General features: G+C 67.1%; 55 protein-coding genes, 1 tRNA gene and 1 pseudogene (2 of these 57 only partly in view). 27 read left to right on the forward strand and 30 right to left on the reverse strand.

The genetic code is table 11. The annotated features are described in order from the left end of the window. The 3 genes in view from lspA to H0523_RS06280 are tightly spaced (at most 2 nt apart) and all read right to left on the reverse strand, a layout consistent with a single transcriptional unit that may run on beyond the window. Positions 1-283, reverse strand: the 5' portion of a protein-coding gene (gene lspA / locus H0523_RS06270) for a signal peptidase II (RefSeq protein ID WP_054430031.1). The gene continues 242 nt to the left of window position 1, outside the view; 283 of the gene's 525 nt are visible here — the first part of the coding sequence; it begins with the start codon at positions 281-283; its stop codon lies off the left edge, out of view. Between the two features lie 2 nt (positions 284-285). Then, a complete protein-coding gene (gene ileS / locus H0523_RS06275) occupies positions 286-3147 on the reverse strand; it encodes an isoleucine--tRNA ligase (RefSeq protein ID WP_054430030.1) in 2862 nt (953 codons plus the stop codon). Then, positions 3137-4102 (reverse strand): bifunctional riboflavin kinase/FAD synthetase, encoded by a 966-nt coding sequence (locus tag H0523_RS06280; protein WP_054430028.1) that lies wholly within the window; start codon positions 4100-4102, stop codon positions 3137-3139. Before H0523_RS06280 ends, ileS begins: the two co-directional genes overlap by 11 nt. A gap of 63 nt (positions 4103-4165) precedes the next feature. Here H0523_RS06280 and purN point away from each other — a divergent pair, with 63 nt between their 5' ends. Both purN and H0523_RS32390 read left to right on the forward strand, forming a co-directional pair. Continuing rightward, entirely contained in the window at positions 4166-4831 is a 666-nt protein-coding gene (purN, locus tag H0523_RS06285) for a phosphoribosylglycinamide formyltransferase (protein WP_054430027.1), read from the forward strand. A 1052-nt stretch (positions 4832-5883) separates the two neighbouring features. Continuing rightward, a complete protein-coding gene (locus H0523_RS32390) occupies positions 5884-7305 on the forward strand; it encodes an RsmB/NOP family class I SAM-dependent RNA methyltransferase (RefSeq protein WP_054430337.1) in 1422 nt (473 codons plus the stop codon). 22 nt (positions 7306-7327) lie between these two features. Here the strand turns inward: H0523_RS32390 and H0523_RS06295 are convergent, their stop codons facing one another. Then, on the reverse strand, positions 7328-7723 hold the full coding sequence (locus tag H0523_RS06295; RefSeq protein WP_054430025.1) for a hypothetical protein: 396 nt from the start codon (positions 7721-7723) through the stop codon (positions 7328-7330). Positions 7724-8051: 328 nt separating this feature from the next. On the opposite strand from H0523_RS06295, the gene H0523_RS06300 reads away from it, so the two are divergent. Genes H0523_RS06300 through H0523_RS06310 form a run of 3 tightly spaced genes read left to right on the forward strand, consistent with a single transcriptional unit; the run spans position 8052 to position 11859 of the window. Next, positions 8052-9260 carry a DesA family fatty acid desaturase gene (locus tag H0523_RS06300; protein ID WP_006395975.1) on the forward strand — a complete coding sequence of 403 codons (1209 nt, stop codon included), beginning with the start codon at positions 8052-8054 and terminating at the stop codon, positions 9258-9260. Next, entirely contained in the window at positions 9257-11548 is a 2292-nt protein-coding gene (locus H0523_RS06305; RefSeq protein ID WP_054430023.1) for a UvrD-helicase domain-containing protein, read from the forward strand. The genes H0523_RS06300 and H0523_RS06305 overlap by 4 nt, the downstream gene beginning before the upstream one ends. Before the next feature lie 5 nt (positions 11549-11553). After that, positions 11554-11859, forward strand: a complete 306-nt coding sequence (locus tag H0523_RS06310) for a chorismate mutase (RefSeq protein ID WP_054430021.1) — start codon at positions 11554-11556, stop codon at positions 11857-11859. A gap of 107 nt (positions 11860-11966) precedes the next feature. On the opposite strand, the gene H0523_RS06315 is transcribed toward H0523_RS06310, so the two are convergent. From H0523_RS06315 to dapC, 12 genes are all read right to left on the reverse strand, one after another. Beyond that, positions 11967-13055: a cytochrome-c peroxidase gene (locus tag H0523_RS06315; protein WP_231689759.1), complete on the reverse strand. Its 1089-nt coding sequence runs from the start codon at positions 13053-13055 to the stop codon at positions 11967-11969. Between the two features lie 458 nt (positions 13056-13513). Further along, the gene (locus tag H0523_RS06320; RefSeq protein ID WP_054430019.1) at positions 13514-14176 is read right to left on the reverse strand and encodes a hypothetical protein; all 663 of its coding nucleotides are present in this window, start codon (positions 14174-14176) and stop codon (positions 13514-13516) included. A gap of 131 nt (positions 14177-14307) precedes the next feature. Next, a complete protein-coding gene (locus H0523_RS06325) occupies positions 14308-16926 on the reverse strand; it encodes a TonB-dependent receptor (RefSeq protein WP_054430017.1) in 2619 nt (872 codons plus the stop codon). 106 nt (positions 16927-17032) lie between these two features. Continuing rightward, positions 17033-19672 carry a TonB-dependent receptor plug domain-containing protein gene (locus H0523_RS06330; protein WP_054430016.1) on the reverse strand — a complete coding sequence of 880 codons (2640 nt, stop codon included), beginning with the start codon at positions 19670-19672 and terminating at the stop codon, positions 17033-17035. Positions 19673-19799: 127 nt separating this feature from the next. Continuing rightward, a complete protein-coding gene (locus H0523_RS06335; RefSeq protein ID WP_054430014.1) occupies positions 19800-22430 on the reverse strand; it encodes a TonB-dependent receptor plug domain-containing protein in 2631 nt (876 codons plus the stop codon). A gap of 263 nt (positions 22431-22693) precedes the next feature. Continuing rightward, the gene (locus tag H0523_RS06340) at positions 22694-23626 is read right to left on the reverse strand and encodes a FecR family protein (protein WP_054430011.1); all 933 of its coding nucleotides are present in this window, start codon (positions 23624-23626) and stop codon (positions 22694-22696) included. After that, complete coding sequence (locus H0523_RS06345) at positions 23623-24111, reverse strand: RNA polymerase sigma factor (protein ID WP_054430009.1); 489 nt, start codon at positions 24109-24111, stop codon at positions 23623-23625. Before H0523_RS06345 ends, H0523_RS06340 begins: the two co-directional genes overlap by 4 nt. A gap of 124 nt (positions 24112-24235) precedes the next feature. Then, positions 24236-26170, reverse strand: coding sequence for an ABC-F family ATP-binding cassette domain-containing protein (locus H0523_RS06350; protein ID WP_156349997.1), 1935 nt, complete (start codon positions 26168-26170; stop codon positions 24236-24238). Continuing rightward, entirely contained in the window at positions 26167-27063 is an 897-nt protein-coding gene (gene prmB / locus H0523_RS06355; protein WP_054430006.1) for a 50S ribosomal protein L3 N(5)-glutamine methyltransferase, read from the reverse strand. The genes H0523_RS06350 and prmB overlap by 4 nt, the downstream gene beginning before the upstream one ends. 10 nt (positions 27064-27073) lie before the next feature. Then, the gene (gene dapE, locus H0523_RS06360) at positions 27074-28213 is read right to left on the reverse strand and encodes a succinyl-diaminopimelate desuccinylase (RefSeq protein ID WP_054430003.1); all 1140 of its coding nucleotides are present in this window, start codon (positions 28211-28213) and stop codon (positions 27074-27076) included. Further along, on the reverse strand, positions 28213-29034 hold the full coding sequence (gene dapD, locus H0523_RS06365; RefSeq protein WP_054430001.1) for a 2,3,4,5-tetrahydropyridine-2,6-dicarboxylate N-succinyltransferase: 822 nt from the start codon (positions 29032-29034) through the stop codon (positions 28213-28215). Before dapD ends, dapE begins: the two co-directional genes overlap by 1 nt. A gap of 28 nt (positions 29035-29062) precedes the next feature. After that, entirely contained in the window at positions 29063-30259 is a 1197-nt protein-coding gene (dapC, locus tag H0523_RS06370) for a succinyldiaminopimelate transaminase (protein ID WP_054429999.1), read from the reverse strand. Positions 30260-30306: 47 nt separating this feature from the next. Here dapC and H0523_RS06375 point away from each other — a divergent pair. Then, a tRNA-Leu gene (locus tag H0523_RS06375) sits at positions 30307-30393 on the forward strand. A 464-nt stretch (positions 30394-30857) separates the two neighbouring features. Further along, positions 30858-30983: a hypothetical protein gene (locus H0523_RS32445; protein ID WP_006395902.1), complete on the forward strand. Its 126-nt coding sequence runs from the start codon at positions 30858-30860 to the stop codon at positions 30981-30983. A gap of 23 nt (positions 30984-31006) precedes the next feature. Here the strand turns inward: H0523_RS32445 and H0523_RS06385 are convergent, their stop codons facing one another. The 5 genes from H0523_RS06385 to H0523_RS06405 form a co-directional block, all read right to left on the reverse strand. Beyond that, on the reverse strand, positions 31007-31588 hold the full coding sequence (locus tag H0523_RS06385) for a hypothetical protein (RefSeq protein WP_054429997.1): 582 nt from the start codon (positions 31586-31588) through the stop codon (positions 31007-31009). Positions 31589-31593: 5 nt separating this feature from the next. Further along, positions 31594-32175 carry a hypothetical protein gene (locus H0523_RS06390; protein ID WP_054429995.1) on the reverse strand — a complete coding sequence of 194 codons (582 nt, stop codon included), beginning with the start codon at positions 32173-32175 and terminating at the stop codon, positions 31594-31596. A gap of 47 nt (positions 32176-32222) precedes the next feature. After that, positions 32223-32735 (reverse strand): hypothetical protein, encoded by a 513-nt coding sequence (locus H0523_RS06395; RefSeq protein WP_054429994.1) that lies wholly within the window; start codon positions 32733-32735, stop codon positions 32223-32225. Between the two features lie 11 nt (positions 32736-32746). Then, positions 32747-33106 carry a hypothetical protein gene (locus tag H0523_RS06400; protein ID WP_054429992.1) on the reverse strand — a complete coding sequence of 120 codons (360 nt, stop codon included), beginning with the start codon at positions 33104-33106 and terminating at the stop codon, positions 32747-32749. Positions 33107-33206: 100 nt separating this feature from the next. Further along, complete coding sequence (locus H0523_RS06405) at positions 33207-33596, reverse strand: lysozyme inhibitor LprI family protein (RefSeq protein ID WP_054429990.1); 390 nt, start codon at positions 33594-33596, stop codon at positions 33207-33209. Between the two features lie 277 nt (positions 33597-33873). Between H0523_RS06405 and aqpZ the strand changes: the two genes are divergently transcribed. Beyond that, the gene (aqpZ, locus tag H0523_RS06410) at positions 33874-34584 is read left to right on the forward strand and encodes an aquaporin Z (RefSeq protein WP_054429988.1); all 711 of its coding nucleotides are present in this window, start codon (positions 33874-33876) and stop codon (positions 34582-34584) included. A 23-nt stretch (positions 34585-34607) separates the two neighbouring features. On the opposite strand, the gene H0523_RS06415 is transcribed toward aqpZ, so the two are convergent. The 3 genes and pseudogenes from H0523_RS06415 to H0523_RS32215 all read right to left on the reverse strand — a co-directional run. Further along, positions 34608-35825 carry a DUF1444 domain-containing protein gene (locus H0523_RS06415; protein WP_054429986.1) on the reverse strand — a complete coding sequence of 406 codons (1218 nt, stop codon included), beginning with the start codon at positions 35823-35825 and terminating at the stop codon, positions 34608-34610. 26 nt (positions 35826-35851) lie between these two features. Continuing rightward, positions 35852-36235, reverse strand: a complete 384-nt coding sequence (locus tag H0523_RS32210; RefSeq protein WP_257225042.1) for a nuclear transport factor 2 family protein — start codon at positions 36233-36235, stop codon at positions 35852-35854. A 15-nt stretch (positions 36236-36250) separates the two neighbouring features. After that, positions 36251-36808: pseudogene (locus H0523_RS32215) on the reverse strand (HD domain-containing protein); the annotation flags it as partial. Between the two features lie 69 nt (positions 36809-36877). Between H0523_RS32215 and H0523_RS06425 the strand changes: the two are divergent. The 4 genes from H0523_RS06425 to H0523_RS06440 all read left to right on the forward strand — a co-directional run bounded on the left by H0523_RS06425 (position 36878) and on the right by H0523_RS06440 (position 39229). Further along, positions 36878-37441, forward strand: a complete 564-nt coding sequence (locus tag H0523_RS06425) for a cytochrome b (RefSeq protein WP_231689758.1) — start codon at positions 36878-36880, stop codon at positions 37439-37441. A gap of 98 nt (positions 37442-37539) precedes the next feature. Then, entirely contained in the window at positions 37540-38397 is an 858-nt protein-coding gene (gene kdsA, locus H0523_RS06430) for a 3-deoxy-8-phosphooctulonate synthase (RefSeq protein WP_054429979.1), read from the forward strand. A 68-nt stretch (positions 38398-38465) separates the two neighbouring features. After that, positions 38466-38774, forward strand: a complete 309-nt coding sequence (locus tag H0523_RS06435; RefSeq protein ID WP_054429978.1) for a hypothetical protein — start codon at positions 38466-38468, stop codon at positions 38772-38774. A gap of 194 nt (positions 38775-38968) precedes the next feature. Continuing rightward, positions 38969-39229: a hypothetical protein gene (locus H0523_RS06440; RefSeq protein ID WP_231689757.1), complete on the forward strand. Its 261-nt coding sequence runs from the start codon at positions 38969-38971 to the stop codon at positions 39227-39229. 19 nt (positions 39230-39248) lie between these two features. Here H0523_RS06440 and H0523_RS06445 read toward each other — a convergent pair whose 3' ends face one another. The 3 genes from H0523_RS06445 to H0523_RS06455 form a co-directional block, all read right to left on the reverse strand. Further along, on the reverse strand, positions 39249-39554 hold the full coding sequence (locus tag H0523_RS06445; RefSeq protein WP_054430334.1) for a hypothetical protein: 306 nt from the start codon (positions 39552-39554) through the stop codon (positions 39249-39251). Between the two features lie 102 nt (positions 39555-39656). Then, the gene (locus tag H0523_RS06450; protein WP_054429976.1) at positions 39657-40148 is read right to left on the reverse strand and encodes a hypothetical protein; all 492 of its coding nucleotides are present in this window, start codon (positions 40146-40148) and stop codon (positions 39657-39659) included. 132 nt (positions 40149-40280) lie between these two features. Then, complete coding sequence (locus tag H0523_RS06455) at positions 40281-40862, reverse strand: TetR/AcrR family transcriptional regulator (RefSeq protein ID WP_054429974.1); 582 nt, start codon at positions 40860-40862, stop codon at positions 40281-40283. A 135-nt stretch (positions 40863-40997) separates the two neighbouring features. On the opposite strand from H0523_RS06455, the gene H0523_RS06460 reads away from it, so the two are divergent. After that, positions 40998-42188 carry an MFS transporter gene (locus H0523_RS06460; protein WP_054429973.1) on the forward strand — a complete coding sequence of 397 codons (1191 nt, stop codon included), beginning with the start codon at positions 40998-41000 and terminating at the stop codon, positions 42186-42188. A gap of 74 nt (positions 42189-42262) precedes the next feature. After that, positions 42263-42661, forward strand: coding sequence for a RidA family protein (locus H0523_RS06465; protein WP_006395884.1), 399 nt, complete (start codon positions 42263-42265; stop codon positions 42659-42661). A 31-nt stretch (positions 42662-42692) separates the two neighbouring features. Here H0523_RS06465 and H0523_RS06470 read toward each other — a convergent pair whose 3' ends face one another. Continuing rightward, positions 42693-43610, reverse strand: a complete 918-nt coding sequence (locus H0523_RS06470; RefSeq protein ID WP_054429971.1) for a LysR family transcriptional regulator — start codon at positions 43608-43610, stop codon at positions 42693-42695. Positions 43611-43753: 143 nt separating this feature from the next. On the opposite strand from H0523_RS06470, the gene H0523_RS06475 reads away from it, so the two are divergent. The 3 genes from H0523_RS06475 to H0523_RS06485 all read left to right on the forward strand — a co-directional run bounded on the left by H0523_RS06475 (position 43754) and on the right by H0523_RS06485 (position 45712). Next, a complete protein-coding gene (locus H0523_RS06475; RefSeq protein ID WP_054429969.1) occupies positions 43754-44902 on the forward strand; it encodes a DSD1 family PLP-dependent enzyme in 1149 nt (382 codons plus the stop codon). A 28-nt stretch (positions 44903-44930) separates the two neighbouring features. Then, complete coding sequence (locus H0523_RS06480) at positions 44931-45326, forward strand: RidA family protein (protein ID WP_054429968.1); 396 nt, start codon at positions 44931-44933, stop codon at positions 45324-45326. 113 nt (positions 45327-45439) lie between these two features. Beyond that, positions 45440-45712 carry a hypothetical protein gene (locus H0523_RS06485; RefSeq protein ID WP_054429966.1) on the forward strand — a complete coding sequence of 91 codons (273 nt, stop codon included), beginning with the start codon at positions 45440-45442 and terminating at the stop codon, positions 45710-45712. A 4-nt stretch (positions 45713-45716) separates the two neighbouring features. Here the strand turns inward: H0523_RS06485 and H0523_RS06490 are convergent, their stop codons facing one another. Then, positions 45717-46016 (reverse strand): DUF2513 domain-containing protein, encoded by a 300-nt coding sequence (locus H0523_RS06490; RefSeq protein WP_054429965.1) that lies wholly within the window; start codon positions 46014-46016, stop codon positions 45717-45719. A gap of 122 nt (positions 46017-46138) precedes the next feature. Here H0523_RS06490 and H0523_RS06495 point away from each other — a divergent pair, with 122 nt between their 5' ends. From H0523_RS06495 to H0523_RS06515, 5 genes are all read left to right on the forward strand, one after another. Continuing rightward, on the forward strand, positions 46139-46537 hold the full coding sequence (locus H0523_RS06495) for a hypothetical protein (protein ID WP_054429962.1): 399 nt from the start codon (positions 46139-46141) through the stop codon (positions 46535-46537). A gap of 90 nt (positions 46538-46627) precedes the next feature. Then, positions 46628-46948, forward strand: a complete 321-nt coding sequence (locus H0523_RS06500) for a hypothetical protein (protein ID WP_006395877.1) — start codon at positions 46628-46630, stop codon at positions 46946-46948. 370 nt (positions 46949-47318) lie between these two features. Further along, on the forward strand, positions 47319-47522 hold the full coding sequence (locus H0523_RS06505) for a cold-shock protein (protein WP_006220190.1): 204 nt from the start codon (positions 47319-47321) through the stop codon (positions 47520-47522). A gap of 124 nt (positions 47523-47646) precedes the next feature. After that, positions 47647-48210 (forward strand): DUF924 family protein, encoded by a 564-nt coding sequence (locus H0523_RS06510; RefSeq protein ID WP_054429960.1) that lies wholly within the window; start codon positions 47647-47649, stop codon positions 48208-48210. A gap of 288 nt (positions 48211-48498) precedes the next feature. Further along, complete coding sequence (locus tag H0523_RS06515) at positions 48499-48705, forward strand: cold-shock protein (RefSeq protein WP_006225311.1); 207 nt, start codon at positions 48499-48501, stop codon at positions 48703-48705. A gap of 96 nt (positions 48706-48801) precedes the next feature. Here H0523_RS06515 and H0523_RS06520 read toward each other — a convergent pair whose 3' ends face one another. Then, a complete protein-coding gene (locus tag H0523_RS06520) occupies positions 48802-49347 on the reverse strand; it encodes a TIGR00645 family protein (RefSeq protein WP_006395875.1) in 546 nt (181 codons plus the stop codon). A 258-nt stretch (positions 49348-49605) separates the two neighbouring features. Between H0523_RS06520 and loiP the strand changes: the two genes are divergently transcribed. The 5 genes from loiP to lon form a co-directional block, all read left to right on the forward strand. Continuing rightward, positions 49606-50361, forward strand: a complete 756-nt coding sequence (loiP, locus tag H0523_RS06525) for a metalloprotease LoiP (RefSeq protein ID WP_054429958.1) — start codon at positions 49606-49608, stop codon at positions 50359-50361. 168 nt (positions 50362-50529) lie between these two features. Beyond that, positions 50530-51840, forward strand: a complete 1311-nt coding sequence (tig, locus tag H0523_RS06530) for a trigger factor (RefSeq protein ID WP_054429956.1) — start codon at positions 50530-50532, stop codon at positions 51838-51840. A 4-nt stretch (positions 51841-51844) separates the two neighbouring features. Next, positions 51845-52498, forward strand: a complete 654-nt coding sequence (gene clpP / locus H0523_RS06535) for an ATP-dependent Clp endopeptidase proteolytic subunit ClpP (RefSeq protein WP_006395872.1) — start codon at positions 51845-51847, stop codon at positions 52496-52498. A 95-nt stretch (positions 52499-52593) separates the two neighbouring features. Further along, the gene (gene clpX / locus H0523_RS06540; protein WP_006395871.1) at positions 52594-53892 is read left to right on the forward strand and encodes an ATP-dependent Clp protease ATP-binding subunit ClpX; all 1299 of its coding nucleotides are present in this window, start codon (positions 52594-52596) and stop codon (positions 53890-53892) included. A gap of 250 nt (positions 53893-54142) precedes the next feature. Beyond that, positions 54143-56236, forward strand: the 5' portion of a protein-coding gene (gene lon, locus H0523_RS06545; protein WP_006395870.1) for an endopeptidase La. 357 nt of this gene lie beyond the right edge of the window; 2094 of the gene's 2451 nt are visible here — the first part of the coding sequence; it begins with the start codon at positions 54143-54145; its stop codon lies off the right edge, out of view.

Consider the following 56236-nt stretch of genomic DNA (forward strand, 5'->3'; position numbering starts at 1 on the left):
TGATGACCACGGCGGCGACGATGCCCAGGCCGGTGAACAGCCAGCGCTGCCAGCCTTCCTCGGACGCCAGGAAGCTGAATGCCGCGCCGCGGTTGTACAGCAGCGTGAAGTCGAAGAACGGCAGCAGGTTCAGGCGTTCGCCGTACTGGTACGAGGTGTTGAAGTACACCTTGGTCAGCTGGTCCAGGACGATGATGGCGAGGGCCAGCGCCAGCCAGCGTCCCACCCGTGCGGGCGGGGCGCTGGCGGGCGCCGCGGCGGCGTTGCCGTGGGGGCCCGCCATGCTCAGGCCTTGTCGCGGGCTTCGCCCGAGCCGAACAGGTTGGACACGCAGCGGCCGCAGATCTCGGGGTGATCCGGATCCTGGCCCACGTCCAGGCGCCAGTGCCAGCAGCGCTCGCACTTCTTGTGCTTGGACGGTGTCACCTCGATGCGGGTCTCGCCTTCGCCGGCGTGCACGGTGGCGCGCGAGACGATCAGCACGAAGCGCAGGTCGTCGCCCAGGCTGGCCAGCAGCTGCTGGTCTTCGCCGCTGGCGTACAGGTCGACCTCGGCCTGCAGCGACGAACCGATGTCGCCGGCCGTGCGCACTTCCTCCAGCTTGCGCTGGACCTCGGCGCGGATGGCGCGCAGGCGCGTCCACTTGGCCGACAGGGCCTCGGCGTCCGCGAACGGCGGCAGCGCGTGGTAGACCTCGGTGAAGATGGTGACGCGGGCGGCGTCGGCCTGGTGCTTCAGGGCCGAGCCCACCAGTTCCTTCCAGGCCTCTTCGGCCGTGAACGACAGGATCGGCGCCATCAGCTTGAGCAGCGTCTGGGTGATGTCCAGCAGCGCGGTCTGGGCCGAGCGGCGGGCCACGCTGTCGACCTTCGAGGTGTACAGGCGGTCCTTCAGGATGTCGAGGTAGAACGCGCCCAGGTCTTCCGAGCAGAACGTCTGCAGGCGCGAGACCGCCGGATGGAAGTCGTAGCGTTCGTAGTGGCCCTGCACCTCGGCCTGCATCTGCGCCGTCATGGCCAGCGCATAGCGGTCGATCTCGAACAGCTCGCCGTAGGGCACGGACTGCGACACGGCGTCGAAGTCGGCCAGGTTGGCCAGCAGGAAGCGCAGCGTGTTGCGGATGCGGCGGTAGCCTTCGACCACGCGCTTGAGGATCTCGTCGGAGATCGACAGCTCGCCCGAGTAGTCGGTGGAGGCGACCCACAGGCGCAGGATTTCGGCGCCCAGCGAATCGGACACCTTCTGCGGCGCGATCACGTTGCCGACCGACTTGCTCATCTTGCGGCCCTGGCCGTCCACCACGAAGCCGTGCGTCAGCAGGGCCTTGTAGGGCGGCTGGCCGTACAGCATGCAGCCGGTCAGCAGCGACGAATGGAACCAGCCGCGGTGCTGGTCGGAGCCTTCCAGGTAGAGGTCGGCGGGCCAGCCCAGTTCGGCGCCGTGCGAGCCGGCGAAATCGCCGTCCTTGCCGCCCAGCACGGTGGCGTGGGTGCTGCCCGAGTCGAACCACACGTCCAGCGTGTCGCGGTTCTTTTCGTATTGGTCGGCTTCGTCGCCCAGCAGCTCGCGCGGGTCCAGCGTCTGCCAGGCCTCGATGCCGCCTTGCTCGACGCGTTGCGCGACCTGTTCCAGCAGCTCGGCCGTGCGCGGGTGCAGCGCGCCGGTTTCCTTGTGCACGAAGAAGGCCATCGGCGTGCCCCACTGGCGCTGGCGCGACAGGGTCCAGTCCGGACGGTTGGCGATCATCGCGTGCAGGCGGGCGCGGCCCCAGGCCGGGTAGAAGGCCGTGGCGTCGATGCCGGCCAGCGCCGATTCGCGCAGGGTCGGGCCGCCGTCCTTGGGCTGCACGTCCATGCCGGCGAACCACTGGCTGGTGGCGCGGTAGATGATCGGCGTCTTGTGGCGCCAGCAGTGCATGTAGCTGTGCTTGTGCTTTTCGACGTGCATCAGCGCGCCGGCTTCCTTCAGGGCCTCGACGATCTTGGGGTTGGCGTCCCAGATCGACAGGCCGCCGAACAGCGCCAGGCTGTCGACGTACTTGCCGTCGCCCATGACCGGGCTGATGAAGTCGGTGTCCTTCATGCCGTGCTCTTTGCACGAGATGAAGTCTTCGATACCGTAGGCGGGGGCCGAGTGCACTACGCCGGTGCCCGAGTCGGCCGTGACGTAGTCGCCCAGGTAGACGGGGGCCTTGCGGTCGTAGGCGGCTTCGAACTGCGCCAGCGGATGGCGGAACTCGATACCCGACAGCGCCGCGCCCGGCGCGGTGGCGATGACTTCGCCTTCCAGGTTCCAGGCCTTCAGGCAGGCCTCGACGCGGTCGCGCGCGATCAGCAGCAGCGGGCCGAACTTGGGCGCGGGCGACACGCGCACCAGCGCGTATTCGATTTCGGGGTGCAGGTTCAGCGCCTGGTTGGACGGGATGGTCCAGGGCGTGGTGGTCCAGATGACGATGGCGCCGTCGTCGACCTTGTCCAGGCCGAAGGCCTTGGCCAGCTTGTCGTGCTCGGCGAACGGGAAGGCCACGTCCACCGCCGGGTCGACGCGGTCGGCGTACTCGACCTCGGCCTCGGCCAGCGCCGAACCACAGTCGAAACACCAGTTCACGGGCTTGAGGCCGCGGAACACGTAACCCTTGTCCAGGATGCGGCCCAGCACGCGGATCTCGTCGGCTTCATTGCTGAAGTTCATCGTCATGTAGGGACGATCCCACTCGCCCAGCACGCCCAGGCGCTTGAAGTCCTTGCGCTGGCGGTCGATCTGCTCGAGCGCGTAGGCGCGTGCCTTGGACTGCACTTCGGCCACGGGCAGGTGCTTGCCGTATTTCTTCTCGATCTGGATCTCGATCGGCATGCCGTGGCAATCCCAGCCCGGCACGTAGTGCGCGTCATAGCCGGCCATGTTGCGGCTCTTGACGATGATGTCCTTCAGGATCTTGTTGACCGCGTGGCCGATGTGGATGTCACCGTTGGCGTAGGGCGGACCGTCGTGCAGCACGAAGCGCGGACGGCTGCGGCTGGCGGCGCGGATCGCCTGGTAGACGTGGTTTTCCTCCCACTGCGCAATCCAGGCGGGCTCGCGCTTGGCGAGGTCGCCCCGCATGGGGAAGGGGGTATCGGGCAGGTTGAGGGTCTTTTTATAGTCCATGAACGGCAAAATAGGCGCGCGCGTTTCGCGCGTCTTCGGCGATGGCGGCAGTCAGGGAAGGGAGGTCAGGAAATTTTTCTTCGTCCCGCAGCTTTTGCAGGAATTCGATACGCACGAGTTTACCGTATGCGTTGACGGTCTCGTCGAGCAGGTGTGCTTCCAGCAGCACGCGTCCGCGGTCCTCGACCGTCGGGCGCACGCCCAGGCTGGCCACCGCCGGCAGGGCGCGCTCGGCCAGGCCATAGACCTGCACCACGTAGATGCCGGAACGGGCCGCGCAGCGCTCGGCCACCCGCAGGTTCATGGTCGGAAAGCCCAGGGTGCGGCCCAGCTTCTGGCCGTGGATCACGTGGCCGCTGATATGGAAGGGGTGGCCCAGCAGGTGGCGGGCCCGGTCCAGGTCGCCCACCGCCAGGGCGGTGCGCACCTCGGAACTGGAAATGCGGTGGCCGTGGCGGTCGGTGACGTCGGCCAGGGTCTGCACCTCGAAGCCGTGGCGCAGGCCGGCTTCGCGCAGCAGGTCGATGTCGCCGCTGCGCTTGTGGCCGAAGCGGAAGTCCTCGCCCACCAGCAGCCATTTGGTGTCCAGGCCGTGAACCAGCAGGTTCTCGATGAAGGCGTTGGCCGACATTTCGGCCAGGCGGGCGTTGAAGCGCTCGACCACCACCTGGGACACGCCGTAGCGCGCCAGCGCCGCCAGCTTGTCGCGCAGCCCGGAAATGCGGGTCGGCGCCAGCTCGGGGCGCTGGTTCAGCGTGGCGAAGTACTCGCGCGGGTGCGGCTCGAAGGTCATCACGGCCGGGGTCAGGCCCCGGTCGCGCGCGACCTGGCAGACCCGCGCCAGCATGGCCTGGTGTCCGCGGTGGACGCCGTCGAAATTGCCGATGGTCAGCGCGCTGGGAGCGCGCTGGGCGGGCGGCGGAAGGGATCGGTAGATGCGCAGCGGTGGTTTCACGAGCGAGAGTTTACAATTTTGGATTACGGGATTGTTCGTCATCCCCAATTTGGATCGCTCATCTTGCCGGAAACCTCTACTACAACGCGCCGCATCGTCATCCTGATCTCGGGACGCGGCAGCAACATGCAGGCCCTGGTCGAGGCCTGTCGCCAACAGGGCTGGCCGGCCAGCATCGCCGCCGTGATCGCCAGCCGCCCGGACGCCGCCGGCCTGGAATGGGCCGCCGCCCAGGGCATCGCCACCGCGGCGCTGTACCACAAGGACTATGCCAGCCGCGAAGCCTTCGACGCCGCGCTGGCCGCTGAAATCGACCTGCACGCGCCGGATTACGTCATCCTGGCCGGCTTCATGCGGGTGCTGACCCCCGGCTTCGTCAACCGCTACAGCGGCCGCCTGGTCAACATCCACCCGTCGCTGCTGCCGGCGTTCCCCGGCCTGCACACGCACGCCCAGGCGCTGGCCACCGGCGTGCGGGTGCATGGTTGCACCGTGCATTTCGTGACGCCGGTGCTGGACCACGGTCCCATCATCGCCCAGGGCTGCGTGCCGGTCCTGGCCGGCGACACGCCCGAAATGCTGGCCGAGCGCGTGCTGGAAGTCGAACACCAGGCTTTTCCGACCGCCGTGCGCTGGCTGGCCGAAGGCCGGGTTACCCTGACGAATGACCACCGGGTGGACGTGCAGGGCGATCCTGACCGCCTGTTCACCTGGTCCGCGGCGGCTTGAGCGCCGCCGTTGCGCACCGCGGGCCGCCTGACGGTCCCTGAATCGCTTTTATCGGGCGGCGCCTGGCCGCCCCACTGGAATACACCATGAGCAAACCCCAATCTCCGCGTTCCCGTCCGGCTGCCGAAGGCCGCGACGGCCGGTCCTTCTTCTCGCGCCCCAAGGGCGAGGCCCGCGGCGCGCAGGAACGCGCGCCCCGTGCCGAGCGCGCCGCCGGTGACCGCGAAGGCCGTCCGGACGAACGCCGCGACAGCCGTCCGACCCCGCGCCCGTCCTATGACGCGCCGCGCGGCGAAGGCCGCGGCGAACGCGCTTCCTTCGGCGACCGTCGCGAAGGCTCGGGGCGCCCGACGCCTCGTCCCGCCTACGAGGGCGGCCGCGGCGAGGGCCGTGGCGAGCGTGGCTCGTATGGTTCGGAGCGTCGTGAAGGCCAGGGCCGGGGCGGCGAACGCGGTTCCTTCAATTCGGACCGCCGCGAAGGCCAGGGCCGCCCGGATTCGCGTCAGTCCTACGGCTCCCAGCGCGGCGAAGGCCGTGGCGGTGAACGCGGTTCCTTCAATTCGGACCGCCGTGAAGGTTACGGCCGCCCGGATTCGCGTCCGTCCTCCGGCTCCCAACGCGGCGAAGGCCGTGGCGGTGAACGCGGCTCCTTCGGTTCGGACCGCCGTGAAGGCTACGGCCGCCCGGATTCGCGCCCGTCCTACGACTCCCAACGCGGCGAAGGCCGTGGCGGTGAACGCGGCTCCTTCGGTTCGGACCGCCGTGAAGGCTACGGCCGTCCGGATTCGCGCCCGTCCTACGGCTCCCAGCGCGGCGAAGGCCGTGGCGGCGAGCGTGGCTCCTTCGGTTCGGACCGCCGTGAAGGCTACGGCCGCCCGGACTCGCGTCCGTCCCACGGCGCTCCGCGCGGCGAAGGCCGCGATGGTGAGCGCGGCGCCTACGGTTCCGACCGTCGCGAAGGCCACGGCCAGCGCGACGCCGCGCCGCAAAAACCGCAATTCAACCGTCCGCGCCTGTCCTACGCCGCCAGCCGCATCGACCAGGTGCAGCGCGTGCTGGGCGAGATCCTGCAATGGACCTACCCGGCCGACGCCGCCCTGTCGCACTGGCTGCGCGGCCACCCCGGCCTGGGCGCGCGCGACCGTTCCGAGGTTGCCGAAGCCGTCTACGACGTGCTGCGCCACCTGCGCCGCTACCGCCAGTTCGGCGAAAGCGGCGTCGGCCCGGCTTCGCGCCGCCTGGCCATCCTCGGCCTGGCCGCCACCCTGGGCGCGGAAGCGCTGCAGGAAGGCCTGGACGCGGCCGAAGCCGAATGGCTGCAACGCGTGCTCCAGATCGACCTGGCGACGCTGCCCCGCGCCGTGCGCGGCAGCATCCCCGACTGGCTCGATGAGCGCCTGGGCGCCATGGAGAGCCCCGAAACCCTGATCGAGGCGCTCAACCGCCAGGCCAGCCTGGACCTGCGCGTCAATCCGCTCAAGGTCGAGCGCGACGCCATGCTGACCGAACTGCAACAGAGCGCCGGCCGCTACGAACCCGTGGCCATGCCGTACTCGCCCTGGGGCATCCGCATGGAAGGCCGTCCGGCCATCAACCGCTGGCCGCAGTTCGAGAACGGCAGCATCGAGGTGCAGGACGAGGGCAGCCAGTTGCTGGCCCTGCTGGTGGCCCCGCGCCGCGGCGAAATGATCATCGATTTCTGCGCCGGCGCCGGCGGCAAGACCCTGCTGCTGGGCGCGCTGATGCGTTCGACCGGCCGCCTCTATGCCTTCGACGTCTCGGCCGCCCGCCTGGCGCGCGCCAAGCCGCGCTTTGCCCGCAGCGGCCTGTCGAACGTGGTGCCGGTGGCGATCGACAGCGAGAACGACGCCCGCGTCAAGCGCCTGGCCGGCAAGGCCCAGCGCGTGCTGGTCGACGCGCCTTGCAGCGGCATCGGCACCTTGCGCCGCAACCCCGACCTGAAGTGGCGCCAGCACCCCGAGTCGCTGGCCGAACTGGGCCAGCTGCAGGAACGCATCCTCAACAGCGCCGCGCGCTGCGTGGCGCCCGGCGGCCGGCTGGTGTACGCCACCTGCAGCCTGCTGGCCGAGGAAAACGAGGTGCAGGCCGATCGCTTCCTGGCCAGCCACCCGGATTTCGAGCGCGTGGATGCGGCCGAGATCCTGGCGGCCCGCTGCGACAACCTGAAGCTGGAAGGACCCTACGTCCAGCTGCGTCCCGACGTGCATGGCACCGACGGGTTCTTCGCGGCCGTCTTCGAGCGCCGCAAGAAGGGCGAGGCCGCCGCGGAAGGCGAAGCCCAGGCCGAAGCGCCGGCGGCAGCGGCCGAGCTGACGGAAGCGGGCGCCGAAGCGCCGGAGGAAGTCGCCGCGCTGGCGCAAGCGGACGCCGAGACGCCCGCGGCGCAGGAAGCGGGGGAGCCGGTGACGGCCGATGCCCCGGCCGAGGCTGCTCAGGACAAGCCCGCCGCCTGAGCGGGCCGGTCCTCGCGCCGGCTCAGGGAGCCGGCGTGATGCCCAGCGTGGCGCTGTAGCGGCGGGTTCCGATGGTCTTGTTCTGGTACTTCACCTCCCAGGCCAGCGAATCCGACCCGGGTTGGTTGGCCTGGTAGACCAGTTGCGCGATCGGCACTGTCTTATATGCGCAACGGCCCGAGTCGCCGGACTGGCCCCGCGTCTGGACGATGCTGGCGACGCCCAGGCGCGGCTGCAGCGTGATGGTGACGCGTGGCGCGCGCAGCGCCAGGCAATCCGAGCCGCGGATCTCGTAATAGGACGCCAGCACAGCTACGTCCCCGGTTTTCAGCGACTGGGCGCTGGCGGGCGCCATGGCGGCCAGGCCGGTGATGGTCAGAAGGGCGACAAAATGGGGACGGATTTTTTCGAGGAACATCGCGGGAGGGGAACGGCGGTGACGGTGATGGCGGACCGAAGTGTGCGCCAGACGCGTGGCGCCCGCAAGACAGCGCCCCAGCCTGACAGGAACTTTAATCACGGAATGTAGCCAAAACGAAGTGCCCGACGTGGGCGCTTCCCGGCCCGGGACACGCCGTCATCGTCGCCAAGGGTCGCCGACTCGGTCGCGCGCCTGCCGCAGTGTGGTCAAAAGTAGGGCTTAGTCCTTGATTTCCCTCAAAAACTATTTTGAAACTCCATTGTCATAACGCGGCAAAGGTAAGCTAAACTTCAGGCACTCTTCAAGCGAGGCTCATTACAGCTTTATGGATTACATCCTCTCCTTCATTGCCGGCGGTCTGACCCAAGCGACTTGGTGGCAGGTCGTCGTTTTCACCCTGGTCGTGACGCACATCACGATCGTGTCCGTTACCGTCTTCCTGCACCGCAGCCAGGCGCACCGGGGCCTGGATCTGCATCCGGCCGTGATGCACTTCTTCCGGTTCTGGCTCTGGATGACGACCGGCATGGTCACCAAGGAATGGGTTGCCATCCACCGCAAGCACCACGCCAAGTGCGAAAAGGAAGGCGATCCCCATTCGCCCATCCTGTTCGGCATCTGGAAGGTGTTGTTCCGCGGCGCCGAGCTCTACCGCGAAGAATCCAACAACAAGGAAACCATGGCCAAGTTCGGCCACGGCACGCCTGACGACTGGCTCGAACGCAACGTCTACAGCAAGCACAGCCTGTGGGGCGTGCTGACCATGCTCGCCATCGACATCGCCCTGTTCGGCGCGATCGGCGTCACGGTGTGGGCGGTGCAGATGGCCTGGATTCCCTTCTGGGCGGCCGGCGTCGTCAACGGCATCGGCCACTACTGGGGTTACCGCAACTACAACAGCCCGGACACCAGCACCAACGTGTTCCCCTGGGGCATCGTGATCGGCGGCGAAGAGCTGCACAACAACCATCACGCCCACGGCACGTCGGCCAAGTTCTCGGCCAAGTGGTACGAATTCGACATCGGCTGGTGCTACATCAACATCCTGAAGTTCCTGGGCCTGGCCAAGATCAAGAAGGTCGCGCCCAAGCTCAAGCTGGATGATTCCAAGACCGGCATCGACCTGCGCACGCTGCAGGGCGTGATCACGCACCGCTACGAAGTCATGGCCCGCTACGCGGACGTGATCAAGAGCGCCGCCCGCGAAGAACTCGCCAAGCTGAAGGCCTCGCGCCAGGACGGCAACGCCGATTGCGGCTGGAACAAGCTGCACAAGGTGCGCCGCGCCATCCACCGCAACGAGGACATCCTCCAGCCGGAACAGCTCGAAGCCGTGGACAAGGCCATCGCCCAGAACCAGTCGCTGTCGACGCTGGTGCAGATGCGCCGCGAACTCGGCCGTATCTGGGAAAGCTCCAGCGCCAGCAGCGAACAGCTCCTCCATGACCTGCAGGCCTGGTGCCAGCGCGCCCAGCAAAGCGGCATCGCCGGGCTCGAGCAATTCGCTCAACGTCTGCGCCGCTACGCGGCATGATGCTAGAGAAGCTCAATCCTGAACAACGCGCCGCAGTAACGTTAGAACCGCAGCACGCCCTGGTCCTGGCCGGGGCGGGCAGCGGCAAGACCCGGGTGCTCACCACCCGCATGGCCTGGCTGATTCAAACCGGCCAGGCCTCGCCTTTTGGGCTGCTGGCCGTCACGTTCACCAACAAGGCCGCCCGCGAGATGCTGGCGCGCATGTCGGCCATCCTGCCGATCGATACGCGCGGCCTCTGGATCGGCACCTTCCACGGCCTGTGCAACCGCATGCTGCGCGCGCACCATCGCGACGCCGGCCTGCCGCAGACCTTCCAGATCCTCGACGTCACCGACCAGCTCGCCGCCATCAAGCGGCTGATGAAGGCCAACGGCGTCGACGACGAGAAGTATCCGCCGCGCGACGTGCAACGCTTCATCAACGGCGCCAAGGAAGAGGGCCTGCGCCCCGCCGACGTCGAAGCCTATGACGCGCACCGCCGCCGCCTGATCGAGATCTACCAGCTCTACGAAGCCCAGTGCCAACGCGAAGGCGTGGTCGACTTCGCCGAGCTGCTGCTGCGCGCCTACGAACTGCTGTCGCGCAACGCGCCGGTGCGCGAGCACTACCAGCGCCGCTTCCGCCACATCCTGGTCGACGAGTTCCAGGACACCAACACGCTGCAGTACAAGTGGCTGCGGCTGCTGGCCGGCGGCGGCGCGGCGATCTTCGCCGTGGGCGATGACGACCAGTCCATCTACGCGTTCCGCGGCGCCAACGTCGGCAACATGTCCGACTTCGAGCGCGACTACGCGCACGGCACCGTCATCCGCCTGGAGCAGAACTACCGCTCGTACGGCCACATCCTGGATTCCGCCAATGCGCTCATCGGCCACAACAGCGGCCGCCTGGGCAAGAACCTCTGGACCGACCAGGGCGAGGGCGAGCCGGTGCGCGTCATCGAGCAGCCCTCGGACGGCATGGAAGCGCAATGGATCGTCGACGAGATCCGCTCGCTGATCCACGAAGGCAGCCTGCGCCGCGAGATCGCCGTGCTCTACCGCAGCAACGCGCAGTCGCGCGTGATCGAGCACGCCATCTTCTCGGCCGGCATTCCGTACAAGGTCTACGGCGGCCTGCGCTTCTTCGAGCGCCAGGAAATCAAGCACGCGCTGGCCTACCTGCGCCTGATGTCCAATCCGCACGACGACACCTCGTGGATGCGGGTGGTCAACTTCCCGACGCGCGGCATCGGCGCGCGCACGCTGGAGCAGCTGGCCGACGCGGCTCGCGCGCATGATTCCAGCCTGTATGCGGCCGTGGCGCTGGTGGCGGGCAAGGGCGGCTCCAACCTGGCCCAGTTCGCCCAGCTGATCCATCGCCTGATCGAGGAAACGCGCGACCTGCCGCTGCCCGAAATGGTCGAGCACATGCTCGAGGCCAGCGGCCTGAACGCGCACTACAAGGCCGAGCGCGAAGGCGCCGAGCGCCTCGAAAACCTGAACGAACTGATCACCGCCGCGGCGGTGTTCGCGTCCGAGGAAAACTACGACGGCATGCCCGCCGGCGTGGTGCCCGACCAGGACACCTCCAGCACGCTGATGCCCGGCGTGGTCGATGCGCCGCCGGTGGTTTCCGATGGCCTGACGCCGCTGGCCGCCTTCCTGTCGCATGCCGCGCTCGAAGCCGGCGACAACCAGGCGCAGCAGGGCCAGGACGCCGTGCAGCTCATGACCGTGCACGCGGCCAAGGGCCTGGAGTTCGACGCCGTCTTCATCACCGGCCTCGAGGAAGGCCTGTTCCCGCACGAGAACAGCATCCTGGAACAGTCCGGCCTGGAGGAAGAGCGCCGCCTCATGTACGTGGCGATCACCCGCGCGCGCCAGCGCCTGTACATCAGCCTGGCGCAAAGCCGCATGCTGCATGGCCAGACGCGCTACGCCATGCGGTCGCGCTTCCTCGACGAAATCCCCGAGCAGCACCTGAAGTGGCTGTCGCCCAAGGCCGGCCTGGCGCCCGCCCTGAGCGCCGGCGGCGGCTGGAACGGCAACCGCGGCGACGCGTTTGGCCGCAAGCCGACCAACACCATTGCGCCGCGTCAACCGCGCGGCACGGCCTCCGGCGTCACGGTGGGCGACAAGCAGTATCGTGTGGGACAGGGTGTGCACCACGCGCGTTTCGGCGACGGCACCATCGTCAGCCTGAGCGGCGCGGGACAGGATGCCCAGGCGGAAATCCATTTCCGCGATGTCGGCGCCAAGACGCTGGCGCTGGGCATCGCCAAGCTGGATATCGTTCAAGGTTGAAAGACATGGCCAATCAAGACTCCCCGAAAGCCGAACTGGCATCGCTGCGCGCCGAAATCGACGAGATCGACCAGCAGATCATCCTGCTGCTCGGCGTGCGCTTCCGCTGCACGGACATGATCGGTGAACTCAAGCAGGCCAACGACATGGACTTGGTGGATCCGGTGCGCGAAGACCAGCAGGTCCAGCGCATCCGGCGCCTGGCCGAAGAGGCCGGCGTGCCGCCGGCCTTGGCCGAAACCATCCTGCGCGAAGTGATCGACACGGTGGTCGATCATCACACCCGGTTGCGCGAGCGTCCCTACTCGTGACGCGCGCCTGACGACCGCCGTCCGCGAGGGCGCGGCCGTCCGCGCAGCGAAAGGCCCATGGCCGCGGCATTGCCGCGGCCATTCTTTTTTCAGCCCGGCGCGGCGCGCTACAAGGTCTTGAGGAACGCCAGCAGGGCGTCGATCTCGGCCGGGCTCAGGTCGAGCGGCTTGATGTGCTCCGACTTGCGTGGCGCATACGGGTCCGGGGGATCGGCCGGCGGCGCTTCGCGGCCCATGCCGGCGTTGTACATCCGCAGCAGCCCCCGCAGGTCCGGAAACAGGCCGTTGTGCATCCACGGGCCGGCCTGCGCCACGTTGCGCAGGCTGGGCGTGCGGAATTTACCCAGGTCGGCGGGGTCGCGCGTGGCCTCATAGCGCCCCAGGTCCTGGTTGCGGCGGCCGTAGAACGACAGGCCGATGTTGTGGAACTGGTGGTCGCTCAGCAGCGGGCCGTTGTGGCAATTCATGCAGCGCGCCTGGGTGCGGAACAGGTGCAGGCCCAGCAGCTCGGTGTCGTCCAGCGCATCGGCGCGGCCCGACAGGAAATCGTCGAAGCGTGTTTTCTCCGGCCGCAGCGAGGCCACGTAGGCGGCCAGCGCGCGCGCCAGGCGGTCGGCGTCGACTGCGGATGTCGGTGTCGATGCCGCTGGCGCCTGAGCCACCGGTGTCGTAGCTGCCGTTGCCGATACTGTCGAGGCGGCCGCTGATGAAGCCGATGCAACCGTTGAAGAAGACGCTGCCGGCGCGCCGCCGAACGCCTCGAGGAAGCGCGCGGGATACATGTCGTTCTCCCGCAACCGAGTCACCGCCCCGACAGCGTCATGGTTCATTTCCCGCGGGTCGTGCAGCGGTCCTATCACCTGTTCCTTGAGGCTGGCCGCTCGGCCGTCCCAGAACAGGCGCGGCGCGAAGGGCGCGGCATACAGCGGCGTGGAGCGGCGTCGCCCCATCAGCTTGTCCTCTCCCACCGCCAGCGGCAGGCCGTCGGTGAAGGCGCGTTGCGGCTGGTGACAGGAGGCGCAGGAGACCTGGCCCTTGCGCGACAGGCGGGTGTCGAAGAACAGCATCTGTCCGAGCGTCACGACCGCCGGCCTGGCCACGTCGGCGGCCAGTTGCGTTTGGCCGGCATTCGCGGCGGTCCATTGCAGCGGCGGGCTGGAAGCCGGCGGGACGGCTGCCCATTCGATCCAGTGCACGCCGGCGTCGATCGTGGGTGCGGGCCATCCGGCGGCGGGGCCGGCATAGCGCGCACGCAGACAGGCGAGGTCCCAGCCCGCCTGCGCGTGGCAGGCGGGCGCATCGGCGACGGCGGGGGGATCGGCCTGGCCGGCGGCGGTGGCTGTATCGGCCAGCGCCAGGACGGCGCTAGAAGGGGCGGCACCGGGATCGGCGGCGCAAAGAAGCGGGGCGCAAAGAAAGGAGGCGCAAAGGAAAGAGGCGCGAAGATAGGAGGCGCCAAGACGGGAGGCGCCAAGAGGGACGGCCAGGGCGCCCGTCCGGGGCCTGGCGCTGCCACGCAGGGGCATGGATACGTTCCGGGTTGCGTTGATGTCAGACGTAGGACGCAACGACGGTGGCGATACCTCAGTGCCCAAGCGATGAATAATCTATATGGCTTTCGGCCTGTCGATTGGGCGCTGAGGCGCGAGCGGCCTCAGGCATCGAGAATATGGAATGCGCCGTCCGGATCGCGTGCGACGATGGCCCGTTTTTCTTCCTGGGAGAGCAGCGGTTCCAGGATGTAGTCGATGTAGGCCACGCCATCGGGCGCCAGCTTGATGCAGCCCGCGCTGTCCGCCTCGACGCGGTAGCCGGTGTAGGCGTTGGCGTTGATCACCAGCGCGCCGGGGTAGGGATCGGGGTGGGTGGCGGTCAATGCCCGCGTCTTGTCGTTGACCTCTTTGCGGTAGCGTTCCAGGGCCACGTCCTTGGGCAATGGGATGCTGCCGCGGCCGCCGTGGTGCATGATGAAGACGAATTCCCCCAGCGACATGTCGTCGGGGATATGGCGATTGGTGGCGGGGCTGGTGTACCAGGACACGTAGCGCGCCAAGTCGTTGTAGAAGGCGGCGGTCTGGTTGGACGGATCGTCCTTGCTGCCCAGCGTGTAGTGATGCTCGCGCCAGGCCTCGTTGGTGTACTGGAACAGTCCGGATGCGGTCGAACTGGGACTGGCGCTGTGCGAGGCGGCGCCGAACGATGATTCGAGGTAAGCGACGTCCGCCGCGATCTGGATGGTCGGGGCGTTGACGCCATGCCGCCTGCCGTGGGCCACGATGGCGGCTTTGATTCTGGTTTGGGCTCGGTTCAATGCCATGCGCGTGCTCCTGCGTGGTGGCGCGGCCCGCGGGTTCCAGCGGCGAGGCTGATACGCCATGGCCGGGATGGCCACGAAGCATGGTAGGGACAAGGCCGCCGGCGCTCCATGGTGTCTGGTCTGATTTGCGGTCAGAAGCGGTAGCCGACCTGGAGCCAGAGTTCGCGGCCGGATTGATAGGTGGCGTTGTTGCTTGCCAGCGTGGGATTACCGGCCACGATCGCGGGCATGCGGTTGAGCAGATTGAGGATGTCGATGGTCAGTTCGAGCCTGGGCATGACGGGGGGCTGCCACGAGAGCCGGGTGTCCCAGGTCCAGTACGAGGGCAGGCCGCCGGATTGATAGCGATCGAGGAAGGACGGGCCCGGGCCTCTGCCGACATAGATGATGTCGTCGCGCCTGCCGCGCCAGTTCAGCGTATGGGTCCAGGTCAGTCCGGCGCGTGGATAGACGCCGGTCAGCGTGAGCGCGGCCAATTGGGGCTGGTGGAAACTTCGCGGCGGCAGGTCGATGGTGCGGATGGGTGCGCCGTTGTAGATCACCCTGTCGTTGGGGCCGCGCGCGTTGTCGTCATAACCCTTGGCCAGGTCGGTGTTGGTCTTGCGCTTCTGCCAGCTCCATGAGACCTGCAGGTGCCAACGGGTCGGACCGGCTCGCCAGGGTTCCAGCGTGCGTAGCGTCAGGCTGACGGCGTCGGTCGTGGAGTTGCCGCCGTTGCGGTAGGTGAAACCGGTGTTGATCTTGCCGCTCTTGATCCACTGCCGCCGGCCGTCGCGGCGGACATAGCCCAGCAGGCCTTCCAGGCCCGCCATGCGTTGGCGCAGCGAGAATGCCCATTCGTCGTCATAGGGCATGCGCAGCCCGCTGTAGTCCACGGCAAAATCCTGTTTGCCGGCGGGCACGGGATTGCCGCGGAAGTCGGTCAACTGTTGCAGCAGGCGCAGGCGCCGGGCTTCCAGGGCGGTTTCCAGCACGGCGCCGCCGAAGTAGCGGGACCATCCTCCGCTCAGCACGGTGGCGCCTGATCCGAGCACATCCCAATCCAGGCGCGTGCGCGGCGCGACACTGTGGCTGCCGAACAGGCTCTCGTGGTCATAGCGCAGCCCGGCATCCAGCGCCAGGCGCCGCCACTCGACGCGATCAGAGAGATACAGCGCCGCCGTCTGGCTGCGCGCCCGCACCGTTCCCGGCCGCCACAGGTACCTATTGCTGTCTGTGTAGCCGCCCGTGCTGCCGTAGGTGCGCGTGTAGGCGGTCGATAGCTTCGGCCGCTTGAAGGCCGCGTCGATCCGCTGCGCGTCGATGCCCGCGTAGACGTTGTGCGTGAATGCCCGGGCGCGTAGCGGATCCAGATCGATCCGCCCCTTGAGCAGCACGGTGTCCTGCTGTTTTTGTTCCCGGCCGAAGCCGCCCTTGAAGTACACGGGCAGCCTGTAGGGGCGTGTCGTCACCCATTCGCGGCTCGTCGAACGGCGGTTGCTCATGGCATGGTCCCAGCCGGCCTGCAGGGTCAGGCGCGCCGCCGGCAATCGGTGTTCCAGGCGGGCGGCCAGGCCATACGCGCCATGGTTGTTGGCGTATTGCGTGTCGCGGGCCGTGTTGCTGGTCAGCGCTTCGCTGCGATCGCTGTATTTCAGCGTCAGATCGACCAGGGTGTCGGCGTCGGGGCGCACGCTGAACTTGCCCAGGAAGTTGTCGATGCGGTCGCGATAGTTGTTCGGCGTGCGCAGCGACTTGCCTGCGTCATCCGCGCTCAGGCCCCAGCGCGCTATCCGGGATTGCCGATGCGACATGGCCAGCACCATGCCCGCCTTGTCGTTGACGGCAATGTCCGCCACCACCGAGTAGAAGCGCTTTTGCCATCGAGGCGTGAAGCCCGGCTCGCCTTGGGTCCATTTGTTCTCCTGGCCCGGCGAGACGCGCTGGCGAGTCATGTTCGAGGTGTTCCACCGATAGTCGAACTTCAGGTGGTTCTCGCCGGAAAAGCGGCGCAGGCGTGCGTCCACCACGCCGCCATTGAATCGTCCGTATTCCACCGGCACGAAACTGTCGTGCACGTGCACGGCTTCCAGCAGGCTGGCGTCGATGAAATACGACTGTGGATTGCTGGGGACATTGCCGCCTACCTGGGCCAGGTTCTTGTTGGCCGGATCGACGCGGTTGGTGGCATCGATGCCATCGATCTGGAACAGGTTCTGGTAGGGACTGGCGCCGTAGAAGGAAATGTCCTCGACATCGAGCGAACCGCGATTCTGCGCGCCGTGGGCGCCGGGGTTGGTGCGCACCGCGGGATGCGTCGCTACCAAGGTGCTCAGATCTCGGTTGGACGAGGGTGTCGTGGCGATCTCCTGGCGGCTGTAGACGCGTTCGCCAAGCTGTTCGCCATAGACCCGCACGGGATCGAGCCGCGAGGTGTGGGTCGGGTCTGGCTGGTCGACGTAGATGAGGTAGCGGTTCGCGCCCTCCGCGCGCAATGCCAGGCCGGAGCCTTCCAGCATCTGGTCGAGCGCCAACCGGGCGGGAAACCTGCCGCGCACGACGGGAGAGACTTTGCCCGCAACCGCTGCGGGCGGGAACGATATCTCCAGGCCGGATTGACGGCCCAGCTCGATCAGCGCGTCGCCCAGGGGGAGAGCGGGGATGCATAGACGGACGGCATCGTTCAACGGCTGGCTGGCCGCGGGAGCGGCCAAGGCCAGCAGGAAGCAAAGCAGCAGCGTCGATGCTCGGGGGAGGGAATGGCGGGGCATGAGGGCGTCCTTGAGGCCGTTGTCGTCAGCAGTGGGACGCGGGGGGCGGGGGGATGCCTCAGTGTGGAAAGGGGGGATGCATGCGTCATGCCGTCTTATTCCCGCATCAGAAGCGGTAGCCGACCTGGAGCCAGAGTTCGCGGCCGGATTGGAAAGTATTGGGCGTGGTCTTTCCTCTTGGGTTGGTCGCGGTGAGCGCGGGCATGCGGTTCAGCAGGTTCAGCACCTCGATCGCGAATTCCATGCTGGGCACGGCAGTGGGCTGCCAGGTGAGCTTGGTATCCCAGGTCCAGTACGAGGGCAGGCCGCCGGATTTGAAGCGGTCGAGGTATTCCGGCTTGGGTCCCCGGCCTTCATAGATCGTGGCATCGCGCCTGCCGCGCCAGTTCAGCATGTTGCTCCAGGTGAGGCCCATGCGCGGATAGGCGCCGATCAGGGTGAGCGCGGCGACCTGGGGTTGGTAGAAACTGGTGGGCGGCAGGTCGATCGCGCGGATCTCGGCGCCGTTGTAGATCACGCGGTCGTCGGGATCGCGCGCATCGCCGTCATAGCCCTTGAGCAGGTCGTTGTTGGTCTTGCGCTTTTGCCATCCCCAGGTGGCCAGCAGGTTCCAGCGGGTCTTGCCGACGCGCCACGGCTCCAGCGTGCTGAGTGCCAGGGTGACGCTGTCAGTGGTGGATCGGCCGTCATTGGTGTACCGGTAACTGCCAATGCCGGTGCTGCGCTTGGTCCACTGGTCCCGGCCGTTGCGGTGCACATAGCTCAGCTGGCCTTCCAGCCCGGCCAGACGCTGGCGCAGCGAAACCGCCCATTCGTCGTCATGGGGCAGCCGCAATCCGTCGTAATCCACCCTATAGGGCTTGGCGCCATCGTCAACGGGATTGCCCTTGCCGTCGATCTCCAGGCGGCTCAGGCGATGGCGTTCGGCTTCCAGGGCGGTTTCAAGCACCTCGGCGCCGTAGTAACGCGACCATCCCGCGCTCAGGAGGGTGCCGCCGGCGCCGAACAGGTCCCAATCCAGGCGGGTGCGCGGCGACACGTTGTGGGTGCCGAGGAAGCTCTCCTGGTCATATCGCAGGCCAGCATCCAGGGCCAACCTGCGCCATTCGATGCGATCGGACAGGTACAGGCTTGCCATGTGGTACCTGACATTGACGGTGCCGGGCAGGTTGTGGCTCTTGTTGCTGTCCCGGTAGGCGCCGGCGCCGTTGTAGGTGCGCTTGTAGGAATAGGAATCCCGCAAGCGCTCGAACCCGGCGGTTATCTGGTTCAGATCGACGCCGGCATAGGAGGTATGCGTGAACGCGCCGGTGTTCCACGGATCCAGGTCGATGCGGCCTTTGAGGGTATAGCTGTCCTGCCGCGTCTGTTCCTTGCCGAAGCCGCCCGTGGTGTATTTCGGCAGCTTGTACACCACGTGGGTGACGAATTCGTTGTCGACCGATTGGCGGTTGCTGCTGGCACGGTCCCAGCCTGCCTGCAACGTCAATCGTCCGCCTTGCAATTGCCGCTCCAGATTGCCGTTGAGGCCATAGGCGCTATGGTTGTTGTCCCAGTGCGTGTCGCGGAAGGTATTGCTGGCCAGCCTTTCGCTGCGGTCGCTGTACTTCAACGTCAGGTCGGCCGTGGTATCAGCGCTGGCCAGCACGCTGAATTTGCCCAGGAAATTGTCGATGCGGTCACGATAGGTGTTCTGGGTAGCCAGGGGCTGCTCGCCCTTGTCGTCCGCGCCCATGATCCAGCGAGTGATGTCGGATTGCCGATGCGACAGGGCGAGCACCACACCAGACTTGTCGTTGAAAGCGATATCGCCCACGGCCGAGTAAAAGCGTTTCGTCCACGCTGGCGAGTATCCAGGGCTGCCTTGCGCCCATTTGGTTTCTTCTCCTTGAGCGACCTGCTGTCGGGTCATGTTCGAGGTGTTCCAGCGGTAATCGAATTGCAGGTGGTTCTGGCCGGAGAAGCGGCGCAGGCGCGCATCGACCACGCCGCCCGTGAAGCGGCCGTACTCGACCGGCACGAAGCTGTCGTACACCCGGACCTGGTCGATCAGGTGGGTGTCGATGAAGTACGACTGCGGATTGCTGGGCACGTTGCCAATCTGCAGGTTCAGGTTGCGGCTGGCCGGGTCCACCCGGTTGGTGGCGTCCGTGCCGTCGATCTGGAACAGATTCTGGTAGGGGCTGGCGCCATGAAATGAAATTCTTTCCACGTCGAGCGAGCCTCGGTTTTGTGAACTGGCCGCGCCCGGATCGGTACGCACCGCCGGATGCGTCGCCACCAGCGTGCTCAGATCGCGATTGGACGAGGGCGTCGCGGCGATTTCCTCGCGGCTATAGATGCGTTCGCCGGTCTGCTCGCCGTAGACCCGGACCGGCTCCAGCCGCGACGCCGAGAATGGCGTGGCCTTGTCGGCGAAGACGATGTAGCGCCGCGGCCCATCGGCGTGCAGCGCCAGGCCGGAGCCGGCCAGCAGGCGGTTCAACGCCAGCAGCGCCGAATACTCGCCTTGCAGGGCGGGCGAGACCTTGCCGGCGACGGCGGCCGGCGGGAAGGAGATTTCCAGGCCGGCCTGGCGGCCGAGCGCCAGCAGCGCGTCACCGAGCGCTTGGGCGGGAATGTCGTAGACGTGGGCGAGCGGGGCGCGCTGGGCCGCTGACGGCGCGGCCCAGGTCAGCGCCGTGCAGACGGCTGTGGCCCAGGCGCCGTAGCGGCGCCGGGACGAAGGAGTAAAGGAGAAAAGCATGGGGCGCCTCTGGCTGTTTTGAATTCAGCCAGAGGACGCGCCGGGCGGCGGCAGACCTCAGCGCCCGGACGGCGAAAACCCTGCATGCACCTGCAAGTTCAGACCAAGGGAAGGGGCGGGCGCCGCTTCAGAACCGATACCCCACCTGCAACCACAGCTCGCGTCCCGACTGGAACGTGCTGCGGTTGGTCTTCAGGTTGGGATTGCTGGCCGTGACCGCCGGCATGCGGTTCAGCAGGTTCAGCACTTCCACCGTGAATTCCAGGTTGCGCGCGAAGGTCGGCTGCCACGCCAGCTTGGTGTCCCAGGTCCAGTACGACGGCAGCTCGCCGGATTCGTAGCGGTCCAGGTAATCCGGCCGCGGACCGACGCCGACGTGGATGGTGGCGTCGCGCTTGCTGCGCCAGTTCAGTTTGTTGCTCCAGGTCAGGCCGGCGCGCGGGTAGGCGCCGATCAGCGTGAGCGTAGCGACCTGGGGCTGGTAGAAGGTGCTGGGCGGCAGGTCGATGGCGCGGATCTCCGAGCCGTTGTAGATCACCCGGTCATCCGGATCGCGCGCATCGGCCGTGTAGCCGGTGACCAGGTCGCCGTTGGTCTTACGCTTCTGCCAGCTCCACGATGCCTGCATGTTCCAGCGCGTCGGACCCAGGCGCCAGGGTTCCAGCGTGCGCAGCGTCAGGCTGACGCCGTCGGTGGTGGAAAAGCCGTCGTTGTTGTAGGTGTAGCCCGTGGCCTGCGTGCCGCTCTTGGTCCATTGGTCGCGGCCATTGCGGTGCACGTAGCTCAGCAGGCCCTCGATGCCCGCCATGCGCTGGCGCAGCGAGACCGCCCATTCGTCGTCGTAGGGCATGCGCAGGCCGCGGTAGTCCACGAAGTATTCCTTGCCGCCGTCGGTCACGGGCCTTCCCTTGCTGTCGAGCACCTGCCGGCGCAGGCGGCTGCGCTCGGCTTCCAGCGCGGTTTCCAGCACCTCGCTGCCGTAGTAGCGCGACCAGCCCGCGCTCAGCAGCGTGTCGCCCGAGCCCAGCACGTCCCATTCCAGGCGCGTGCGCGGCGACAGGTTGGTGTTGCCCAGGAAGGTCTCGCGGTCGTAGCGCACGCCCGCATCCAGCGCCAGCCGTTGCCATTCGATGCGGTCGGACAGGTACACGCTGGCCATGTTGTATTTCACGTTGACCGTGCCGGGCAGGTAGTGGACCTTGCTGAAGTCCTGGTAGGTGCCCTTGTTGTTGTAGGCGCGGCGGAACGAATACGAATCCTGGAAGCGCTTGAAGCCGGCGTCGATCTGCTGCAGGTCGGCGCCCGCGTACAGGCTGTGGGTGAAGATGCCGGTGCGCACGGGATCGAGATCGATGCGGCCCTTGAGGGTCCAGGTGTCCTGCCGCGTCTGCTCCTTGCCGAAGCCGCCCGCGGTGTATTGCGGCAGCCTGTAGGGTTGATAGGTCACCAGTTCATCGCCGACCGACTGGCGATCGCTGGTGGCATGGTCCCAGCCGGCCTGCAGCGAGACGCGGCCGCCCTGGAACAGGTGGTCCAGGTTGCCGCTCAGGCCGTAGGCGCCGTGGTTGTTGTCCCAGTGCGTGTCGCGGAACAGGTAGCTCGACAAGGTCTCGCTGCGGTCGCTGTACTTGAGCGTCAGGTCGGCGGTGGTGTCGGCGCTGGCGCGCACGCTGAACTTGCCCAGGAAGTTGTCGACGCGGTCGCGGTAGGTGTCCTGGCCCTGTTGCGGCTGGCCCTTGTCGTCCACCCCCATGTTCCAGCGCGTGATGTCGGATTCGCGGCGCGACATGGCCAGCACCACGCCGGATTTGTCGTTGAAGGCGAAATCGCCCACGGCCGAATAGAAGCGCTTCTTCCATTCGGGCGAATAGCCGGGCTGGCCCTGCGCCCAGCTGTTCTCCTCGCCCTCGGACACCTGCTGTTGCGTCATCTTCGAGGTGTTCCAGCGGTAGTCGAACTTCAGGTGGTTCTCGCCGGAGAAGCGACGCAGGCGCGCATCGACCACGCCGCCGGTGAAGCGGCCGTATTCGACCGGCACGAAGCTGTCGTACACGCGCACCGCCTCCAGCAGGCTGGTGTCGACGAAGTACGACTGCGGGTTGCTGGGGACGTTGCCGACCTGCAGGTTGAGGTTCTTGCTGGCCGGGTCGACGCGGTTGGTGGCGTCGATGCCGTCGATCTGGAACAGGTTCTGGTAGGGGCTGGAGCCGTGGAAGGAGATGTCTTCGACGTTGAGCGAGCCGCGGTTCTGCGAGCCGCTGACGCCCGGGTTGGTGCGCACCGCCGGGTGGCTGGCCACGAGCGTGCTCAGGTCGCGGTTGGACGACGGCGTTTCGGCGATCTCTTCCTGGCTGTAGATGCGTTCGCCGGCCTGCTCGCCGTAGACCCGCACCGGCTCCAGCCGAGAGGTGGAGAAGGGATGGGTCTTGTCGACGAAGACGATGTAGCGGCCCGGGCCGTCGGCGCGCAGGGCCAGGCCGGAACCGGCCAGCAGGCGGTCCAGCGCCAGCAGGGCGGAATACTCGCCTTGCAGGGCGGGCGATACCTTGCCGGCCACGGCGGCTGGCGGGAACGAGATCTCCAGGCCCGATTGGCGGCCGAGCGCGAGCAGGGCGTCGCCCAGCGCCTGCGACGGAATGTCATACACAATGGTGCGCGCGGGCGGCTGGGCGATGACGGGCGCGGCAATGGCCAGCATGACGCAAAGAAGGGCGGCCGAGGCGCTGGGCCGGCGTTTGCGGTCAAGAGGGAAAGGCATGAAAACGTCCTACGCTGTGTTGATGTCAGCCGTAGGACGCGGCGTAGGACGCAACCCCTCATTGCAAAGTTGATGAATAATTTATATTGATTCTTATTTACTGATTGAGAATCCCAGCGGAAGACGGCGAGCGCAGTCCGGGATATCGCGAGTAGCGGGGAGCGTGAAAGGGCGGCGTCGCGGGAAGCTGATGCGCCTGAGGTGCAGGCGATGCCCGGCCATGCGGATCGCGCCGAACCCGCCAGCCCTGCAAGAGAAATCCCTCAGCGCAGGATCAGCAGGCCGGGCAGATCGGTGATGCCGACCTTGGTCTGCGCCAGCAGCAGGTCGAGCGCGCGCTTGGGATCGGCGATGCTCGCCGTGCCGGACACGCGGGTGCCGCGCGCCAGTGCGCCCAGCACCAGGATGCGCTTGCCGGTGTAGCGCGCCAGCTGCGCGGCGGCGTCGGGCAGCGCGGTGTCGTTGAAGGCCAGCAGTCCCTGGCTCCAGGCGGGGGCGGTTTCGCGCGGCGCCGGGTCGCGGATCATGCCGCCGGCCGAGACCGTGATGCGTTGCCCCGGTTCGAGGATCTGTGGCTGCCCGTCGGCGCAGGCCTGGCATTGCACCGCCACCTGATGCTGGTAGACGGTGACGCGGGTCGCATCGGCATCGCGGGCGACCGCGTAGCGCGTGCCCAGCGCCGTGGCGTTGGCGTCCGCGGTGACGACCGTGAAGGCGGGGCCATCGGCGCCGCGGGGCGTCGCCTCGAACAGGGCCTGGCCGGCCAGCAGGCGCACTTCGCGCTTGCCCGCTCCGAAGTCCACGGCGATGGCCGAATGCGCGTCGAGGATAGCGCGCGAGCCGTCGGGCAGGGCGACGCGCAGCGGCTGCGTGCCGCTGGCGTAGTCGGCGCCCGGCTGGAAGTCGCGCAGGGTATAGGCGGCCATGCCCGCCGCCGTGACCAGCGCCAGGGTCAGTAGCGCGCGGCGTTTGCGCGGCGCACGGACGGCCAGCTTGCCGCGGTCGATCTCGCCCATGCGGCGCCAGACGCGCGCCAGGCGGTCGTAGGCGGCGGCATGGCGGGGATCGGCGTGGTACCAGGTGTCGAATTCGGCCTGTGTCTGCGCGTCCAGCGGCTGGCCGCCGTGGCGGATGACCCAGCGCGAGGCCTGTTCGTCGGCGGCCGTGGCGTTGCCGTGGGCGGCGGCCTTGTTCACGCGGTCAGGGCCTGGTCGCAGGCCAGCAGGATGCGCATCATGTGCTTTTCGACCGCGCTGACCGAGATGGCGAAGCGTTCGGCGATGGCGCGGTAGGTCAGGCCTTCGTGGCGATGCAGGACGAATACGTCGAGGCTGCGGCGCGGCTGGCGCAGCAGGGCGGCTTCGAGCCGGCGCAGCAACTGGTTGGCCGAGGCGACCTCCAGCGTGTCGGCCTCGAAGGCCGGCGGCTGCGCGGCGGCGTAGTCGGCGACCGCGCCCATTTCACGGCCGCGCCGGCGATGCCAGTCGGTGGCGATGTTGGCCGCCACCCGGAAGACATAGGCGCGGTCGTTGTCCGGAAGGGTCCTGTCCTTGAACTCGGCCAGCTTGATCCACGTGTCCTGGGCGCAGTCCTGGGCCACGTCGCGCGAGCCGGTGCGCATGGCCAGGAAGCCCAGCACTTCGCGGTAGTGCCGGAGAAATACATCGGTAAGCGAAGACATGTCGCTGACGGCGGGCGCCAGATAGAGTCAGATTCGCTGAATATTATAAATGATAATTATTATTGTTAATGCGTGTTTCACTGTCGCGGGAAAGCGCGGACGGCGCGCGCCGTCCGCACGTCGATCAGGCTTCGCCCTGTTCGATTTCTTCCAGCGAGCCCTGCAGTTCGAGCCACTGCTCTTCCAGCGTTTCCAGGCGCTTGCCGTGTTCGCCGTGCTCGGCCATGACCTTCTGGCGTTCAGCGCGGCGGGCGTCGGAATACAAGTCCGGGTCGGCGATGACGCCGTCCAGCGCCTGCAGCTTGACGCGCAGCTTCTCCATCTCGGTCTCGACCTTGGCCAGCTTGGCTTCCAGCGGCTTGCGCAGCGCCGACAGGCGTTGGCGCTGCTCGGCCTCGGCGCGGCGTTGCGCCTTGCGGTCGACCACGGCCTCGCCGTTCTCGGCGCTTTCGCGGGCGGCCTCGGCGCGTTCGCCGGCGTTGCGGGCGGCGAGCCAGTCGCGATAGTCCTCCAGGTCGCCGTCGAATTCGCGCACGGCGCCGTCGGCCACGATCCAGAAGCTGTCCACGGTGGTGCGCAGCAGGTGGCGATCGTGCGAGACCAGCAGCATGCTGCCGCCGAACTCGGCCAGCGCGGCGGCCAGGGCCTCGCGCGTCTCGACGTCCAGGTGGTTGCTGGGTTCGTCCAGCAGCAGCAGGTTGGGCTTCTGCCAGACGATCAGCGACAGCGCCAGGCGAGCCTTTTCGCCGCCGGACATCGGGCCGACCTTGCTGTTGACCGTGTCGCCCGAGAAGCCGAAGCCGCCCAGGTAATTGCGCAGCTCCTGCTCGCGGGTTTCCGGCGACAGCCGCGCCAGGTGGGCCAGCGGCGTGCTGTCCACGTCCAGCATGTCGAGCTGGTGCTGGTGGAAGTAGCCGATCGCCAGCCCGCGCGAGGCGCGGCGTTCGCCGGCCTGCACCGGCAGTTCCTCGGCCAGGGTCTTGATCAGCGTGCTCTTGCCGGCGCCGTTGGCGCCCAGCACGCCGACGCGGCTGCCGGCGCGCACCATCAGCGTCACGTCGCGCAGGATCGGCACATCGTTGCCGGCCGCGTCGGTATAGCCGGCCGACAGGTGTTCCAGCGTCAGCAGCGGATCCGGCACCTGCTCGGGCGAGGGGATGCGGATGTCGATGCCGGCCTCGGCCTGAAGCGGCGCCAGCACCTGCATGCGCGCCAGGGCCTTGACCCGGCTCTGGGCCTGCTTGGCCTTGGAGGCCTTGGCCTTGAAGCGGTCGATGAAGCCTTGCAGGCGCGCGGTTTCGCGGGTCTGGCGCTCGTAGGCGATGTTGGTCTGGCGCAGGCGCTCGGCGCGCTGCGTCAGGAAGTCGCCGTAGCCGCCGCGGTAGCGCACCAGCTTGGCGTGATCGAAATGCAGGATGGACTTGGCCACCGCGTCCAGGAACTCGGTGTCGTGGGAGATCAGCATGACGGTGCCGGGATAGGCGGCCAGCCATTTCTCCAGCCACAGCATGGCGTCCAGGTCCAGGTGGTTGGTGGGCTCGTCCAGCAGCAGCAGCTCGGACGGCGCCATCAGCGCGCGCGCCAGCGCCAGGCGCATGCGCCAGCCGCCGGAGAAGCTCGCCACCGGCTGGCTCCATTCGGCCGGCTTGAAGCCCAGGCCGGCCAGCAGCTGTTCGGCGCGCGAGGCCGCGCTCCAGGCGCCGGCCTCGACCAGCGCCGCCTCGACCTCGGCGATCTGCGTGCCCTGGTCGTCGGTGAGTTCGGCGCGGCGCGCCTGCAGCGCGCGCAGCGGCGTGTCGCCGTCGATGACGAATTCACGCGCGGGGCGGTCGTCGGCATGCAGTTCCTGCTCGACGCTGGCGATGCGCCAGCCGGCCGGCAGCGCCAGGTTGCCGGCGTCCAGGTCCAGCGCGCCGGTCAGCAGCGCGAACAGCGACGACTTGCCGGCGCCGTTCTTGCCGACGATGCCGACGCGCTCGCCCGGGTGCACCACGAATTCGGCATCGTCCAGCAGCACCTTGGTGCCGCGGCGCAGGGTCAATCCAGAGGCGCGGATCACGTCGTCAACTGTTCGCGGGTCAGCAGTAGCAACTGGTCGGAGGCTTCTTCCGTATCCAGCCACACCGGCGACAGCTCAGGGAAGGCGGCTTCGAAGAAATCGCGCTCGTGGCCGATTTCCAGCACCAGCACGCCGTTCTCCGACAGGTAGCGCGGCGCGGCCTGCAGAATGCGGCGCACCAGGTCCATGCCATCCGTGCCGCCGGCCAGGGCCAGTTGCGGCTCGTGGCGGTATTCCTGCGGCAGCACGTCCATCGAGCCGCTGTTGACGTAGGGCGGGTTGCAGACGATCACGTCGTACTGGCGTTCGGGCAGGTTGTCGAATAGATCGCTCTGGTGCAGCGCCAGCCGGTCGGCCAGGCCGTAGTCGTCGACGTTGCGGCGCGCGACCTCGAGCGCGTCGGGCGACACGTCGACGGCGTCCACCTGGGCATAGGGGAAGGCCAGCGCCGACAGGATCGCCAGGCAGCCCGAACCCGTGCACATGTCCAGCACGCTGTCGACGGCCTGCGCGTCCTGCACCCAGGGCGACAGGCCTTCGTCCAGCAGCTCCGCGATGGGCGAGCGCGGCACGATGACGCGCGCGTCCACGTAGAAGCGATGCCCGCGCAGCCAGGCCTCGTTGGTGAGATACGCGGCCGGCACGCGCTCGGTGACGCGGCGGTCGATCAGCTCCAGCACGCGGTTGCGTTCCTCGCTGAGCACGCGGGCGTCCAGGAAGGGCTCCAGCGTGTCCAGCGGCAGGTGCAGCGCGTGCAGGACCAGATAGACCGTCTCGTCCCAGGCGTTGTCGCTGCCGTGTCCCAGCGCCACCTGGGCGGCGTTCAGGCGCGATACGCCATAGCGGATCAGGTCGCGCAGGGTCAGCAGTTCTTGGCGGGCGGATTGATACATGAGAGGCTTCTTACTTGGCGGGCAGGAGGTTTTCCAGCGTGCGCCGATAGATGTTTTTCAACGGGTCCAGCGAGGCCAGCTCGATGCGCTCGTTGACCTTGTGGATCGTGGCGTTGCAGGGGCCGAACTCGATGACCTGCGGGCAGATCTTGGCGATGAAGCGGCCATCGGACGTGCCGCCGGTGGTCGACAGCTCGGCCGTCACGCCGGTTTCCTCGCGGATGGCCTTGACCAGCGCATCCGTCAGCGAGCCGCGCGGGGTCAGGAAGGGCTCGCCGCCCAGTTCCCAGTCCAGCGTGTATTCCAGGCCATGGCGGTCCAGCACTTCGTGCACCCGCGCCTGCAGGCTTTCCGGCGTGCTGGCGGTGGCGAAGCGGAAGTTGAACAGCGCCACGGCGTCGCCCGGCACCACGTTGGTGGCGCCCGTGCCCGAGTTCAGGTTCGAGACCTGGAACGTGGTCGGCGGGAAGTACTCGTTGCCCTGGTCCCACTCGATCGCGACGATCTCGGCCAGCGCCGGCGCCAGCTGGTGCACCGGGTTGCGCGCCAGATGCGGGTAGGCCACGTGGCCCTGGATGCCCTTGACCGTCAACGTGCCCGACAGCGAGCCGCGGCGACCGTTCTTGCAGGTATCGCCGAGCACGTCGCCCGAGGTGGGTTCGCCGACGATGCAGTAGTCCATCTGCTCGCCGCGCGCCTTGAGCGCGTCACAGACGATGGCGGTGCCGTCGATCGACGGGCCTTCCTCGTCGGACGTGATCAGGAGGGCGATCGAGCCGCCGTGCTGCGGGTGGGCCGCCACGAATTCCTCGGCCGCCACCACGAAGGCGGCGATCGAGCTCTTCATGTCGGCGGCGCCGCGGCCGTACAGGTAGCCGTCACGCTCGGTGGGCACGAACGGGTCGCTTTCCCACTTCGCGCGCGGGCCCGGCGGCACCACGTCGGTGTGGCCGGCGAAGACCACCAGCGGCGCGGTGTTGCCACGGCGCGCCCACAGGTTGGTGACGCCGCCCTGGGCGATGGTTTCGCAGGTGAAGCCGATGCGCGCCAGGCGCGCGGCCAGCGTCGCCTGGCAATCGGCGTCCGCCGGGGTCACCGACGGACGGGCGATCAGGTCCTTGACCAGATCCAGAACAACCGAAGCCGCCATTACGCCCTCAGCAGATCGTTGATGCTGGTCTTGGCGCGGGTCTGCGCGTCGACACGCTTGACGATGACGGCGCAGGCCAGGCTGTGCGAGCCGTCGGCCGAGGGCAGCGAGCCCGGCACCACCACCGAGCCCGACGGCACGCGGCCGTAGGTGATCTTGCCCGTGGCGCGGTCATAGATCTTGGTGCTTTGCGACAGGTACACGCCCATGGCCAGCACCGAGTTCTCTTCGACGATCACGCCTTCGACGACTTCCGAGCGGGCGCCGATGAAGCAGTTGTCTTCGATGATGGTGGGGTTGGCCTGCAGCGGCTCGAGCACGCCGCCGATGCCGACGCCGCCGGACAGGTGGACGTTCTTGCCGATCTGGGCGCACGAGCCGACGGTGGCCCAGGTGTCGACCATGGTGCCTTCATCGACGTAGGCGCCGATGTTGACGTACGAGGGCATCAGCACCACGTTGCGGCCGATGAAGGCGCCGCGGCGGGCGACGGCGGGCGGCACCACGCGGTAGCCGCCTTGCTTGAAGGCGTTGTCGCCGTATTCCGAGAACTTGAGCGGCACCTTGTCGTAGAACTGCAGCGGGGCCTGGCCCATGATGGCGTTGTCGTACAGGCGGAACGACAGCAGCACGGCCTTCTTGATCCACTGGTGCACGACCCAGTCGTCGTTGATTTTCTCGGCCACGCGCAGGCGGCCCAGGTCCAGCCCGTCGATGGTGTGTTCGACGGCTTCGCGCACTTCGGCGCTGGCGTCGGAGGGCGACAGGTTGGCCCGGTCGTCCCAGGCTTTTTCGATGGTGGTCTGCAGGTCGAGAGTCATAGCGGCTCAGCTTTTCAAAAAAGGTTGATCAAACAGAAGTATGTACGAAATGGGCGATGCGTTCGGCCGCCTGCACGCAGTCGGCCAAAGGCGCCACCAGGGCCAGGCGGATGCGCCCCTGCCCAGGATTCACACCGTGCGCCTCGCGCGCCAGGAAACTGCCCGGCAGCACGGTAACACCGGTACGGCCATAAAGGTCGCGCGCAAACGCGGTATCCGAACCCGGGGTGGCCGCCCACAGGTAGAACGAGGCCTGGGGACGCTGCACGTCCAGCACGTTCCGCAGGATCGGCAGCACGGCCTCGAATTTCTCGCGGTACAGGCGGCGGTTGTCCTTGACGTGGGCCTCGTCGGTCCAGGCGGCGATGCTGGCCGCCGACACCAGCGGGCTCATGGCGCTGCCATGATACGTGCGGTAGCGCAGGAAGCGGCCGATCAGCGCGGCGTCGCCCGCCACGAAACCCGAGCGCAGGCCCGGCACGTTCGAGCGCTTGGACAGGCTGGAGAACGCCACCAGGTTGCGGTAGTCGTTGCGGCCCAGGCGGCGCGCCGCCTGCAGGCCGCCCAGCGGCGGATTGCCTTCGTCCAGGTAGATCTCGGAATAGCACTCGTCGGAGGCGATCACGAAGCCGTGGCGGTCGGACAGGGCGAACAGGTCTTCCCATTCGTCCAGCGTCATGACGTTGCCGGCCGGGTTGCCGGGCGAGCAGACGAACACCATGCGGGTCTTTTTCCAGACCTCGTCCGGCACCTGGTTCCAGTCGCAGGCGAAATTGCGCAGCGCGTCGGCGTTGACGTAGTAGGGCGTGGCGCCGGCCAGCAGCGTGGCGCCCTCGTAGATCTGGTAGAACGGGTTGGGGCAGATCACCACCGACCCGGCCGCCGGATCGATCACCGTCTGGGTGAAGGCGAACAGCGCTTCGCGCGAGCCCAGCGCCGGCAGCACCTGGGTCTCGGCGTCCGGCGCCGGAATGCTGTAGCGCGACGCCAGCCAGTTGGCGATGGCCTGGCGCAGCGCGGGATCGCCCTTGGTCGACGGGTACACCGACAGCCCGCCAAGGCTGTCGCGGATGGCCTGCGCGACGCGCTCCGGCGCGGCGTGTTTGGGCTCGCCGATCGACAGGTTGATGGGCGTCAGGCCGTCCGGCTGCGCGCTGGCCGAGGCCAGCAGGGCGCGCAGTTTTTCGAACGGGTAGGGGTGCAGGGCATCGAGGCGCGGATTCATGACGCAAGATTTTAACAAGCAAGCTACAATAGCGGGCTTGGCCTATCGCGAAGGTGGCGAAATTGGTAGACGCACCAGGTTTAGGTCCTGACGCCGTAACAGGTGTAGGGGTTCGAGTCCCCTCCTTCGCACCAACCCTATTCGGATGGTGATTGGCGCCGCGCCGACACTGTCCCACGACCCCGAGACATGCTTGTGTCTCGGGGTTTTTTCATTTTGCTCCCTTTGGAATGTCCTTATTAATCAAATGGTTGATCAATCGGTTGATTAATCTTGATGGGGCGGAAGGGTTGAATGCCGCCGGAGCGGCACGGCGGCCGACAGAGGCAGGATAGGCCCCGGACTAACGTGTCTGTTCCGCAGCGTCTGTACCGCAGCGTCTGTACCGTATTTCCCTCGCTTGTTATAAAGAGGCCTCAGGCTTTTCTTGTCGAGCGAGGGTAAATTGTTGTCGATTCAATCACTTGGCCGCGGCGCATTGATGTTGTTGCTTGCCGGGCTCGCAGCAGGCTGTTCTTCCTCCTCCCCCCTGAATGTCTGGTCGGCGCCGGCGTCGTCATCCGGTCCCGATTCGTCGCGCGTCAGCCTCGAATGCCGGGTGAGCCGCAGCAGCTGCCTGTATGACGGCAAGTACGAAGTGGGCGAGCGCGATTACGCCGAGGACGAGGCCAAGCGCCTGAACCGCGCCGAATTGGACAGACTGCGCCGCGCCGCCGGCAATTGATGGGACATGATGGCCGGCGCGGCCTAGCGCGCCGCGGCGTGCAGCCGGATGCGGAACGTCGCCTGCGGATCGTTGAAGGCGCTGGCGCTGTCGGCGCCGATGTCGATGCGCGCGTTGCCGGCGTTGGCGTATGACTTGTTCGAAAAGTGCTTCACCACGTCGCGGCCGGCGGCGATGTCGGCCAGGTGGATCGCCGGACTGAAGTCGACCTGCCCATGGCGCAGATCGGCGGTCACGCCGACCAGCGCCCAATGGCATACCCCCTTGCCGTAATAGTCCTCGCCGCGGAAGCGGTCGAGCAGGATTTCGGCGCGATAGCCGCCATCGGCGGCGGGCTCGAATATGACGGGCACGCGTTGCTCCGGAACGACCGTGGCGCCAGTGACGGCGGTCAGCGGCACGCAGTCCGGATTCTCGACCCGGTAGTCGGCATGGCCGTCGATGCGCTCGAAGGGACCCGGCGCGCCTTCGATGCGCACGCTCAGGTCCACCCGCTGGCGCGCTTGCGGATCGGGCTGCGCCACGACGTTCGCGGCCAGCGCGCAGGCCGGAACGGACAGGGCCGCCATCAACGGCAGGGCAATCGGGACGAGGCGGCGCGTCATGGCGTTCAGCGGGCCGGCTTGGCGGGGGCCAGCGTTTCGTACTGGTCGATCTGGCCGACGTCGACCCAGCCGGCCGCGCAGTCGCCCTGGTAGTCGCCCGCCTTGGTGCGTTCGCAGGCCTGGCCGCGCTTGGCCTGTTTCCAGTCCACCGGCAGGTCGGCGTCCTTGCACAGGTCATTGCCGCGGCAGGCGGGCACGCTGGCGGTGGGCACGGCGATCACGTAGTGGCGCTGTTCCTCGCCCTTGCGCACCATGGCGGGAATGCAGACGAACTGGCGATCCATCACGTGGGCGACAACCTTGCCCTGGCCGTCGACGCGGTCGTTCAAATCAACGCCGCCGTCGGCGGCGATCGAGCCGAACGCGGCGCCTTCGCCGCAGTTGTCCAGGTACATCACGGTGTAGCCGTCGGCGCTGCATTGCGCGCCGTTGCCGCCGGCGGCGTGGCACTCGATTTTCGAGGCGGGCGTCATGGCGGTCAGTTTGGCCTGCGCGGTGGCGACCGAGGCGGCGGGAGCGGCCAGGGCGGCGCCGGCGCAGAGGCTGGCGGCCAGGGCGGCGAACAGGCGAGGCAGGGAGATCGTCATGGGTGCTTCCATTGGGTGATTGGAGAACAGGGTGGGGCAGGCATGGATCAGGTGGCGGCGGTGGCGGGGGCTTGCGGCTTGCCGTAAAACACCCGCGCGCAGGCCGCGCCGCTTATCAGTCCGGGCAGGCCGCCCAGGAACAGCGGAAAGCTCAGCTCGGGCAGGGTGTAGTCGCGCACCGCAAAGCCCAGCAGGAAAACGAAGGCGTAGAGACCGCCCAGCAACCCTGGCCAGCAATACGAGCGCCATGACACGGCGGCGGGGCGGCAGGCGCCCGCCACCAGGCCGCACAGCAGCGCGGGCACGCCGCCGTACAGGTATGACCAGGGCACCAGGAAGATCGACGTGAACAGCGCCTCGACGCTTATCGTGGAGATGGCCATGAACAGCGCGAAGACCAGGGTGCCTATCGGCGGCCCCAGCGCGGCGAACAGGGCGGCGCCGGCGGCGGCCGAGCGGGCCATGTCGCCGGGCGTCTTGCCGGCGGGTCGGCGCACGATGCGCCACGTCAGCACGCCCAGCGATGCGGCGGCCAGTACACACACGGATAACAGCAGCACAGCGTGGTTTCTTATGCGTCGGTGGGTTTGTTGGGAAACAGGTTCAGCGACAGGATGGCGTCGGGATACGTCGCCAGCAGCATGCCGGACAGGTGGCCATGCAGGGCGCCGAACAGCGGCCAGGTCAGCGCTTCGCTGCCGGGCAGCAGGTCCAGCAGCATCAGTTGGCCGGTGCGCACGGTGCCGACGAAGTAGGCGCGTTCGTCATGCTGGCCGGTGGGCGTGGCGCGGTAGATCTTGGTGGCGCGGCCGCTGTCGTCCTTGCGCCAGCTGTTGCCGCTGGTGGTGGTGCGGGCGTTGATGGGGGCGATGTCCGCCTGGATGGTTTCCCAAAGGGTGCGGGCGTTGGCGGCGTATACGACGATGGTCATGGTGGGCGCTGTCCTGTGCGAAAAACGGGGAACGCGAGGCCGAGCACCGCAAAGTTACCAATCCCGCCGCGACACGGCAAGCGCCGGCGCGTCGTGCCGTTCAGTCGCCCGCCAGTTCCCGCAGTTCGGCGGCGCGGCTGATATTGAGCAGCATCGGGCAGTACTCGTACATGGGCGAGCCGACATGCGCCCCGGCCAGGTCGCACTGGCCGTTGCGATAGACCAGCCAGGCCTTCTGGGTCTGTTCCAGCTTGGCCGCGTCTTGCGGGAAATCGCTGGCCAGGCGCGCCTGGATCCGCGCGTAGAGCGCGTTGATTTCCCGCTTGGCGGCCGCCGAGACGCCTTCCGCGCAGGCGCCCACGGTGCCGTTGTTGGTGACGCCCGCGTCGCGCAGGCAGCGGTCGTACTGGCCCATGTAGTCCGGCGTGGAGGCGCCCAGTGCCAGGGCGGGAGAGAGCAGCAGGGAGAGCGCGAGGGCGTGTCGGATCATGGCGGCGTGGATTGGAAAAATGGGCAACGCGCACCGGGATATCTGCGCGTGGGCCAAGCATACCGCCAGTCGCCCATCGGCGTTTTCCTGGCCGACGCCGCGCCATGTCCAGGGGGGCGGGCGGTGTCCGCGGCAAGCTGTTCGGCCTAGCCGCATTGCATCATGGCCCGGGCGGTGATCGTCAAGTACTGTCAAGAATCAAAACGAATTTGCATTGTTTGAAAGTCGCAATTCGCGTCGCGGGCTACCGTCGGGTTTTCTGTTGCGGAGGCAAGTCATGTATCCCCTATCGAAGCGCTGCGGCGCGGAATTCTTCGGCACCTTCTGGCTGGTGCTGGGCGGTTGCGGCGCGGCGGTGCTGGCGGCCGGGTTTCCGCAGCTGGGCATCGGTTTCGCCGGCGTGGCGCTGGCGTTCGGCCTGACGGTGCTGACCATGGCGTTCGCGGTCGGCCATATTTCGGGCGGGCACTTCAATCCCGCCGTCACGGTCGGGCTGGTGGCCGGCGGCCGGTTCCCGGCGCGCGAGATCCTGCCGTACGTGGTGGCGCAGGTGCTGGGCGCCATCGCCGCGGCGGCGGTGCTGGCGGTGATCGCCGACGGCAAGCTGGGCTTCGACCTCAAGGGCAGCCATTTCGCCGCCAACGGCTACGGCGCCTATTCGCCCGGCAAGTACTCGATGGCGGCCGCGCTGGTCACCGAAATCGTGATGACGGCGGGCTTCCTGTTCGTGATCCTGGGCGCCACCGCCAAGCGGGCGCCGGCCGGCTTCGCCGCCATTCCCATCGGCCTGGCGCTGACGCTGATTCACCTGGTCAGCATTCCGGTCACCAATACGTCGGTGAACCCGGCGCGTTCCACCGGCCCCGCGTTGTTCGTGGGCGGCTGGGCGCTGGAGCAGCTATGGCTGTTCTGGGTGGCGCCGATCGTCGGCGCGATCATTGGGGCGCTGGCCTACCGGCTGGTGAGCGAACCGGCCTCGCAAGCGTAGGGAGCGGGGCGGACTGGCCCCGGTCAATCCATGGCCCGCAGCTGGGCCAGCTGCGCATCGCTGGGAAAGCCGCGGGTGCGGTAGCGGACCGGGTAGAGGTTCTCGCGTTCGAGCAGCGGCGCCAGCAAAGCCAGGGCCTGTTCCCAGCCGACCACCCGGACTTCGCCGATCTCGTCGGCCGCGTCCGGACGCACCAGCGCCAGGCGGTCGACCTCGGGCAGCGAGGTGTCCACGCCGCGGGTCCAGGTCGCCAGCGAGAACGAGGCGTCGGCGTCGCCGTTCTGCGCGAACAGGTTGTAGGTGGCGACGAACACGTCGACGCCCTGTTCCTCGTAGAGATGGTCCAGCGCCTCTTTCTGGGCGTCGTAGTCGCCCTTGGCCAGCATGCGCCCCAGGTAGGCCTGGCGTTGCCGCAACTCATCGTGCGGCGGCGCGAAGCGCTCGACGCCGGCCTCGCCATAGCGATACATACAGGGCGACACGGGACGGCCGTGCGGGATGACCTGCTGGCACAGCTCGACCATCTTCATCAGGCCTTCGTCGTCGTTGTCGCCGCTGACCAGCAGCAGGTCGCGCGTCGGCATCATGAAGACCGGCCGGCCGCGCACGGGGACGCGCTCCAGCATGTCGGGCAGCAGCACGCGGCTGATGTCGTAGCCGTCTTCCCAGCCGCCGCCGTAGACGCCGGGCGCCACCTCCACGAAGTTGTCGGCCGAATCGCGCAGGTTGTCGATGGCGATCGCCAGCGCTTCGTCGAACGTGATGCCCCACGAGGCCTCGGGCCCGTTGGTGAGGGTGGCGATGGATTCCGGCCGGTCCAGCGCCAGCAGCACCACGCAGTCGTCGCCAAACGGGCGCAGGGCAGGCTGGAACGCCGCGTCGTTGCCGTCGTTGCGCAGGTGGTGCATGCGCACGGCCTCGACGGCGCTGCGGCCGCGGATCACCGGGCGCAGCAGGGGGCGGGCGTCGGCCAGCGAGTGCGGCATGGCCTGGCCGCTGCTGAGCAGGGTGGAGACGTAGCCCTGCAAGGCGCCCTGGCGCTGGCCGCCGCGGGCGTCGCAATAGGCGTGGTAGGCGTTGTGCAGGTTGAAGTAGGCGCTGTCGCCGTGCAGCAGGCGGAATTCATCGGCCTTGTAGGTGAGCTCGCCGTTGTAGCCCCGTTGCCGGACGGCGGCGATGAAAAGCGTGGCGAACTGGTCTTGCGTGGGCTTGCGCCGGAACAGCGAGTCTAGGAATCCCATGCTTTTCTCACCTGGTGGAGGCGTCGCTATGCCGGTCTGGCGTGTAATCGCGGCTGGCCGAGCTTGAACCAGGCCCGGGCGATGTGCTGGCCGCGCACTTCGTAGATCGCGACGACGTCGATCTCGCCGGGGCCGTCGGCGAAGTTGCGGGTGACGATCTCCTGGTCCACCACGACGTCGCCGTTGACGATGCGGTTGACCAGCTTGCCGTGCAGGTCGGGTTCCTGGAAGCGTTCGACGTGGCGCGCGCGGATTTCGGCGCGGCCGCTGGCCAGCAGCGTGTCGGGGAAGGCGTAATACTGGCAGTCCTCGGCCCAGGCCGGCATGAAGGCGTCGATGTCGCGGGCGTTGTAGGCGTCCAGCTGCCGCTGCACCACGTCGGCGGGGCCCGCGGGGGCCGTGTCGCGCACGGCGGCCTGCTGGCGGATGCGCGCTTCGGTGTCGGCATCGAGCAGACGGCGGATCTCGCGGAACAGGGGCTGGGCGTCGGTGTGCTTGCGGCCGTAGTCCAGGTTGAACGCATAGTCGAAATCCGGGGCATTGGCGCCCTGGTTATGTTGCAGCAGCGTCTCCAGCTTGTCCATCGCCTTGACGGCCCGGGCCTCGGGCGAGCCGGCGTTTTCATAGTCGTCCCACAGCGCCAGCAGCCGCGCGCGCGCCGCGGCGTCCAGCGGGGCGGCCAGCTGCAGCAGGTCGAGCCGTTCCTGGGCGCCCTTGTCGGCGCCCGTGGCCTGCTGCGTCGCCGGGATGTCGCCATGGATGGCCTCGCCCAGGTCGTGCACCACGCACAGCCGCAGGATCCGGGCGAAATCCAGGTCCGCCAGGCCTTCTTCGAGCATCATCGCCATCAGGCACAGGCGCCAGGTGTGTTCGGCCGTGCTTTCCTGGCGTCCGCCCGAACTGCGGGCGCTGCGCAGGACATCTTTCAGCTTTTCGGCTTGCCGCAGGAATTCGAGCCGGCCTTGCAGGGTATCGGTGTCCATGAATCAGGTTGTCGTAAGTCTGTTCTCAATACGCTCGCGGGTATTGCTTCCTGCCAACGAGTGTATCTTGTGACTGCCACGATGACGCCGCCAGCTTCCGCCGGCACCCCGCACTATGACCGGGCGACGATCGCTTTCCACTGGCTGACGGTGATCCTGGTCGTCGGCCTGTTCGCCCTGGCCGAGATCTGGGGCTTCCTGCCGCGCGGCACGCCGACGCGGCGCCTGCTGCAATCGGTGCATATCTCCTTCGGGCTGCTGTTCGCGGCGGTATTCGTGCTGCGCGTGGTCTGGCGCCTGAGCCGCGGCCGGCACCTGCCGCCGGCCTCGGGCGGCTGGCTGCGGCTGGCGGGCGCCGGCATGCACGGGCTGCTGTACCTGCTGCTGGCGGCGCAGATCGTGCTGGGCTTCCTGTTCCGCTGGGCGCAGGGCGAGCCGTTCGCGTTCTTCGGCCTGTTCGACATCCCCACGCTGGTCAGCATCGACCACGAGCAGCGGCGCTTTTTCGGCGGCCTGCACAACACCGTGGCCTGGAGCATCATCGTGCTGGCCTGTATCCACGCCGTGGCGGCGCTGTTCCATCATTACGTCCTGCGCGACGGCGTGCTGCGCCGCATGACCGCCAGCCGCTGAGGCGCCGCAAAAAAGGGGCGGTTGGGGGCCGGATCCGGGGCGGGCAGGTTGTACATTACGCTCTATCACCCGCTACACCTTTACAGGATCGCTCTCCCATGACCGCCCCGGAAGTCGTCATCTCGCCCTCCATCACCTGCGCCAACGACCAGCCTTTCGTGCTGTTCGGCGGGATCAACGTGCTGGAATCCAAGGATCTCGCGCTGCGCGCCTGCGAGGAATACCAGCGCGTGACCACCCGGCTGGGCATCCCCTACGTGTTCAAGGCGTCGTTCGACAAGGCCAACCGCTCGTCGATCCACTCCTACCGCGGCCCGGGCCTGGAAGAGGGCATGAAGATCTTCGAGGCGGTCAAGCAGAACTTCGGCGTGCCGGTGATCACCGACGTGCACGAACCCTGGCAGGCGGCGCCCGTGGCCGAAGTGGCCGACATCCTGCAGCTGCCGGCGTTCCTGGCGCGCCAGACCGACCTGGTGGTGGCGCTGGCCAAGACCGGCCGCGTCGTCAACATCAAGAAACCGCAGTTCCTCAGCCCCACCCAGGTGCTCAACATCGTCGAGAAATTCACCGAGGCGGGCAACCAGCAGATCATCCTGTGCGACCGCGGCACCAGTTTCGGCTATGACAACCTGGTGGTGGACATGCTGGGCTTCGGCGTCATGAAGAAGGTTTCCGGCAACCGGCCGGTGATCTTCGACGTCACCCACGCTTTGCAGCAGCGCTCGGCCCTGGATGCGGCCTCGGGCGGCCGCCGCGAGCAGGTGGCGGAATTGGCGCGGGCGGGCATGGGCGTGGGGCTGGCGGGCCTGTTCCTGGAGGCCCATCCGGACCCCAGGAACGCCAAGTGCGACGGCCCCAGCGCCCTGCCGCTGGACAAGCTGGAGCCGTTCCTGACCCAGCTCAAGCAGCTGGACGATCTGGTGAAATCCTTTGCGCCCATCGACATCGAACCCTGATGCCGCCTGTCATCGCGGATCAGTGAAGTTGTTATACGATCCGGGCCACCAACTTTCGGGAGGCCTGGATGTCGTTTTACGCAATCGTCGCCGTTCGTAAAGAAGCCGTCAGCGGCCACGTGGCCTACGTGCGCTGGGGGCTGGCCGAGCGCGGCGTGCCCGGCTGGGTCAGCGACCCCGTGACGGCGGCGGCTTCCGAAGTGATCGAGGCCATCAAGGCCGGCGCCGAGGTCGAAACCGTGATCAGCGTCGACGGCCTGTCCGTGGCCTCGCGGCCGGTGCGGGTGCTGACCGACGATGACGGGCGCGAGCACCTGGCGTCGGTGCCGATGCCCAGTTCCACCCTGCATACCGTGTTCGACCTGCCCGAATTCTAGGGCCTGCGCGAGGCTCCTTGTAGCGTGAACAGGCCCTAGGAGCGGTAAGCCCGTACTGCCCCGGCTGGTAATTTCTCCACCCTTCGCCCTGCCCGTTGCCGTGCGCCGCGTGGCGGGCATGGCGCTTGCTGCCGCTAGTGCCGTCATACCGCCGCGACCGGCGCGGCCACGGCGGGGCTTCAGGGGGAACCAACATGATGGACCATAACGAAATGATGGCCCGCATGATCAGCAAGCCCATCGCGCCCGGCAAGCCCGAAGGTTGGGATGGCATCCTGTCCGCCTACGCGGATTGCCTGATGCAGGTGCAGGGCAAGTTGACCGAGGACGACCTACGGCGTTTCCTGGACGTGGGCGCGCGGGTGTTCCGCAGCTGTTGCCAGGAGGAAGCGCGGCAGCGCTGGACCGCAGAGCAACTGGCGGCCTACCACCGCAAGCCGCGGGTCGACTATTGAAAGGGGGCGGTTGGCTGCGCTAGAGACACTGGCGCAGCGCGAACTTGCGGCCAAAGGCGCGTATTTCGTCGCCGTCGATCGAGGCGGCGACGTCCCAGTGGTCGCCGCGCGTGATCAACACCGACTGCGACGACAGGGCGTGGCGCAACGCGAACATCCAGAACGCGGCTTCCGAGCCGACCGGCGCCAGGTCGTGCGGGCCGATGCGCAGTCGCGCCGGCCGGGGCGTGGCGCCCAGCGACCAACGCAGCGCAACGCCCAGGAAGGCGAAGCGGGCCATCACCGATGACGGTTGCACGCAAAGCACTCGGATCTTGGGTTGCATGGTCACGGGACCTCCACAAGGGTGACCCAGCGTAGCAAAGAAGATTTCATCCTTCCATACTGCATTTGGATTACCAGCGGATTGCGTCCGGGGCGGCAGGCATCAGTCCGCGGGCAGGCGGGTGAAGAGATTGGTGACGATCATCTGATCGGGACGCTTGGTGCCCGGCGTGGCCGGCGGCATCAGCCTGTCCATTTCCTTGCGGTCCTGGACGCGGGTGAGCGTCAGGTGGTCGCCCTGGATCTTCACGTAGCGGATGGAGGCCTCGCCGATCTCGTATTCGCTGGTGGATCGCTCCAGCGTCTGCTCGATACGCTTGGCGTCGAGCCAGCGGTAGGTGCCGCTGGAAAGCGCGCCCGGGCCCTGCATCGACCAGGTGCCGTCGCTGCGGAATTCGGCCACGCCCGCGCCGCCGGACGGCTGGGGCGGCAGCGCCTGGCCGTCGACGGTGCGCAGCATGGTCTGGTGCCGCCATTTGCCGACGAGGGCTTGCGCGGCGGCTTGCTGCGTCGGCGGTTGGGCGGGCGCCGCGGCGGGCAATAGCGCGGTGCCGCCGAGCAGGGCGGCCAGGGCGTAAAGGCGCAGGAGCTTCATTTTGGTGGGGCGAGGGGTCCGGGTTGCGGGGGCGGGGGCCGGTCTCCAGGGGCGGCCCATCAAACGCAGTGTTGCATTATGCGCGACGACGGCGTTTGCCGCGAGTGCCGGCCTCGCCGCCGGTGGTTGCGATCAGGGCCGGCGCAGGCCCGCGAGCAGCAGGTCCAGCGCCTGCAGCGCCTGCGCCAGCCGCGCCTGGCTGTCGTCCCCGGCGATCCAGAGGGCGCTGTCGGCCAGTCCGCCGTGCAGCATCCGCGCCAGCGCCTCGGGTTCGGCCTGGCCGATGGCGCCTTGCGCCATCAGGGCCTGCAGCAGCGCGCCCAGCGACGTGGTGCATTGTTCCTGCGCGGCGGCGCCGCCATGGCCCAGCACCGCGCGCGCATCCTGCAGCACGATCCGGCGGATCTCGGGCTCGGCCGCCATCGCCAGATAGGCCCGGCAGCGTTCGCGCAGGGCGGTCCAGGCGTCGGGGGCGTCGCGCGAAATGGCCTGCAGCCGCGCCTCCATCTCGGCGTCGATCTGCGCCGCGACCGCCGCCAGCAAGCCCTGCTTGTCACCGAAATGGTGATACAACGCTCCTCGGGTCAGCCCGGCGGCGGCGGTCAGGTCGTCCATCGACGTGCCCGCATAGCCGGCGCGGCGGAACGACTCGCGTGCCGTCGACAGCAGTTTTCCGCGGGTTTCTTCGATCATCTCGGCGCGCGATCGCGACATGGCTGGCTCCAGTGGCATACGAGGCGTATGTTAATTGACATACGCTGGGTATGTGAATACCATCTTGCATACGCTTCGTATGTCAATCTGTCCGGCGGCGCCCACCGCCGGCTGCAACATCCCCAGAGGTTCCGGGTGTCGAATCCCTATCGCGAATTGTTCCAGGCGCCCGGCGCCGCCGCCTTCGTCGCCGCCTGCGCCGTGGCGCGGCTGGCCCTGCCCATGATCGGCATCGGCATCATCACCATGCTGTCCCAGGTGCGCGGCGCCTACACCCTGGCCGGCGCGGTGGCGGCCACCTTCGCGCTGGCCACCGCCTTGCTGGCGCCGCGTATTTCGCGCCTGGTGGATCGCCATGGCCAGGGCCGCATCCTGCCGCTGGCGGCCGGCGCCTGCGTGGCCGGGCTGGCGGGCCTGGCCGCGTGCGTGCGCTTGCAGGCGCCCGACTGGACGCTGTTCGTGTTCGCGGCGCTGGCGGGCAGCCTGCCGAGCATGCCCGCCATGGCGCGGGCCCGCTGGACCGAGATCTACCGCGACCGGCCGCAATTGCGCACCGCCTATGCGCTGGAGTCGGTGTTCGACGAATTGAGCTTCATCATCGGCCCGCCGCTGGCGGTGGGGCTGTGCGTGATCCTGTTCCCCGAGGCCGGTCCGCTCGGCGCGGCGCTGCTGCTGGGCCTGGGCGTGACCGCCTTCGTGCTGCAACGGGCCACCGCGCCGGCGGTGCAGCCGCGCGAGGCGGGCCGCGAATCGTCGGTATTGGGCGTGCCCCTGATGCGCCAGCTGACCGCCATGATGGCCGCCATGGGCGTCATTGTCGGCACCATCGACGTCATGAGCGTGGCCTTCGCCCGCCAGCAGGGCCTGCCGGCCGGCGCCAGCGTGGTGCTGTCGGCCTATGCCCTGGGCTCGTGCGTCGCCGGCCTGGCGTTCGGCGTGCTGAAATTCCAGATGCCGCTGGCGCGCATGTTGGCCATTGCGGCCAGCGTGACCGCCTTCACCACCTTGCCGCTGCTGTGGGTGGGCGACCTGCTGACGCTGTCGCTGGGCGTGCTGCTGGCCGGCCTGTCGTTCGCGCCGACCATGATCATCGCCATGGCGATGGTGGAGGGCAGCGTGCCGGGCCGCCGTCTCACCGAAGGCCTGACCTGGCTGGTGACGGGGCTGGGGGCCGGCGTCGCGGCGGGCGCCGCGCTGGCGGGCTGGATCGTCGACCGCCATGGCGTCGGCGCGGGCTTCTGGACCGCGGCGGGCGCGGGGGCGGTGGTGCTGCTGGTCGCGGTCTACGCGGCGCGCGGCGCCCGGCCCGCCACCGCGGCGGCCTGAGCGCGGCGGCCGCGGGCCCCTAGAATGCCGGTAACGCCGCGCCGCGGGGCGCGGCGTCCATAAGGAGCACGATCATGTCCCGAACCGTCGTCAATCCCGACACCGTCTTCAACACCGTGCAGTACGGCTTCAGCCAGGCCGTCATCGTCACGGGCCAGCGCCGCATGTTGCTGTCCGGCCAGGTCGGCGTCGATGCGCAGGAGCGCACCGTCGGCCCCGGCCTGCGCGAGCAGACCGATGCCGCGCTGGACAACATCGGGCGGGTGCTGGCCGCGGCGGGGGGCACGCTGGCGCAGGTCATCATGCTGCGCATCTACATCTGTGAAACGGCGCGCGAGGATCAGGAAGCGATCGCCCAGGCGCTGCGCGACCGCTTTCCGGTCGATCCGCCGCCGTCGTCCTGGATCATCGTCAGCGGCCTGTCGCTGCCCGAGTGGCTGGTCGAGATCGAGGCCGAGGCCATGCTGGACTGATCCGGCGCCAGGCGCGCCGCCGGCGCTCGCCTCAGGCGGACGCCTTGTCGCGCCACGGCGGCGCCGCGAAGGCCTCGCGCAGGTGGGCCAGGAAGCCGGCGGTGCGCGCCGGCAGCTCCTGGCGCGACTTGACCAGCGCCACCACGTTGGCTTCGGGCAGCGTCCAGCCCGACAGCAGCGGCACCAGGGCGCGGGTTTTCACATGCTCGGCCACATCCCATTCCGATCGCGCCACGATGCCGTGGCCGGCCAGGGCCCAGGCCACGGCGGCGGCGCCGGCGTTGCTGGACAGCACCGGCGCGATGCGCACGCCCACCGCCGGCCCGCGCCCGCGCTTGAAGCGCCACAGGGTCACGTCTTCCTCGTTCTCGCGCAGGGCGATGCAATCGTGTTCGCGCAGGTCCTCGGGCTTGGCGGGCGCGCCATGCCGCGCCAGATAGGCGGGCGAGGCGCACAGGATGCGCCGGTTCGGCGCCAGCGGATAGGCCACCAGCGTGGAATCGCGCAGTTCGCCGATGTGGATCATCACATCCCAGTCGTCGCTGGCCAGGCGCGGCGGTCCATCGGACAGGAGCAGGCTGGCGGTCACGTTCTCGCTTTCCTGGCGAAAATCGGCCACCAGCCCGGCGACGTAGCGCTGGCCGAAGCCCAGCGGCGCCACCACGCGCAGGTGGCCGGCCACCACGCCCCGCCGGCCTGCCAGCTCATCGGCCAGGTCATTCAATTCGCCGCAGATCTGGCCGGCCCGCAGCGCCAGCAGCCGGCCTTCGTCGGTCAGCGCGGTGCCGCGTCCCGAGCGGTTGACCAGCCGCACGCCCAGGCGCTTTTCCAGCGCGTGCAGGCGCTGCGTCACGGCCGGCGGCGTCACGTCCAGCGCGCGCGCCGCCTGCGCCAGCGAGCTGGTGGCCGCCAGGCTCAGGAAAAACCGCAGGTCGTCCGTCGTAATCATTCAGAAACGCCTTAATGATTGATTAAGTCCTTATTAAACACGCAAGCCGCGTGGCGCGCCATACTGCGGGCATGCGGTCGCGTCCCGGGCGGCGCCCGCGTCAATTCTCTTTCATCCGCCCCTCCCGTTTCGCCGATACCGCCATGACCACAGCCTCCGCCACCCTCGATACGCTGGAAACGCCCTGCCTGCTGCTGGACGAAACTCGCATGACGCGCAATATCGAGCGCCTGAACGGCCTGATGGCCGGCCATGGCGTGCAATTGCGTCCGCATCTGAAGACGCCCAAGTCGATCGAGGTGGCGCGCCGCGTCATGACGCGTCCCGAGGGCCCGGCGGCCGTGTCGACGCTGCAGGAAGCCGAGCAATTCGCCGCCGCCGGCGTGACCGACCTGCTGTACGCGGTGGGCGTGGCGCCGGCCAAGCTCGGCCGCGTGCTCGCACTGCGCCGCCAGGGCGTCGACCTGACCGTGGTGGTCGACAGCATCGATGCCGCCGAGGCGGTGGCCGCGCGCGCCCGGGAAGAGGGCGCCGCCATCCCCGCGCTGATCGAGATCGATTGCGACGGCCACCGCGCCGGCGTGCAGCCGGGCCACACCGACCAGTTGCTGGCGATCGCGCGGACGCTGCATGCGGCGGACTGCCTGCGCGGCGTCATGACCCACGCCGGCGAGTCCTATGGCTGCCGCAGCGTGCAGGCGATCGCCGACATGGCGGAACAGGAACGCGCGGCCGCCGTCGGCTGCGCCGAGGCCATCCGCGCGGCGGGACTGCCGTGTCCGGTGGTCAGCGTGGGCTCGACGCCCACCGCGCATTTCGCCCGCAACCTCGAAGGCGTGACCGAAGTGCGCGCCGGCGTGTATGTGTTCTTCGATCTGGTCATGGCCGGGCTCGGCGTCTGCGAGGTGGACGACATCGCCGCCACCGTGCTGACCACGGTGATCGGCCACCAGCCCGACAAGGGCTGGATCCTGGTGGACGCGGGCTGGATGGCCATGTCGCGCGACCGCGGCACCGCCAGGCAGCCGGTGGACCAGTTGTACGGGCTGGTGTGCGATGCCGACGGCAAGGTCTACCCCGACCTGCTGCTGGCCGAAACCAACCAGGAGCAGGGCATCATCAAGCTGCGCGCCGGCAGCGGCGCCGCCTTGCCGGAACTGCCGCTGGGCGCCAAACTGCGCATCGTGCCAAACCATGCCTGCGCCACCTGCGCCCAGCACGACGCCTATGCGGTCGTGCGCGACGGCGACCGCCGTGTCGTGGCGCAATGGCAGCGCTTTCGCGGCTGGTAAGCCCGGCCGCTCCGCCAAAGGAATCGAGATGGACCTGATCCACACCCCCCATGCCACGCCGCCGGCCGGCCACTATTCGCAGGCCGTGCGCGCCAATGGCTTCGTGTTCGTTTCCGGACAATTGGGATTCCTGCCCGCCGCCAAGCCGGGCGAACGGCCGCAGCTGGCGCAGGGCGTCGCCGCGCAGACCGAGGCCGCGCTGCGCAGCCTGGCCGCCATCCTGCAGGCCGCCGGCGCGTCGATGGCGTCGGTGGTCAATGTCACCGTCTACATTCCCGACGTCGGCCTCTGGAACGACGTGAACAGCGTCTACGAGCGCAGCTTCGGCGACCACAAGCCGGCCCGCGCGATCGTGCCCACGCGCGAATTGCACTATGGGGCGCTGGTGGAAATCAGCGCCGTCGCCGTCGTTCCCCAGGGTTGAACAAGGCGCCGGCGACGGTCTGGTCCGGATGCCGGTATCCAGCCTCGGGGACGGATGGGGCGCCTGCCCACCTATAATGCGGGCGCCGCAACATCCCAGGGGAGTCCGTCCGCATGCAGTACGAATACCTGTTCTGGTCCATGGCCGCCATGGTGGCGCTGGCATTGGTGGGCGGGTCGCTCTGCGGCCGCCTGCGTTCACCCGGCCGGGTGCTGGCGGGCGTGGCCGCGCTGGCCCTCGCGGTCTGCGCCAGCGTGGTGGCGCTGTCGCGATCGGCCGGTTTCGGCGATCAGGCGGCGATGCTGGCGATCGCCGCGTTCATGTTCAGCCTGGTGATCGGCGCCGCCGCCGCGTTGCTGACGCGGCGTATCCTGCGGCGCCGTTGAACGCTCATTCCTCGTCGTCGAAGTCCTCGTCCTCATCGTCTTCCTCGTCCTGTTCCAGGGCGTCGTAGCCCTTCCAGGTGATGCGCCAGCGCGTGTCGCCCGCGGTCGCCGCGGTTTCGCTGATCTGCTTGACCAGGCCGGCGTCGGCCAGCAGGTCCAGGTGGTGCGCAATCAGTTGCAGACCTTGTTCCTGCGCGTGGGGCGCCAGGGCGGCCTCCTTGATGTCATGGGTGCTCAGGTTGGGGCCCGCCGCGTCGCGCAGGGCTCCCAGGATCGTGACGACCAGATCGAAATCGCGTTGCATGATGTCCGCCGTAGGGGGTTGGAGTGGAACAGCCCACAATAGCAGAGTTCCGTGGCGGCGACGCGACAGCCGCCCGGGTCGGGTTACAGTGCGAGATTACCGATCACAGATAGGCTGTATCAATGAAGAAACCCGCCGAGCGCGATTGCCTCGCCCTGGTCCCTGGCTACACCGGCCAGGCCGCCAAGCTGTTCCTGACGCGCACCGAGGAAGGCGCCATCGTTGGCGTCACCGTGTTCGACCTGCTGGGGCACATCAAGCAAGAGGGCGATGCCCAGGCCGCCGCCGACTGGGTGGCCAGCTGGCTCGCGCAAGAGGCCGACAACCGCAAGGCGCGCCGCACGCAACTGCTGGCCCAGATGTTCCTGTGCAAGCTGGTCGGCGACGAGAAGACCGTGTTCCTGGACGCCCAGAAGCCGCTGCTGGCCGCGCTCGCCGCGGCCGGGGTGCGCAGCCGTAGCGTGGCCGCCACGTCCGGCGCCGCCCGCCGCTCGCTGGGGCCGGCTGTCAGGAAGCCTTAGCATAAGGCTGTTATAGTCGCGCCTGGGCGTACACGCATCCGTGCGGGCGCGCCCAGGCGGGCCTGGCCCGCAAGTCAAGGAAGAGTGATCATGGAAATACTGAGTCGGCATGTTGCCGACGTGGCGGGCGGCGTTGAGCTGCACACAACGCTGGATGGCGAGAGCATCAGCGTCTATGTCGTGACCGATGTGGACGATCTCAACGCGATCGCCGACATCGTGCCCCCCGAGAAAGTCGAAGCCGGCGCGGACATACACGCCGCCAGTGTCGACAATGTTGATAATGCGCAAGAACAAATCGACCAAGTCCTGGAAAATATGAATCCCGGCGACGTGGCGGTTTTCCTTTGCTCGGGCCCCGATGCTTTCGGCGCGGCGCTCGATCTGTTGGGTTTACCTATCGACGAGTAAGCCTGACGGCAAACCAAAGTGCCCGTCCAAACGGCGTATGCATCCAATACGCTCTTTGGCGGCATTTAAATAAGCCTTGATTGTTTTTTTATGATGCGTGGGTGTTTACACCTATGCAGGACTTCTTTTTCCCTATGAAAACGTGCAAATTCTGTTCGCAGTTTCTCTTTGTTGCATTATTGGCACGTATTTTTTAGGATTATGTTGACTTGTGAGGGGAACATAACGATAGTGTCGGCACACGATCACAAGCGTTGCGATTTTCGTTCAGTGCCGTGCCTTTTCCGGCTCAGCGTTATTGTTCTACTGTCCCCTCCTTGATTGATTCGTGACCTCCGGGCATTTGCCCATTATCTCTAGGAAATACAGTATGGAAACCGGCGTCGTTAAGTGGTTCAATTCGGAAAAAGGCTATGGCTTCATCACCCCGGAAGCGGGTGGTAAGGACCTGTTCGCTCACTTCTCCGAAATTCAGGGCTCGGGCTTCAAGTCTCTGGAAGAGAACCAGCGCGTCAGCTTTGTGACGGCCAATGGCCCCAAGGGCCCGCAAGCCACGAAGATCCAGGTCCTGTAAGGTTCTGGCTTTTCGGAAAAGCCCCTTCGGGGGCTTTTTTGCATTTGGGCTCCGCGCGGTATCCTTGCCCCTGTCTCCCGCCGCACAGCCTGGCCGGACCCGCCATCGACAGAGGACGATCTCCATGACCCACCCTGGCCAAGCCCCCGCATCCCTGACGCCGCAGGACGTCGTCGCGTTCTGGCGCGACGCCGGGCCGCAGCAATGGTTCACCAAGGACGCGGCCTTCGACGAGCGCTTCCGCCAGCATTGCGGCGCCGCCCACATGGCCGCCGCCGCGCGCCAGCTGGATGCCTGGCTGGATGAGCCGGACGGCGCGCTGGCCCTGATGATCCTGCTGGACCAGTACCCCCGCAACGCCTACCGCGGCACGGCTCACATGTTCGCCACCGACCCGCTGGCGCTGCTGTTCGCCGAGCGCGCCATCGCTGCCGGCCATGACCTCGCCGTCGATCCGGCGCTGCGCCAGTTCTTCTACATGCCCTTCGAGCACGCCGAGACCGTGGCCGCGCAGAACCGGGCGGTCGCGTTGATGGAGCCGCTGGGCGCCGACGCGGTGCGCTGGGCCGTCCTGCACCGCGACATCATCAAGCGCTTCGGCCGCTTTCCCCATCGCAACGCCGCGCTGGGCCGGCAGACCACGCAGCCCGAGCAGGAGTTCCTGGAGGCCGGCGGCTTCTCCGGCTGACACGCGGCGGCGCGGCGGACGACACGAGCGTATCCGCTTGTATCGACGCATGGCGAGTTGAAAGACCGCGGCGCCACGGCCGCGCGCCCGGCGCGGCGTGGGTGGCGCGATCACCGCATATTTGACGTTTTTCCGGGTTCGCCAATACACTGGGTTCAGCGAGATTTTCAAGAGACGCGGTCTGCGTTTAACTTGTCGCGGTCAGTGGTGCTGCGGTTGCTTTCCTCTCCCATCCTTGATCATCTGGCGCCCCGCGAGCAATCGCTTCTTTAGGTTCGAGGAAATTCCATGGCAACCGGCATCGTCAAGTGGTTCAACGCCGAAAAAGGGTATGGCTTCATCATGCCCGACGACGGCAGCAAGGATCTGTTCGCCCACTACTCGGAAATCCGCAGCGAAGGCTACAAGTCGCTGCAGGAAAACCAGCGCGTCACGTTCGAGGTCGGTACCGGCCCCAAGGGTCCCAGCGCCAAGAACATCAAGGTGGCGGCCTGAGTACAGGTCCGCGGCGGGCCGTCTCCGGCCGGCCGTAATAGAAAGCCCCGACACGCCAGTGCCGGGGCTTTTCTTTTCCCGCGCGGCGTGGGGCGTTCAGTGCTTGGGGTGCGACGGCGTGGACAGCTTGTCGACCAGGGCGATGCCCAGCGCCGACAGGATGAACAGCGCGTGGATGATGGTCTGCCACATCACGCCCGCCTCCGAGAAGCGCGCGTTGGGCGTGCCCAGCGTGCCCGCCTCGATGAAGGTGCGCAGCAGGTGGATCGACGAGATGCCGATGATGGCCATGGCCAGCTTGACCTTGAGGACGCTGGCGTTGACGTGGCTGAGCCATTCCGGCTGGTCCGGGTGGCCCTGCAGGCGCAGGCGCGACACGAAGGTCTCGTAGCCGCCGACGATCACCATCACCAGCAGGTTCGAGATCATCACCACGTCGATCAGGCCCAGCACCAGCAGCATGATTTCCATTTCGCCGAAGCTGTTGGCGTGCGTCAGCAGATGCCAGAGTTCCTTCAGGAACAGCATCACGTAGACGCCCTGGGCGACGATCAGTCCCAGATAGAGCGGCAGTTGCAGCCAGCGCGAGCTGAAAATCAGGCTGGGCAGCAGGCCAAGACGGGGAGGGGTGTTGGGGGTCATGATGGGGGCGAGCCGTTATAGGGATACGGAAAAAGTGCGGCGGCAATTCTAACAATGCCGCGCTCTCCCGGCATTTGTTTTTGATGACGAATAGATGGCGGGGCAGGGGTACTTACCACGGTAAGAAGTCTTCCGCATGCCTTTTATGTAAGTGAAATTCGCATTTGCGAAACTCTGTGGCGAAACGGTTTGAGCGCTTTTGCCGTATATAGAATTGCCGCCTCACTCGAACAGAGTCAGTCAAGAGGAGTTTTTTCCATGAAGATCCGCTACACCGTTGCCGCGCTGGCCGTCGCACTTGCCCCTTATTCCGCGTCGCATGCCCTCGATATCGGGGGTCTGGTGGGCGCCGGCAGCAAGGTGGTGCAGGCCGCCACCCTGAGCGATGCCGAAATCAAGACCTTGTCGGACAAGGCTTGCGCGCAAAGCGATTCCCAGGAAAAGATTGCCGCCCCGGGCAGCAAGTACGACGTGCGCCTGCAGAAGATCGCCAAGCAGCTGGGCGGCACCGTCAACGGCCAGAAGGCCAACTACAAGGTCTACGTCACCAAGGACGTCAACGCCTGGGCCATGGCCAACGGCTGCATCCGCGTCTACAGCGGCCTGATGGACATGATGACCGACGACGAAGTGCTGGGCGTGGTCGGCCATGAAATCGGCCACGTGGCGCTGGGCCACAGCAAGAAGGCCATGCAGACCGCCTACACGGTCTCGGCCGCGCGCGACGCCGCCGGCGCCGCCGGTGGCGCCACGGTCGCCGCCCTGAACTCGTCGCAGCTGGGCGACCTGACCGAGAAGTTCATCAATGCGCAATTCTCGCAGTCGCAGGAAAGCGCCGCCGACGACTACTCGTTCGACCAGCTGCAAGCCAAGAAGCTGAACACCCGCGGCCTGGTGACGGCGTTCCAGAAGCTGGCCGAGCTGGACGGCGGCAAGAGCGATATGATGAGCTCGCACCCGTCTTCGGCCAAGCGCGCGCAGCACATCGAAGATCGCATCGCCAAGGCCAAATAAAGCGCCCTGGCGGGCAATTTGCCGCCCTTTCCGGGTGGAAAACGGGGCGCGAGCATCCGGGCTTATCCGGGTGCTCGCGCCCCTTTGCGTCAGGGGTCCGGAAGTTTCCGGTAAAATGCCGCGTTTATCCGCCCGTCATCTCATATCTTTCGGAAAATAGGTCTTTTAATGCAGCCTGTGGTTGAAACCCTCTCCGGCCTCGAGCGCCGTGTTGATCTGGCCGTCTCGGTGGCCGACGTCGAAAAGGAAGTCCAGGCGCAGTTGAAGCGCGTGGCCCGTACCGCCAAGGTTCCCGGCTTCCGTCCCGGCAAGGCGCCGCTCGCCATGCTCGAGCGCAGCCATGGCCCCGGCATCCGCTACGACGTGATCAACAGCCAGGTCGGCCGTGCATTCGAACAAGCCGTCGACGGCGCCAAGCTGCGCGTCGCTGGCGCCCCGAACCTGGAACCCAAGACGGAAGGCGTCGGCGAAGACACGCTGGCCTTCACCGCCACGTTCGAGGTCTACCCCGAAGTCGCCGTGCCGGATCTGTCGGCCCTGGCCGTGACCCGCTTCGAGACCGCCGTCACCGACGCCGAAGTGCAGCAGACCCTGGACGTCCTGCGCAAGCAGCGCGCCACGTTCGAAGCCCGTGAAGGCCGCGCCTCGCAAGACGGCGACCGTGTCACGCTGGACTTCGCCGGCACCATCGACGGCGTGCCGTTCGAAGGCGGCAAGGCCGAAGACTTCCCGTTCGTGCTCGGCCAAGGCCGCATGCTGCCGGAATTCGAAGAAGCCGCCCGCGGCCTGAAGGCTGGCGAAAGCAAGGTCTTCCCGCTCAAGTTCCCCGATGACTACCAAGGCAAGGAAGTCGCCGGCAAGACCGCCGAATTCACCATCACCGTCAAGGAAGTGGCTGAAGGCGTCCTGCCCGAGCTGAACGCCGAATTCGCCAAGTCGCTCGGCCAGGCCGAAGGCGACATCGAAAAGCTGAAGGCCGACATCCGCAGCAACATCGAACGCGAAGTCAAGGTGCGCTCGCAAGGCCGCACCAAGTCCAGCGTGATGGACGCCCTGGTCGAAGCCGGCAAGTTCGACGTGCCGAAGTCGCTGATCGACAACGACGTGCAAGGCCGCATCGCCGCCGCTCGCGAAGAGCTCAAGCAGCGTGGCGTGCCCAACGCCGAGTCGGTGCCGATCCCGGCCGAAGCCTTCTCCACCGAATCCGAGCGCCGCGTGCGCCTGGGCCTGCTGGTGTCGGAACTGGTCAAGCAAGCCCAGCTGCAAGCCAAGCCGGAACAGGTTCGCGCCCGCATCGAGGAATTCGCGGAAAACTACGAACAACCCGCCCAGGTTGTCAGCTATTACCTGGCCGACCGCCAGCGTCGTGCTGAAATCGAGGCTATCGTGCTCGAAGACAACGTCGTCGCGCACGTTCTGGAAAAGGCCAAGGTCACCGACGAAAAGGTGCCTTTCGATCAGTTGATGGGGATGGCGTAACACTATGCAGAGATTCACCGATTTCTATGCGGCAATGAATGGCGGGTCGTCGGTGACCCCCACCGGCCTGGGCTACATTCCCATGGTGATCGAGCAGTCGGGGCGCGGCGAACGCGCCTACGACATCTATTCGCGTCTGCTCCGCGAGCGGCTCATTTTCCTGGTGGGTCCGGTCAACGACGCGACGGCCAACCTGGTCGTGGCGCAGTTGCTGTTCCTGGAATCGGAGAATCCTGACAAGGACATTTCCCTGTACATCAACTCGCCTGGCGGGTCGGTGTACGCGGGCATGGCCATCTACGACACCATGCAGTTCATCAAGCCGGACGTGTCGACCCTGTGCACCGGCCTGGCGGCCAGCATGGGCGCCTTCCTGCTGGCGGCCGGCAAGAAGGGCAAGCGCTTCACCTTGCCCAACTCGCGCATCATGATCCACCAGCCCTCGGGCGGCGCCCAGGGCCAGGCCTCCGACATCCAGATCCAGGCTCGCGAGATCCTGGACCTGCGCGAGCGTCTCAATCGCATCCTGGCCGACAACACCGGCCAGTCGATCGAGCGCATCGCCCTGGACACGGAACGTGACAACTTCATGTCCGCCGAAGATGCGGTATCGTATGGACTGGTCGACAAGGTGATGACCTCCCGTTCGGAAGGCTGACTTCCCGGTTGAGTCCCACCCGCTGTTGCCATGTTTGAGTAAGCGCCGGGCCCTTCACCCGGTCCGGCGCTTCTTTACCTGAGATACGAATACATATGCCAGAAAAAAAGGGATCGGCAGACGCTAAAGTGCTGCATTGCTCGTTTTGCAATAAAAGCCAGCACGAAGTCCGCAAGCTGATCGCGGGTCCGTCCGTATTCATCTGCGATGAATGCATCGACCTGTGCAACGACATCATCCGCGAGGAAGCGCAGGCGACCGCGCGCGCGGCGATTCGTTCCGAGCTGCCCACTCCGGCTGAAATCAAGACGTTCCTCGACCAGTACGTGATCGGGCAGAGTTCGCCCAAGCGCATGCTGGCGGTGGCCGTCTACAACCACTACAAGCGCATCCGCCACGGCGAGATCAAGGGCGACGAAGTCGAGCTGTCCAAGAGCAACATCATGCTGATCGGCCCCACCGGGTCGGGCAAGACGCTGCTGGCGCAGACCCTCGCGCGCATGCTGAATGTGCCGTTCGTCATGGCCGACGCCACCACGCTGACCGAAGCCGGTTACGTTGGTGAAGACGTCGAGAACATCATTCAGAAGTTGCTGCAGAACTGCAACTACGAAGTCGAGAAGGCGCAGCGCGCCATCATCTACATCGATGAAATCGACAAGATTTCCCGCAAGTCCGACAACCCGTCCATCACCCGCGACGTGTCGGGCGAGGGCGTGCAGCAGGCCCTGCTCAAGCTGATCGAAGGCACGGTGGCCTCGGTGCCGCCGCAGGGCGGGCGCAAGCACCCCAACCAGGACTTCGTCCAGGTCGACACGACCAACATCCTGTTCATCGTCGGCGGCGCCTTCGACGGGCTGGAAAAGGTCATCCGCGACCGCACCGAAAAGTCCGGCATCGGCTTCTCGGCCGCCGTGCGCGCCAAGTCCGAGCGCGGCGTGGGCGAGCTGTTCTCCGAGGTCGAGCCCGAAGACCTGATCAAGTTCGGCCTGATCCCCGAACTGGTCGGCCGCCTGCCGGTGGTCGCCACGCTGGACGAGCTCGACGAGGCTGCCCTGGTGCAGATCCTCACCGAGCCCAAGAACGCCCTGCTCAAGCAATTCCAGAAGCTGTTCGCCATGGAAGGCGCCGAGCTGGACGTGCGCCCCGCGGCGCTCAAGGCCATCGCCCGCAAGGCGCTCAAGCGCAAGACCGGCGCCCGCGGCCTGCGTTCCATCATCGAGCAGGCCCTGCTCGACACCATGTATGACCTGCCTTCGCAAGGCAACGTCAAGCGCGTGGTGCTCGACGAAGGCGCGATCGAAGGCGAGGGCAAGCCCTTGCTGATCTACGCCGACGAAGAGGGGACGGCCGAAAAGCCCGAGCGCGGAGAAGTCCGCGATGCCGCGGCCTGACGGATATTTCAAAAAAACCCGTTTCCGTAACGGGTTTTTTTGTCTCCGGCGCCTGATTGAACGCACACTGCCAGGGTGTGTCCAATAAAACGGGATACCGGCCGCCGATTTTTTTGCCGTTTTGTTTATCCGGCCGCCGGGACCTTGAATTTTCGGCTATTGTTCCCATAACAGACGTAACCGACGGGGCTGTCCGGGTATACCCGGTCATCCTGTCCCCGATACGCCGAGTCATACCGAGGAACCTCCTATGTCTGCCAGCCAGACCCTGCCTTCCGACCCGATCGACCTTCCCCTGCTGCCGCTGCGCGACGTCGTGGTGTTCCCGCACATGGTCATCCCGCTGTTCGTCGGCCGTCCGCGCTCCATCCGCGCGCTCGAGGTTGCGATGGAAGCGGGCAAGAGCATCATGCTTGTGGCCCAAAAATCCGCCGGCAAGGATGATCCCACTCCCGAAGACGTCTACGAGATCGGCTGCGTTGCCGGCATCCTGCAGATGCTCAAGCTGCCCGACGGCACCGTCAAGGTGCTGGTCGAAGGCACCCAGCGCGCCCGCATCAACAGCATCGAGGACGCCGATTCGCACTTCACCTGCCAGGTCACCCCGATCGAGCCGGACGCCGTCCAGGGCTCCGAGACCGAGGCCCTGCGCCGCGCGATCGTCGCCCAATTCGAGCAATACGTAAAACTCAACAAGAAGATCCCCCCGGAGATCCTGACCTCGCTCGCCGGCATCGATGACGCCGGCCGCCTGGCCGACACGATCGCCGCGCATCTTCCGCTGAAACTCGAGCAGAAGCAGAAGATGCTCGAGATCGTCGGCACCTCCGAGCGCCTCGAAGGCTTGCTCACGCAGCTGGAAACCGAAATCGACATCCTCCAGGTCGAGAAGCGGATCCGCGGCCGCGTGAAGAAGCAGATGGAAAAGAGCCAGCGCGACTACTACCTGAATGAGCAGGTCAAGGCCATTCAGAAAGAGTTGGGCGAAGGCGAAGAGGGCGCCGACATCGAGGAGCTCGAAAAGAAGATCATCGCCGCGCACATGCCCAAGGAGGCACGCAAGAAGGCCGATGCCGAGCTCAAGAAGCTCAAGCTCATGTCGCCCATGTCGGCCGAAGCCACCGTGGTGCGCAACTACATCGATACGCTCATCAACCTCCCCTGGAGGAAGAAGAGCAAGATCAACAACTCCATCTCCAACGCCGAGACCGTGCTCGACAACGACCACTACGGCCTGGAGAAGGTGAAGGAACGCATCCTCGAATATCTCGCCGTGCAGCAGCGCGTCGACAAGGTCAAGGCGCCGATCCTGTGCCTGGTTGGTCCTCCCGGGGTCGGCAAGACCTCGCTGGGCCAGTCCATCGCCAAGGCCACGAACCGCAAGTTCGTGCGCATGGCCCTGGGCGGCGTGCGCGACGAAGCCGAGATCCGCGGCCACCGCCGTACGTACATCGGCTCGATGCCCGGCAAGATCGTCCAGAACATGTCGAAGGTCGGCGTGCGCAATCCCCTGTTCCTGCTCGATGAAATCGACAAGCTGGGCATGGATTTCCGCGGCGATCCCTCGTCGGCGCTGCTCGAAGTGCTGGACCCGGAACAGAACCACACGTTCCAGGACCACTACATCGAAGTCGACTTCGACCTGTCGGACGTCATGTTCGTGGCCACCAGCAACACGCTGAACATTCCGCCGGCCCTGCTGGACCGCATGGAAGTGATCCGCCTGTCCGGCTACACCGAGGAAGAAAAGATCCACATCGCCCGTGACCATCTGCTGCCCAAGCTGATGAAGAACAACGGCGTCAAGGATACCGAGCTGACCGTCGATGACAGCGCGCTGCGCGACATCGTGCGCTACTACACCCGCGAAGCCGGCGTGCGTGCGCTCGAACGCGAAGTGGGCAAGATCTGCCGCAAGGTGATCAAGCAGTTGCTGACCCAGAGCGATCGCGCCAAGGCCGAAGGCAAGACCTTCGAACTCAAGCCGGTCAACGTCACGGGCGACAACCTCAGCGATTACCTCGGCGTGCGCCGCTACACCTTCGGCATGGCCGAAAAGGAAAACCAGATCGGTCAGGTGACCGGCCTGGCCTGGACGGAAGTCGGTGGCGACCTGCTCACGATCGAAGTGGCGGACATGCCCGGCAAGGGCGTGATCCAACGCACCGGCTCGCTCGGCGACGTGATGAAGGAATCGGTCGAGGCGGCCCGCACCGTGGTGCGCTCGCGGGCGCGTCGCCTGGGCTTTGCCGACAGCGTGTTCGAGAAGCACGACATGCACGTGCACGTGCCGGAAGGCGCGACGCCCAAGGACGGCCCGTCCGCCGGTATCGCGATCACCACG

The organism is Achromobacter insuavis (assembly GCF_902859645.1).
Taxonomy (GTDB): domain Bacteria; phylum Pseudomonadota; class Gammaproteobacteria; order Burkholderiales; family Burkholderiaceae_B; genus Achromobacter; species Achromobacter insuavis.

Coding starts and splice junctions, on each gene's coding strand:
- H0523_RS06320 (WP_054430019.1), bottom strand. CDS start 14,176: ATGGCATTGAACCGAGCCCAAACCAGAATCAAAGCCGCCATCGTGGCC.
- H0523_RS06520 (WP_006395875.1), bottom strand. CDS start 49,347: ATGACCCCCAACACCCCTCCCCGTCTTGGCCTGCTGCCCAGCCTGATT.
- prmB (WP_054430006.1), bottom strand. CDS start 27,063: ATGTATCAATCCGCCCGCCAAGAACTGCTGACCCTGCGCGACCTGATC.
- H0523_RS06330 (WP_054430016.1), bottom strand. CDS start 19,672: ATGCTTTTCTCCTTTACTCCTTCGTCCCGGCGCCGCTACGGCGCCTGG.
- H0523_RS06515 (WP_006225311.1), top strand. CDS start 48,499: ATGGCAACCGGCATCGTCAAGTGGTTCAACGCCGAAAAAGGGTATGGC.
- H0523_RS06495 (WP_054429962.1), top strand. CDS start 46,139: ATGAAGAAACCCGCCGAGCGCGATTGCCTCGCCCTGGTCCCTGGCTAC.
- H0523_RS06475 (WP_054429969.1), top strand. CDS start 43,754: ATGACCACAGCCTCCGCCACCCTCGATACGCTGGAAACGCCCTGCCTG.
- dapD (WP_054430001.1), bottom strand. CDS start 29,034: ATGACTCTCGACCTGCAGACCACCATCGAAAAAGCCTGGGACGACCGG.
- kdsA (WP_054429979.1), top strand. CDS start 37,540: ATGACCGCCCCGGAAGTCGTCATCTCGCCCTCCATCACCTGCGCCAAC.
- H0523_RS06400 (WP_054429992.1), bottom strand. CDS start 33,106: ATGACCATCGTCGTATACGCCGCCAACGCCCGCACCCTTTGGGAAACC.
- H0523_RS06300 (WP_006395975.1), top strand. CDS start 8,052: ATGGATTACATCCTCTCCTTCATTGCCGGCGGTCTGACCCAAGCGACT.
- H0523_RS06445 (WP_054430334.1), bottom strand. CDS start 39,554: ATGCAACCCAAGATCCGAGTGCTTTGCGTGCAACCGTCATCGGTGATG.
- H0523_RS06415 (WP_054429986.1), bottom strand. CDS start 35,825: ATGGGATTCCTAGACTCGCTGTTCCGGCGCAAGCCCACGCAAGACCAG.
- dapE (WP_054430003.1), bottom strand. CDS start 28,213: ATGGCGGCTTCGGTTGTTCTGGATCTGGTCAAGGACCTGATCGCCCGT.
- H0523_RS06510 (WP_054429960.1), top strand. CDS start 47,647: ATGACCCACCCTGGCCAAGCCCCCGCATCCCTGACGCCGCAGGACGTC.
- clpP (WP_006395872.1), top strand. CDS start 51,845: ATGCAGAGATTCACCGATTTCTATGCGGCAATGAATGGCGGGTCGTCG.
- H0523_RS06465 (WP_006395884.1), top strand. CDS start 42,263: ATGTCCCGAACCGTCGTCAATCCCGACACCGTCTTCAACACCGTGCAG.
- H0523_RS06485 (WP_054429966.1), top strand. CDS start 45,440: ATGCAGTACGAATACCTGTTCTGGTCCATGGCCGCCATGGTGGCGCTG.
- aqpZ (WP_054429988.1), top strand. CDS start 33,874: ATGTATCCCCTATCGAAGCGCTGCGGCGCGGAATTCTTCGGCACCTTC.
- H0523_RS06385 (WP_054429997.1), bottom strand. CDS start 31,588: ATGACGCGCCGCCTCGTCCCGATTGCCCTGCCGTTGATGGCGGCCCTG.
- loiP (WP_054429958.1), top strand. CDS start 49,606: ATGAAGATCCGCTACACCGTTGCCGCGCTGGCCGTCGCACTTGCCCCT.
- H0523_RS06455 (WP_054429974.1), bottom strand. CDS start 40,862: ATGTCGCGATCGCGCGCCGAGATGATCGAAGAAACCCGCGGAAAACTG.
- H0523_RS06390 (WP_054429995.1), bottom strand. CDS start 32,175: ATGACGATCTCCCTGCCTCGCCTGTTCGCCGCCCTGGCCGCCAGCCTC.
- H0523_RS06405 (WP_054429990.1), bottom strand. CDS start 33,596: ATGATCCGACACGCCCTCGCGCTCTCCCTGCTGCTCTCTCCCGCCCTG.
- H0523_RS06470 (WP_054429971.1), bottom strand. CDS start 43,610: ATGATTACGACGGACGACCTGCGGTTTTTCCTGAGCCTGGCGGCCACC.
- tig (WP_054429956.1), top strand. CDS start 50,530: ATGCAGCCTGTGGTTGAAACCCTCTCCGGCCTCGAGCGCCGTGTTGAT.
- H0523_RS06490 (WP_054429965.1), bottom strand. CDS start 46,016: ATGCAACGCGATTTCGATCTGGTCGTCACGATCCTGGGAGCCCTGCGC.
- H0523_RS06295 (WP_054430025.1), bottom strand. CDS start 7,723: ATGTTCCTCGAAAAAATCCGTCCCCATTTTGTCGCCCTTCTGACCATC.
- H0523_RS06435 (WP_054429978.1), top strand. CDS start 38,466: ATGTCGTTTTACGCAATCGTCGCCGTTCGTAAAGAAGCCGTCAGCGGC.
- H0523_RS06345 (WP_054430009.1), bottom strand. CDS start 24,111: ATGTCTTCGCTTACCGATGTATTTCTCCGGCACTACCGCGAAGTGCTG.
- H0523_RS06335 (WP_054430014.1), bottom strand. CDS start 22,430: ATGCCTTTCCCTCTTGACCGCAAACGCCGGCCCAGCGCCTCGGCCGCC.
- clpX (WP_006395871.1), top strand. CDS start 52,594: ATGCCAGAAAAAAAGGGATCGGCAGACGCTAAAGTGCTGCATTGCTCG.
- H0523_RS06500 (WP_006395877.1), top strand. CDS start 46,628: ATGGAAATACTGAGTCGGCATGTTGCCGACGTGGCGGGCGGCGTTGAG.
- H0523_RS06505 (WP_006220190.1), top strand. CDS start 47,319: ATGGAAACCGGCGTCGTTAAGTGGTTCAATTCGGAAAAAGGCTATGGC.
- H0523_RS06450 (WP_054429976.1), bottom strand. CDS start 40,148: ATGAAGCTCCTGCGCCTTTACGCCCTGGCCGCCCTGCTCGGCGGCACC.
- ileS (WP_054430030.1), bottom strand. CDS start 3,147: ATGGACTATAAAAAGACCCTCAACCTGCCCGATACCCCCTTCCCCATG.
- H0523_RS06305 (WP_054430023.1), top strand. CDS start 9,257: ATGATGCTAGAGAAGCTCAATCCTGAACAACGCGCCGCAGTAACGTTA.
- H0523_RS06440 (WP_231689757.1), top strand. CDS start 38,969: ATGATGGACCATAACGAAATGATGGCCCGCATGATCAGCAAGCCCATC.
- H0523_RS06310 (WP_054430021.1), top strand. CDS start 11,554: ATGGCCAATCAAGACTCCCCGAAAGCCGAACTGGCATCGCTGCGCGCC.
- dapC (WP_054429999.1), bottom strand. CDS start 30,259: ATGAATCCGCGCCTCGATGCCCTGCACCCCTACCCGTTCGAAAAACTG.
- H0523_RS06325 (WP_054430017.1), bottom strand. CDS start 16,926: ATGCCCCGCCATTCCCTCCCCCGAGCATCGACGCTGCTGCTTTGCTTC.
- H0523_RS06480 (WP_054429968.1), top strand. CDS start 44,931: ATGGACCTGATCCACACCCCCCATGCCACGCCGCCGGCCGGCCACTAT.